The following is a 57671-nucleotide window of genomic DNA, read 5'->3' as shown; positions in this document are numbered from 1 at the left end:
CCAGGCGGCCTCGTCCTCGAGGTGGGCGGCCAGGTGCCAGGGCTCGTACGCCTCGGTGCCGACCAGCAGCAGCCCGCCGGCCCCGCGCCGCCGTTCCACCGAGTGCCGCAGTGACGCGGCGAAGTCCCCGACCGTCTCCCACCAGCCCGTGCCGGACAGCCGTTCACGGAGTGCCGAAACTCTCACCGCGTCCATGCGGGCCAGGATGTCGCGCCGGGCCGGGGATTTGGCAGGATCGGCCCATGACTTCCCTCGATTCAGCGACAAACCCGGCCCATGAGCTGCCGGACGTCTCGCAGCTGGTGGTCGGTGTCCTCGGCGGCACCGGTGACCAGGGGCGTGGTTTGGCCCTGCGGCTGGCCAAGGCCGGCCAGCAGGTGATCATCGGTTCCCGGGACGCCGCCCGGGCCGAGGCCTCGGCCGCCGAGCTGGGCCTCGGCGTGCGCGGTGCCGACAACGCCACCGTCGCCCGGGAGAGCGACGTGGTGATCATCGCGGTTCCGTGGGACGGCCACGCCGCGACGCTGACCGCGCTGCGCGAGGACCTGTCCGGCAAGATCGTCGTCGACTGCGTGAACCCGCTCGGCTTCGACAAGCAGGGCGCGTACGCGCTGAAGCCGGAGGAGGGCAGCGCCGCCCAGCAGGCCGCTGCGCTGCTGCCGGACTCCCGGGTCACCGCCGCCTTCCACCACCTCTCGGCGGTGCTGCTGCAGGACGAGTCGGTGGAGTCGATCGACACCGACGTCATGGTGCTGGGCGAGGACCGGGCCGCCACCGACATCGTGCGCGCCCTGGCCGCCCGGATCCCCGGCATGCGCGGCATCTACGCGGGCCGGCTGCGCAACGCCCACCAGGTCGAGGCGCTGGTGGCCAACCTGATCTCGGTCAACCGCCGCTACAAGGCCCACGCGGGCCTGCGGATCACCGACGTGTGACCGATGGACGCCGTGTCGACCTCACCCCTGGACCCGCTCCGGAGGTGAGGTCGGCGACAATGGGTGGCGGCCGCAACCCGGCCCGGCCGCACCCGTTTCGTCGGCCGCACCCGTTCTAGGAGCCTTCCGCCATGCCCCGCACGTCCCTGCTCGCCCTGATCGTCGTCGTCCTCGCGCTGGCGGCCGCCGTCTTCTCGCTGACCCAGGGCCTGTGGCTGGGCCTGATCTGGGTGCCGCTGGCCGGCGTGGCCAGCAACGTGCTGTGGCTGAACCGCCGCCAGGCGAAGATCGCCGAGGCCGCCGCCTCGGCCGCCGAGCGGGGCTAGCAGGAGCTGGCTCCGGGCTGGTTCGGGCTGGTTCCGGGCTAGTTCTTCCAGAAGCTGAACAGGTACCGGCCGAGCGTCGCGTAGTCCTGGTCCACGCCGAAGAGGTTCATCAGGTCGTGGACGATCCCGAAGAAGAACGAGTTCACCGAGGGCTGCCACAGCAGCGCGAAGATCGCGAGCATCCCGTACGGCGCGAACGGCTCGACGGCGCGTCGCGTCTTGTACGACAGCCAGGGCTCGACGATGCCGTATCCGTCCAGGCCGGGCACCGGCAGCAGGTTCAGCACCGCCGCGCTGAGCTGGAGGAAGCCGAGGAAGCCGAGCGCGCCGGAGAACGGCGAGATGGTCAGCTCGTAGCCGTTCCAGAACGCGTGCACCGTCGGGTCGTCCAGCCAGCCCGCGCCGATCGGGATCAGCAGCGCCCCCGCGATCACCAGGTTGACCAGCGGCCCGGCCGCCGAGATCAGGCTGTGCTTGAGCCGGCCCTGGATGCGGTGCCGCTCGATCCACACCGAGCCGCCGGGCAGGCCGATGCCGCCGAGGATCACGAAGACGATCGGCAGCACGAAGCTGAGCAGCACGTTGGCGTACTTCAGCGGGTTGAGCGTGAGGTAGCCCTTGGCGCCGACGGTGATGTCGCCGCCGTGCAGCGCGGTGCGCGCGTGGGCGTACTCGTGCAGGCAGAGCGAGACCATCCAGCCCGCGACCACGAACAGGAACACCCCGAACGAGGCGTTGCCGTAGCCCGAGTACACCGCCCAGCCGGAGGTGCCGAATATGGCGAGGAGTACCCAGAACACCGGGCTGATCCGGCGGTCCTCGCTGCGGGAGCGCGGCGTGGCGGCGAAGGTCATGGTGTGGATGCTCCGTGGGCAGGGGGAGGGCGGGATACGGGCCGGGGTCGATCATGCCGGGCGGGCCGGTGACCGGACAAGCCGCTCCGGGTGAACGTCCGAACACCCGGCCGCGTTCCGTCGCGGGCAGGGGACGCCGGGCAGCGGGCATGGGGCAGCGGGCATGGGGCAGCGGGCAGGGGGCGCCGGGGCCGCCAGCACAATTGTGCGGCTGTACCCCCGCCGATCGACCAGAATGGTCCGGTGCACTACGGCATCCTCGGGACGACCACGGCCCACCACGACGACGGAACCCCGGTGCCGCTCGGCGGCGCCCGGCTCCGGGCGCTGCTCACCGCACTGGCCCTGCGGCAGGGCCGCCCGGTGCCGGCCGACCTGTTGGTGGACGAGGTGTGGGACGCCGACCCGCCGCAGGACTCCTCCGCCGCGCTGCAGACCCTGGTCGGCCGGCTGCGCCGCACCATCGGCCGGGACGAGATCGGCTCCGGCCCGGCCGGGTACTGGCTGACCGGCCCCGGCACCGACCTCGCCGACTTCCAGCGGCTGAGCGCCGAGGGCCGCCGCGCCCTGGACGCCGGGGACCACGCGGCCGCCGCCGAGCGGCTGCGCGCCGCCCTGGCGCTGTGGCGCGGCCACGCCCTCGCCGACCTGCCGGACCGCACCGGGCCGGCCGCCCGGCTGGAGGCCCAGCGCGAGGAGGCCCGCCGGCACCGGATCACCGCCGATCTCGGGCTCGGCCGGGCCGCCGACCTGGTCGCCGAACTCGCCGAGCTGTGCGAGCGGCAGCCGCTGGACGAACCACTGCAGCTGTTGATGATCCGGGCGCTGCGCGAGAGCGGCCGGACGGCCGACGCGCTGCGCCACTACGAGCGGACCAGGCGCGCCCTGGCCGACGAGCTCGGCGTCGACCCGGGCCGACAACTCCAGTCCGTGTACGCCGAGTTGCTCGCCCCCGCCGCGGAGAAGGAATCGACGCCGGCGCCGGAGCCGACCAGGGCCGCCGCGACGCCCCAACCTCCGCGCGCCGGCGGCAACCTGCGCAGCCGGCTGACCAGCTTCGTCGGCCGGGAGGCGGATCTCGCCGCGCTGCGCGACCTGCTGACGGAGCGTCGGCTGGTGACGCTGACCGGCCCCGGCGGCTCCGGCAAGACCAGTCTCTCGGTCGAGGCCGGTCGGGCCGAACAGTCCGCCGGGGCCTGGCCGGACGGCGTCTGGGTGGCCGAACTCGCCCCGCTGGAGAGCCCGGACGCGGTGCCCGCCGCCGTGGTCTCCGCGCTCGGCCTGCGCGAGATCGTGCTGCACAGCACCAGCATGGTCGCCGAGGTGATCGAGAAGCGGGTCGAGAACCCGGTGCGCCGGCTGGTCGAGCACTGCGGCCACCGCCGGATGCTGCTCGTCCTGGACAACTGCGAGCACCTGATCCAGGCCGCCGCCGACCTCGCCGACGTGCTGCTCGCCGAGTGCCCCGGGCTGACCGTGCTCGCCACCAGCCGCGAGCCGCTCGGCGTGCCCGGCGAGACGGTGCTGCCGGTCGAGCCGCTGCCCGACCCGGTCGCGCTGCGGCTGTTCGCCGAGCGCGCCGCCACCGCCCGTCCCGGCTTCGACCCGCAGGGCGACCCGGCGGCCTGCGCCGAGATCTGCCGCCGACTGGACGGGCTGCCGCTGGCCATCGAGCTGGCCGCCGCCCGGCTGCGGGTGATGACGGCCCGCCAGATAGCCGACCGGCTGGACGGCCGGTTCGCGCTGCTCACCGCGGGCAGCCGCACCCTGCTGCCGCGCCAGCAGACCCTGCGCGCGGTGGTCGACTGGAGCTGGGACCTGCTGGGCAAGCGGGAGCGCGCGGTGCTGCGCCGGCTCTCGGTGTTCTCCGGCGGCTGGCAGCTGGAGGACGCCGAGGCGGTCTGCGCCGACGGCCTCGACGTGGCCCCCGGGGAGGTCGCCGACCTGCTGTTGTCGCTGGTCGACAAGTCGCTGCTGGTCGCCGACCTGGACGGCGCCAGCCTGCCGCGCTACCGGATGCTGGAGACCATCCACGAGTACGCGGACGAGCGGCTCGCCGGGTCCGCCGCCGAGCGCGCCGCCACCGAGGCCCGCCACCTGGCGCACTTCCGTGCCCTGGTCGCGGAGGCCGACCGGTACATCCACGGCCCCCAGCAGCTGCACTGGCTGACGGTGCTGGATCGCGAGCAGGACAACATCCGGGCCGTGCTGCGCCGCGCGGTCGACCTGCGGGACGAGGAGCAGGCGCTGGTCCTGTGCCTCGGCATGAGCTGGTACTGGTCGCTGCGCGGCTACAGCATGGAGGCCCGTAACTGGTACAACGCGGTCGCCGCCCTGGGACCGGACCCGCTCGCTCCGGACGTCCCGCCGCCGGTGCCGCTGGAGCGCGGCGTGCTCGCGTACGGCGTGCCGATGCCCGACGGCGTGGTGGAGGAGGCCCGTCGGCTGCTCGCGATGTACCAGCTGATCGGGCTGTTCGAGGGGAACCTGGACGTGATCGGCGACCAAGACGCGGCCGCCGTCGCCCAGGGGCTGCTGGACGTCTACACCCCGGAGCTGCCGCAGGGCTACCGGTTCCCGGCGCTGATGCGAGTGTTCGGCGCCTTCCTGTCCGGCCGGCCGGAACTGATGAAGGACCTGCTGGACGACGCCGTGCGCGGCTGCGAACAGTACGGCGGGTCGAGCGACCTGGCGTTCATCCTGCAGGTCCGGGCCCGGATGCTGAACGACTGGCCGAGCGGTGCGGATCAGAGCGTCGCGGACGGCGAGCGCTCGCTGGAGCTGTACGAGCGGGCCGGCAACCTCTGGGGGGTCTCCCAGGCGCTGGCCGCCCACGGCGAGAGCCTGGCCAACCGGGGCGAGTCCGAGGCCGCCGCGGCCGCGTACGCGCGGGCGATCGAGCTGGCCGAGGAGCTGGGGGCGCCGCAGGAGATCCCGATCCTGCAGGTGCACCTCGGCACCGCCCTGCTGGAGTACGACATGGAGCGCGGCGAGCGGGTGATCCGGGAGGCGCTGGCCTCCATCGTCTCCCCGGGCACCGACCAGTCCACCACCGGCGCCCTGATGTTCGGCCACCTGACGCTCAGCGGCATCCACGCCCAGCGCGGCGAGTACGGGCCGGCCCTGGCCGAGCTGGACAGGCTCGGGGTGGTCAACGTGGGCGGCTTCGCGCCGAGCGTCGTGGCCGGGCTGTTGACCAGCGCCCGGGGCTGGATCACGGCCCGGGCCGGCGACCCGGACCGGGGCCTCGCCATGCTGCGCGAGGGCCGGCGGCTGCTGCGCTCGCTCACGGCCGCGAGCGGCTTCGCCGAGCACATGACGGTGATGGTGGTTCCCGCCGTCATCGCGGTGCTGTGCACCTTCGCCGAACGCGACGGGGACCTGGCGCGGGCCGAGGTGGCGGCCGTGCTGACCGGTGCGTACGGCGGGCTGCACGGCCCGAAGGGCGGCTACCTCGACCGGGTCGAGCGTGAGCGTTCCGTCGGCATCCTGCGGGAGCTGCTCGGCACCGAGGCGTTCGAGGAGGCCCGCGCCCGCGGTGACGAGATGACCCAGCAGCAGACCCACGAGCTGCTGGAGGAGTTGATCGGCGAGCAGTCGGGCGAGCAGCCGGTCGACCTGGCGGACGAGCAGTCGGGCTAGCGGCCGGGCGAGCGGTGAGGGCCCGGCCGGCCGGTGACCGTCCCCTGGTCACCGGCCCGCCGGGCCCGGACGACGGCCGGCGCCTGTCCCGGGCAGCCGGCCGCCCTGCCCGCCGTCCCTCCTTCCGCGGAGGGCCGGCGGAGGCCTTTTCCTCGAAGAGGGGTCAGGTCCGCTTGCGGAACCGGGCCACCGCGAGCGGGGCGAAGACCGCGGTGATGGCGGCGGACCAGATCATCACGATCATCACCGGGTGGGCCACCGGGCCCTGGCCGTTGAGCAGCGCCCGGGAGGCGTCGGCCAGTGCGGACAGCGGGTTGACCTTGGTGAAGGACTGCAGCCAGCCCGGCATGGTGCTGGTCGGGGCGAAGATCGAGCTGCCGAACTGCATCGGCATCAGGACCAGCATGGACACGCCCTGGACGGCCTGGGCGCTGCGCAGCGCCATGCCCAGCAGCATCGATATCCAGACGATCGACATGCCGAACACCAGGGCCAGGCCGATCGTGGCCAGTACCTCCAGGAGGCCGGTCTTCACCTCGAAGCCGATGCACATCGAGAAGCCGATCAGGATCGCGAAGGAGAGCAGCCCGCGGAGGGTCTCGGCGGCGATCTTGGAGAGCAGGACGGAGGCCCGACCGATCGGCAAGGTCCGGAAGCGGTCCATCACGCCGGTCTGGAAGTCGCTGTTGAGGCCGGTGCCGACGGCCATCGCGAGGGTGAGGCCGGTCTGCCCGAGCAGGCCGGGGACCAGGTACTGCCGGTAGGTTTCCTGGTCGCCGGCCATCGCCCCGCCGAAGACGTAGACGAACAGCACGGTGAAGATCACCGGCATCAGCACGGCGTCGAACATCGACTCCGGGTCGGCCTTGATCCGCATCAGGTTGCGCCGGGTCAGCGCGCCGACGTGGCGCAGCGTCCCGGACAGGCCGATCCGGGAGTCCTCGACCCGGGCGGGGGCGAGCGTGGCGGTGGTCATGCGACGGGCTCCTTGGCGAGGCTGGGGGCGGGCACCGCGTCGGCGGGCTTGCCGGTGATGGCGAGGAAGACCTCGTCGAGGCTGGGCACCTTGGTGTCGATGCCGGCGATCGCGAAGCCACGGCCGCCGAGCACGCCGATCACCGCGGTCAGCTGCTCGTCGCCGGTGATCGGCACCGCGAGCAGGCCGGTGTCGGCGGAGTAGGTGGCGGTGCTGACGCCGTTGTCGCGCAGGCAGCGGGCCATCTCGGGCAGATCGGCCGGGTCGGCCGGGCGGACCTGGAGGGTCTGGCCGCCGACCTTGGCCTTGAGTTCGGACACCAGGCCGTTGGCGATGACCTTGCCGCGGTCGATGACGGTCAGCTCGTTCGCGAGCTGCTCCGCCTCCTCCATGTACTGGGTGGTCAGCAGCACGGTGGTGCCCTCGGCGACCATCCGCTGCACCTCGTCCCAGACCTCGTTGCGGGTGCGCGGGTCCAGGCCGGTGGTGGGCTCGTCCAGGTAGAGCACCCGGGGGCGGCCGATCATGCTGGCGGCCAGGTCGAGGCGGCGGCGCATGCCGCCGGAGTAGGTCTTGGCGGTCCGCTTGGCGGCCTCGGTGAGCGAGAACCGCTCCAGCAGCTCGTTCGCGCGGGTCCTGGCCTCACGGCGGGAGAGGTCGAGCAGCCGGCCGATCAGGTAGAGGTTCTCGTACCCGGAGAGGAGCTCGTCGACGGAGGCGTACTGGCCGGTGAGGCCGATCGTGCGGCGCAGCTGCTTGGGCTGGCGCAGGACGTCGTACCCGCCGACGTGGGCGGTGCCGGCGTCCGGCTTGATCAGGGTGGAGAGGACCCGGACCAGGGTGGTCTTGCCCGCGCCGTTGGGGCCGAGCACGCCGAGGACGGTGCCCTCCCGCACGGTGAGGTCGACCCCGTCGAGGGCCTTGGTGGTGCCGTACTGCTTGACGATGCCGCGGACCTCGACGGCGTTGCCGGCGGCGGCTCCCCGGTCGTTCGGGGCGGTGGCGATTCGTGTCATGCCACCAGGTTGTCCGCCCCGGCTGTCAGCCCCCTGTCAGCGCGGCGGCGGCCGCGGCGGTCCGCTGCCAGGCGGCTGTCACGCCGCTGTCAGCGCCGTCCGGGCATGACAGCGGCCCTGCTCCGAGCCCTTCGGTTCGGAGCAGGGCCGGACGCTTCGGTTCGGAGCGGGGCCGGACGGCCGGTCAGTGGAAGCTGTGCTCCTCCGCGGGGAAGGCACCGCCGCGGACGTCCTCGTCGAAGGCCCGGGCGGCGTCGCCCAGGACGGCCCGCAGGTTGGCGTACTGCTTGACGAACTTCGGCACCCGGCCGGCCGTCATGCCGGCCATGTCGGTCCAGACCAGCACCTGGGCGTCGGTGCCGGGGCCGCCGCCGATGCCGACGGTCGGGATCGCGAGCTGCTCGGTGACCTGGGCGGCCAGTTCGGCCGGCACGGCCTCCAGCACCACCGAGAAGGCGCCCGCCTGCTGGACCGCCTTGGCGTCGCGCAGCAGCTGGTGCGCCGCCTCGTCGCCGCGGCCCTGGACCGGGTAGCCGCCGAAGGCGTGCACGGACTGCGGGGTGAGGCCGATGTGCGCCATCACCGGGATGCCGGCCTCGACCAGCAGCTCGATCGAGCGGGCGCTGCGCTCGCCGCCCTCCAGCTTGACCGCGCCGACCCCGGCCTCCTTCATCAGCCGGGCCGCGTTGTGCATGGCCTGCGCGGGGGACTCCTGGTACGAGCCGAACGGCAGGTCGGCGACGATCATCGACCGCTTGGTGCCGCGGACGACGGCGGCGGAGAGCATCACCATCTGATCCATGGTCACCGGGACGGTGGTCTCGTAGCCGAGGTGGCAGTTGCCCGCCGAGTCGCCGACCAGCAGCACCGGGATGCCGGCCTCGTCGAACACGCCTGCGGTCAGGGCGTCGTAGGCGGTGAGCATCGACCACTTCTCGCCGCGCTGCTTGGCGGAGGCGAGGTCGCGGACGGTGATGCGGCGGCTGGTGACCCCGCCGTAGAGGGTGGCGGTCGACGCCTGGTTCTGGGCAGGCGAAGGCGAAGAAGCGTTCATGGAACGGACTCCTGAAGGGTTGTCGTCTCGTGGCGCCGTACGGCGTCCCCGGATCACCTCCATGCTTGCACGCCCCGGCGCGCGCGCAAAGAGGGGTGCGTTCGTCCCGGTGCGATCCGTGACACACCCGGGCCCGTCGCCTCGGACGGCGGCCTCGGACTTTGCCTCGTTTTTACGAAACGGGGTCGTCTCGTATCGTATTCCCCGCTACTCTGGTGCGGGGGGTTACGAGACGTTTCCGACTCGGAATTGCCCGCCAGTGCCACGCCAACACGGACGGGAAGACCAATGACCACCGCAGCCGCGCCACCCCGCGTGCCGGAAGCCATCCACCGTCGGCGCTGGGCGATCCTCTGCACCCTCGTGCTCGCCCTGCTCGTCGTCGTGCTCGACAACTCGATCCTCAACGTCGCGATGAAGACCATCGCGACCCCCGCTCCGGTCGGCCTCGGCGCCACCCAGAGCGACCTGGAATGGTCGATCAACTCCTACACCCTGGTGTTCGCCGGGCTGCTCTTCACCTCGGGCCTGCTCGGCGACCGCTTCGGCCGCAAGCTCGCCCTGCTGGCCGGCATGGTGGTCTTCGGCATCGCCTCGCTGCTGTCCGCGATGGCCGGCTCGCCCGGTGAACTCATCGGCTTCCGCGGCCTGATGGGCGTCGGCGCCGCGCTCGCGATGCCCGCCACGCTGGCGATCATCATGAACGTCTTCGAACGCTCCGAGCAGCCCAAGGCGATCGGCATCTGGGCGGGCGCGGTCGGCCTGGCCATCGCCATCGGCCCGATCACCGGCGGCCTGCTGATCGAGCACTTCTGGTGGGGCTCGGTCTTCCTGATCAACGTCCCGATCGTGATCGTCGCGGTGATCGCGATGGTGATCCTGGTGCCCGAGTCCAAGGACCCCAACCCGGGCAAGCTCGACCCGGTCGGCGTGCTGCTGTCGATCATCGGCCTGGTCGCGCTGATCTACGGCATCATCAAGGGCGGCGAGCTGGCCGACTTCACCGCCGTCGAGGCCTGGGCACCGACCCTGACCGGTGTGGTCGCGCTGGTCGCCTTCGTCTGGTTCGAGCGCCGCACCGCGTTCCCCGCGCTGGACGTCTCCTGGTTCCGCAACAAGGTGTTCAGCGCCTCCGTGGTGGTCGTCGGCGTGATCTTCTTCGCGCTGATGGGCGTCTCCTTCTTCGGCGTCTTCTACATCCAGAGCGTGCGCGGCTACAGCGCGCTGCAGGCCGGTCTGCTGATGCTGCCGCTGGCCGTCGCCCAGCTGCTGTTCGCGCCGCGGGCCCGGCTGGTGGTCGACCGCTTCGGTGTCGCCGCCACCGCCGCGACCGGCATGGTGCTGGTCGCGCTCGGCTTCGTCGGCTACATCGTGCTGACCGCCACCACCCCGATCTGGGTGCTGATCGTGCTCGGCCTGGTGATGGGCGCCGGCATGGCGCACGTCATGCCGCCGGTCACCGTCGCGATCATGGGCTCGCTGCCCCGCGAGAAGGCCGGCGCCGGTTCGGCCGTCAACAACACCTTCCGTCAGGTCGGCGGCTCGCTGGGCGTCGCCGTGCTCGGCGCGGTGCTCTCCACCGTCTACCGCGACGGGATGTCCGACACGCTGAACCAGCTGCCCGAGAACCTGCGCGACAAGGCCGGCGAGTCGCTGGAGGCCACCCTGGCCATCGCCGACCGGATCCCCGGCGGCAAGGCCCTGATCGCCCCGGCGAACGACTCCTTCATCCACGCCATGCACGTGGTCGCCTCGCTCTCGGTGGGCATCTCGCTGGTCGGCGCGCTGGTCGCCTGGTTCCTGCTGCCGCGCCGCACCGCCGCCCCCGGCGCTCCGGCCGCCCCGGCCGGTCCGGCGGGCGAGCAGGCGGACGCGAGCCGGGAGACCGCGGCCGCGGAGGCCTGACCGGCGGCCGGGTCGCAGGACGGCTCGGGCCGCAGGACGGCTCGGGCCGGACCACGGCTCGGGCCGCAGGACAGCCGAGAGACAATGGCCCTGCCGACCGGTGCACCCGGTCGGCAGGGCCTCGGCCCGGCGGCGGGCCCCCGCCCGCCGTACGGACCGCCCATGACACGGACGGCGCCCGCGCGCCCCGGGGACAGCGAGGGAGAACAGCGGGGATGAAGACGGACACCCCGACCGCCGACACCGAGCAGGACTGCGCCGCCGACGCTGACGCCGACGCCGGCCAGGCCTGCGCCGCCGCACGCCGCGGCCGGCCGCGCAGCGAGGCCGCCGAACAGGCCATCTTCACCGCGGTGGTGGACCTCATGGCGAGCGGCACCACGATGTCCGAGCTCACCATCGAGGGCATCGCCACCGCCGCCGGCGTCGGCAAGGCCACCATCTACCGGCGCTGGCCCAACAAGGAGGCTCTGCTCGTCGACGTGGTCGGCAAGCTGGAGGCCCCGATGCCGGAGCCGAGCGGCGGCGGCGCGCGGGCCGACCTGATCGAGATGGTCGACTACATGCGCCGGCGCGGCCTCGCCAAGCGCACCCGCTGGGTGCTCAAGGCCGCCATGGGCCAGATGCAGAGCCTGCCCGAGCTGCACAACGTGTACCGCGAGCGGGTGGTCAAGCCGCGCCGTGACGCGGGGCTGGACCTGATCCGCCGCGCCATGGACGAGGGCGTGCTCCGCTCCGACCTCGACCTGGACCTGCTCGGCGACCTGCTGATGGGCCCGATCCTCTACCGCAGCATCCTGTGGGACGACTCCGACCTGGAGGACCCGGACCTGGCCCGCAAGATGGTCGACGCGCTGCTCCAGGGCCTCGCGCCGCGCTGACCCCGGGCCGTCGTCGAGCCGTCCTCCAGCAGCCGTCGGGCCGTCGTCGGGCCGCACCGCACCGCCACCGGAGCGTCCTGACGGGACGTGGCCTAACTCACCAAACCGGGCCACGCCGGAACCCGCTCCGGGAGCGTGACGTCTGTCCCGGCATAGGCTGAGCCGGGTATCCGATCGAACCGGCACCGGTCCGGTGCCGCGCCCGTCCCCACGGGCCGGATCCGGGCCGGCGGACGGCACGAGCGAACGGGAGCCACGGAATGGCGCAGGCGGACAGGACCGAACGGATCGCGGCCCCCGGAGGTGCCGACGACTCGGCCCCGGCGGTCCGGTTCGGCGGCCTCCTCGGCCTGCGGGACTGGGGCCGGGACGCCCGCGGCGCCACCACCTGGCGGCGCGGCCTGGTGGTCGCCGTCCTGGCCGGGCTCACCGCCGCGCTGCTCGCCTTCCACGCCGAGGTGCCCAACAGCGTCGGCAACCTCGGGAGCCTGCTGGAGACCTTCCTGCCCTGGCTGGGCCTGGCCGTCCCGGTGCTGCTGGTGCCCGCGCTGCTGCGCCGCTCCGCCACCGCGCTGCTCGCCCTGCTGCTGCCCGTCGTGCTCTGGGTCAACCTGTTCGGCGGCCTGCTGACCGACAAGAGCGGCGGCAAGGGCGACTGGACGGTGGTCAGCCACAACGTGGCCGCCGCCAACACCGACGTGCCGGGCACCATCCGGGGGCTGGTCGCCTCCGGCGCCCAGGTCGTCGCCCTGCAGGAACTGGCGGGCAGGGCGATGCGCTCGTACGAGACCGGGCTCGCCGAGGCCTACCCGTACCACACGGTGGAGGGCACGGTCGGGCTCTGGTCGAAGTACCCGATCAGCGGGGTCGCGCCGGTGGACCTCAAGATGGGCTGGACCAGGGCGTTCCGGGCCCAGGTCGGCACCCCGCAGGGCCCGGTCGCGGTGTACGTCGCGCACCTGCCCTCGGTGCGGCTGAAGGCCGAGGGCGGCTTCACCGTCAACCAGCGGGACGCCAGCGCGCAGGCGCTCGGCGACGCGATCGAGGCCGAGCCGCTCAAGAAGGTGCTGCTGCTCGGCGACCTCAACGGCACCATGAACGACCGCAGCCTGGCGCCGGTCACCTCGCAGATGCGCTCGGCCCAGGGCGCCGCCGGGGACGGCTTCGGCTTCAGCTGGCCGGCGTCCTTCCCGATGGCCCGGATCGACCAGATCATGAGCAAGGGCGGGCTCGAACCGGTCGACTCCCGCACCCTGCCCCGGGACGGCAGCGACCACCTCCCGGTGGTCGCCACCTACCGGTACGACGCGTAGCGCTCGTCTCAGCCGTGCCGCCAGCGGTTGGTGATCGGCAGTCGGCGGTCCCGGCCGAAGTTCTTGACCGAGATCTTCGGGCCCGGCGGGTACTGGCGCCGCTTGTACTCGGCGGTGTCGACGAGCCGCACCACCCGGTCCACCACGGCCGGGTCGAAGCCGGCCGCCACGATCGCGTCCCGGCCCTCGTCGCCCTCGATGTAGCGCGCCAGCACGCTGTCCAGCAGGTCGTAGTCGGGCAGCGAGTCGCTGTCCACCTGGTCCGGCCGCAGCTCGGCGGACGGCGGCTTGACGATGGTGTTCTCCGGGATCGGCGCCACCTCGCCGCGCCGCTCGGCCTCCTCGTTGCGCCAGCGGGCCAGCCGGAAGATCAGGGACTTGTACACGTCCTTGATCGGCCCGAACGCGCCCACCGAGTCGCCGTACAGGGTCGAGTAGCCGACGGCCAGCTCGCTCTTGTTGCCGGGCGCGAGCACGATGTGCCCCTCCTGGTTGGAGATCGCCATCAGCAGGGTGCCGCGCAGCCGGGACTGCAGGTTCTCCTCGGCCAGGCCGGTCAGCTCGGTGGCGGCCAGGTAGGCGTCGAACATCGGGGCGATGGAGACGGTCCGGAAGTGCAGCCCGGTGCGGCGGGCCAGCTCGGCCGCGTCGTCCTTGGAGTGCTCGGAGGAGTAGCGGCTGGGCATCGAGACGCAGTGGACGTTCTCGGCGCCGATCGCGTCCACCGCGATCGAGGCCACCAGCGCCGAGTCGATGCCGCCGGACAGGCCGATCAGCACCGACCTGAAGCCGTTCTTGGCGACGTACGCCCGGGTGCCGGAGACCAGCGCGGCCCAGATCTCGGCCTCGTCGGACAGCCGCGGCGCGACCTCGGCGGTCAGCTGCTCGGTGGGCACTGGCTGCGGCTCGCCGTCCAGCTCGGTGCGGACCAGGTGCAGCCCGTCGCTCAGCAGCAGGCCGTCGGTGTGGTCGCTGCTGGCGGCCGGCAGGTCGAGGTCCAGCACCAGCAGGTGCTCCTCGAACTGCGGGGAGCGGGCGAGGACTTCGCCGTCCGCGCCGACCACGATCGAGTCGCCGTCGAAGACCAGCTCGTCCTGGCCGCCGACCATGTTGACGTACGCCAGGGCGCAGCCCGCCTCGGCGGCCCGGCGCCGGACCAGCTCCAGCCGCTGGTCGTCCTTGTTCCGCTCGTACGGCGAGCCGTTGATCACCAGCAGCAGCCCGGCCTCGGCCTCGCGGGCCGCGGTGACCCGGCCGCCGTCCTGCCAGATGTCCTCGCAGACGGCCAGCGCGACGTCCACCCCGTGCACCCGGACCACCGGCAGCTGGTCGCCCGGGACGAACCAGCGGAACTCGTCGAACACGCCGTAGTTGGGCAGGTGGTGCTTGGCGAAGCGGGTCACGACCTCGCCCCGGTGCAGCACGGCGGCGCAGTTCTGCGGCGACCCGGCCGGGCGGTTGAAGCGCGGCGAGGCGTGCTCGGAGCGCCCGAGGTAGCCGACCACCACCGGCACCTCGCCCAGCCCGTCGGCCGCCAGCCGGCCGGCCAGCTCGACCAGCGCGCCGCGGGAGGCCTCGACGAAGGAGCGCCGCAGGGCGAGGTCCTCGACCGGGTACCCGGTGAGGGCCATCTCGGGGAAGGCGACCAGCTGCGCGCCGGCCTCGACGGCCTGCCTGGTCCAGCGCACCACCTCATCGCTGTTGCGGGCGAGGTCACCGACCCAGGGGTCGATCTGGCTCAGGGCGAGACGGAGATTGGGCATGCCCCCGAGTGTAATCGTCTATCTGACGCAATGTCCCGCGAGGGGGGTCGGTCCAGGGTCGGTCCGAAGCCGGCCCGGGGTTGTTCCGCGGTTGTTCCGGGGCTGTTCCCGGGCCGATCCAGGGCCGATCCAGGGGGTCGGCACTGCCGGACCGGGCGGTGATCGGCCATGATGGGGGCATTCGCCGCCAGGGGTCTTCCGGAGGCCGCCCGGGCGTAACACGAGCGTAAAGAGCAGAGGTGAGACTGTCCCCATGGGCAAGCAGCAGCAGTTCGTGCTTCGGACGCTCGAAGAGCGTGACATCCGGTTCGTCCGGCTGTGGTTCACCGACGTGCTCGGGTTCCTCAAGTCGGTCGCGGTGGCGCCGGCCGAACTGGAGCAGGCCTTCGAGGAAGGCATCGGGTTCGACGGCTCCGCGATCGAGGGCTTCGCCCGGGTGTACGAGTCCGACATGATCGCCAAGCCGGATCCGACCACCTTCCAGATCCTGCCGTGGCGCTCGGAGACCCCGGGCACCGCCCGGATGTTCTGCGACATCCTGATGCCGGACGGCTCACCGTCCTACGCCGACCCCCGGTTCGTGCTCAAGCGCACCCTGGAGAAGGCCTCCCAGCAGGGCTTCACGTTCTACACCCACCCGGAGATCGAGTTCTTCCTGCTGAAGAACCTGCCCGGCGACGGCACCGCGCCGATCCCCGCCGACCAGTCCGGCTACTTCGACCACACCCCGCGCGGGGTCGGCCACGACTTCCGCCGCCAGGCGATCACCATGCTCGAGTCGATGGGCATCTCGGTCGAGTTCTCGCACCACGAGGGCGCCCCCGGCCAGCAGGAGATCGACCTGCGCTACGCCGACGCGCTGTCCACCGCCGACAACATCATGACCTTCCGGCTGGTCATGAAGGAGGTCGCGCTGGAGCAGGGCGTGCACGCGAGCTTCATGCCCAAGCCCTTCTCCGAGCACCCCGGCAGCGGCATGCACACCCACCTCTCGCTGTTCGAGGGCGACCGCAACGCCTTCCACGAGTCCGGCGCCGAGTACCAGCTCTCCAAGGTCGGCAGATCCTTCATCGCCGGCCTGCTGAAGCACGCCGCCGAGACCGCCGCCGTCACCAACCAGTGGGTGAACTCCTACAAGCGGATCTGGGGCGGCTCCCAGCGCACCGCCGGGGCCGGCGGCGAGGCGCCGTCCTACATCTGCTGGGGCCACAACAACCGCTCGGCGCTGATCCGGGTGCCGATGTACAAGCCGGGCAAGCAGGGCTCCACCCGGATCGAGGTCCGCTCCCTCGACACCGGCTGCAACCCCTACCTCGCCTACGCCGTCACCCTCGCGGCCGGCCTGAAGGGCATCGAGGAGGGCTACGAGCTCCCGCCCGGTGCCGACGACGACGTGTGGGCGCTGTCCGACTCCGAGCGCCGCGCCCTCGGCATCCAGCCGATGCCGCAGAACCTCGGCGAGGCCATCGACCTGATGCAGCGCAGCGAACTCGTCGCCGAGACGCTGGGCGAGCACGTGTTCGACTTCTTCCTGCGCAACAAGCGCCAGGAGTGGGAGGAGTACCGCTCCGAGGTCACCCCGTTCGAGCTGCGGAAGAACCTCCAGGTGCTCTGACGGATCCGTCGGTCATCGCGTGGGCCTGGTCCGGTCGGACCAGGCCCACGCCGCTCGTGTGGCCGACCGGACCGCGGTCGGATCCGCGCCTCGGCCGCCTTGAGCGAACCGTCAGGCGGTCCTACGTTGTTGGTGGGTTGGACGGGCGGCATCCCCCGCGCACGTTAATCCGTTGGGCCAATGCGGTTACTCTGCAGCGATGCGAGCCGTGACCGGGTGACGGAGAGGCGTATCCAGAAGGTCCGTTTGCGGATCATCCTGGAGTGTCATGCGTATTCGAATCACCACCCTGGTCCTGTCCGGACTGACCTCGGCCGCCCTCGTGTGGGGTGCCGGCTCCGCGGCCTACGCCTCGCCCGTCGTCGACCACAGCGCGTCCTCCGAATCGGCTGGGGCCCAGGGCGAATGGGTCGACAGCCTCCTTCGTCAGGCCGAGAGGGACAACGGCGACGCCACCGGCACCTTGGCCTTCAGCGGCCGTGGTGCCCTCAAGTCCGGGCCGGTGTTCAGCCAGACCTACCGAACCGACGGTGGCACCGAGATCGACGGAACCTCGGCCGACATTCCGGCGGCGGACAGCGCGAAGCCAGTCGACGTTCCGGCGGTGGACGGCGCGAAGCCGGTCGACGTTCCGGCGGTGGACGGCGCGAAGCCGGTCGACGTTCCGGCGGTGGACGGCGCGAAGCCGGCCGACGCCCCCGAGCGGGACAAGGCGGGCGAGCCGGGCGAGGAAGGAACCAAGCAGGACGAAGTGGGTCAGCCGAGCGAGGAAGGAGCCGAGCGCGGTCGGCCCGTGGCCCAGCCGTCGACGCTCGCGCTCCCCGAGGGCCTGTCGGCCGGTAGCGGCAAGCGCTGCGACGAAGGCAAGCACGGCCACGGCGTCCACCACGGCCCCGGCTGCTCCTGCCGCCCCTGCGAGCACGTCAGCCATGGTGAGCACGGTGAGCATGGTGAGCACGGTGAGCATGGTGAGCACGGTGAGCACGGTGAGCACGGCGGGCAGGAGCAGGGGCAGCACGGCGAGCAGAACCAGTCCCAGGGCCAAGGCCAGCACGTCGACGTGACCGTCACCGTGCAGAACAACCTCAACAACAGCGCCAGCAACTCGAACAAGCAGGCCTCGCACAACGTGAACAAGGTCAAGTTCGTCGCGGAGGAGCGAGCGCCGTACAAGACGGTCCACCTGGGCGGCCACGAGCACGAGGCGAAGGGCGGGCACCACAACGCGGGCGAGCAGCGCCCGGCCGGGCACAGCCACGAGGAGCTGGCCCAGACGGGGAGCCAGGAGGCGCCGGTGCTGATCGGCCTCTCGGCGGCGTTCCTCGCGGCGGGCGCGGCAGCCATGCGGGTCAGCCGACGGCGTGCATGACCGGGACCGTCCCCCGGGGTGCCGGGTAGCGCCCCGCCCGGCCGGTCAACGGCCGGGCAAGACGGCGAACCAGGGGCTGGTGCGCCGGCGGTTGCCGAGTATCGAGTGACGGACGGGCGGTGCGCTGTGGGCGCACCGCCCGTCGGTCGTGCGTCGGTGTCACCGCCTGCGCCCCTTCGAGGGCCCCGCTAGCGCAGCTCGGGGGGCGGCGTACGGCCCGGGTCCACCGGCTGTTCCCGGACCAGGCTGCCCCAGACGGCCATCCGGTACAGCGACGTGTAGACCGGCGTGCAGGTCGTCAGGGTGATGTAGCGGCCCGGCTCGGTGTACGGGGAGCCGGTGGGCACGGGGGCGATGACCCCGGTGTCGTACTTGGAGGTCTGGGGCAGCGTGGCATCGACGCGGTAGACGTACCAGCGGTCGCGGGTCTCCACGACCAGCGGGTCGCCCGGCTTCAGCCGGTCCAGGTCGTGGAACTTGGCGCCGTGCCCGTCGCGGTGGGCGGCGAGGGCGAAGTTGCCTTGGGCTTCCCAGGGCATGGCCGAGGGGTAAGGCTCCGTGTAGGCGCCGGCGACCCCGTCCGCGAGGGTGTCCTCGTCGGCACCGACCTTGATCAGCACCTGGTAGCCGGCTCCGAGGGCCGGCACGTGAAGGAAACCGATGCCCCCGCCCGCGTCGAACGGGGGCGGCGCGGCGGTGCCCGCGGCGCCGGTCGGTGCGGGCGTCGGGGCCGTCGCCGACCAGGACTTGCGCAGCTGCTCGGCGGCGAGGCCGGCGTGCCGGGCGGCCGTGAGGTTCGTCCACCACAGGGAGTAGACGACCAGCAGGGCCAGCAGCACACCGATGGTGAACAGCACGTCGCCGAGCACGCCGACCACACCCCGGAGGGGGCGTCGGCGTGCGGTCGGCTCCCCGGCCGGGTGCTCGGTCGCCATGGGTCGTCCCTTCGGATGGGGGAGCGCAGGGGCGGACCCGGGCGGGGAGGCACCCGGCGCGGGAGCCGCCGCCGGGGGCGTCCCGGCTGGTCATGCGCGTACTCCACCGCGCCCGCGAGTCGGCGGGCAAGCCGACACGCCACGCCGGCGGCCGGGGCCCCTCCGCCCGGCCGACCGGTGACGGGCGGGCTCGACCTGTGGGCCGTCCGGCGGTGGGCCGCGCAGGCGCGTAACCTGCTGGAGCGGACGGATGGAGGGGCCGATGGCGGTGGACGAGCAGCGGGCCGGGAGCCGGGTCAGCAAGCCGGAGAACCGGCTGGTCCGGCGCGGGTTCGGCGACCCGGCGCGGGCGGTGCGGCTGTTGGAGGGCCCCGGGCTGGAAGGCCTGGCCGACGACCCCGTGCTGCTGGACGCGCTCGGCGCCACCGCCGACCCCGACCTCGCGCTGCTCGGCCTGGCCCGGCTGATGGAAGCCGCCGACGAGGCCGACCGGCACACCCTGCGCGACACCCTCACCACCTCCAAGCCGCTGCGCGACCGGCTGCTCGGCGTGCTCGGCGTCTCCACCGCGCTCGGCGACCACCTGGCCCGGCACCCGCACGACTGGCACACCCTGGTCACCTTCGAGCTGCGCGACATGCACCCCGGCCCGGAGGACTTCCGCCGCGCCCTGTCCGAGGGCGTCCGCGGCGGCGGCCCCGGCCCGGCGGACGCGCTGCGGATCGCCTACCGCCGCTGCCTGCTCGCCATCGCCGCCCGCGACCTGACCGGCACCAGCGACCTCGCCCGGACCGCCGCCGAACTCGCCGACCTGGCCGGCGCCACCCTGCAGACCGCCCTCGACCTCGCCGCCGAGCATGACCCGGAAGCCGCCGCGGCCTGCCGGCTCGCGGTGATCGGCATGGGCAAGTGCGGCGGCCGCGAACTCAACTACGTCTCGGACGTGGACGTCATCTTCGTCGCCGAGCCGCGCGAGGGCGTGGAGGAGCACGAGGCGGTCCGGGCCGCGACCCGACTGGCCGCCGCCCTCACCCGGCTCTGCGCGGACACCACCGGCGAGGGCACCATCTGGCCGGTGGACGCCAACCTGCGCCCCGAGGGCCGCAACGGCCCGCTGGTGCGCACCCTGGCCAGCCACCTCGCCTACTACCAGCGCTGGGCCAAGACCTGGGAGTTCCAGGCGCTGCTCAAGGCCCGCCCGGTCGCCGGGGACGCCGAACTCGGCGCCGCGTACATCGAGGCGCTCGCCCCGCTGGTCTGGCAGGCCGCCGCCCGGGACAACTTCGTCACCGACGTCCAGCAGATGCGCCGCCGGGTGATCGACTCCATCCCGGTCACCGAGCTGGACCGCCAGCTCAAGCTCGGCCCGGGCGGGCTGCGCGACGTCGAGTTCTCCGTCCAGCTGCTCCAGCTGGTGCACGGCCGCACCGACCCGGCGCTGCGCAGCGGCAACACCCTGGAGGCGCTGGCCGCGCTCTCCCGGGGCGGGTACGTCGGCCGGGCGGACGCCGCCTCGCTGGACACCGCGTACCGCTTCCTGCGCTCGCTGGAGCACCGGATCCAGCTGTACCGGCTGCGCCGCACCCACCTGATGCCCACCGGGGCCGAGGACCGGCGCCGGCTGGCCCGCTCGCTGGCCACCCTGATCAACGACGACACCCGCGCCGACCCGGTGGCCGCGCTGGAGCGGGAGTGGAAGCGCCACGCGGTGGAGGTCCGGCGGCTGCACGAGAAGCTGTTCTACCGGCCGCTGCTCGACGCCGTCGCCGAACTGCCGCCGGGCGCCGCCGGGCTGACCCCGGACGCCGCGCGGGCCCGGCTGGAGGCGCTCGGCTACACCGACCCGGCGGCCGCGCTGCGCCACATCAGCGCGCTGGCCTCCGGGGTGAGCCGCAAGGCCGCGATCCAGCGCACCCTGCTGCCGGTGCTGCTCGGCTGGTTCGCCGACTCGGCCGACCCGGACGCCGGGCTGCTCAACTTCCGCCAGGTCTCCGACGCGCTCGGCCGCACCCCCTGGTACCTGCGGCTGCTCCGGGACGAGAGCGCCGCCGCCGAACAGCTGGCCCGGGTGCTCTCGGCCGGCCGGCTCGCGCCCGACCTGCTGCTGCGCGCCCCCGAGGCGGTGGCCATGCTCGGCGACCCGAACGGGCTGGAACCGCGCGGACGGGCGGCGCTGCAGTCGGAGATACTGGCCGCCGTCGGCCGGGCCGGGTCCACCACCGCCGCGGTGGCCGCCGCCCGCTCGGTGCGCCGCCGGGAGCTGTTCCGGACGGCCGCCGCGGACGTCCTCGGCCGGCTCGGGGAGGACCCCGCCGAGGCGCTGGACACCGCCGGGGAGGCGCTCACCGCGCTCAACGCCGCCACCCTGCAGGGCGCGCTGCGGGCCTGCGTCGCGGGCTGGGAGGCCGAGAACGGGGACCTGCCGACCCGGATCTCGGTGGTCGCGATGGGCCGCTTCGGCGGCCACGAGCTGGGCTACGGCTCGGACGCGGACGTGCTCTTCGTCCACGAGCCGCTGCTCGGCTCGCTGGAGCAGGAGGCCGCCCGGGCCGCCCAGGCGGTCTGCCACGAGCTGCGCGCCCAGCTGGGCGCGCCGTCCACCGAGCCGCCGCTGCTGGTCGACGCCGACCTGCGGCCGGAGGGGCGCAGCGGACCGCTGGTGCGCAGCCTCGCCTCGTACGCGGCGTACTACCGGCGCTGGTCGCACGCCTGGGAGAGCCAGGCGCTGCTGCGGGCCGAGCCGGTCGCCGGGGACGAGGAGCTGGGCACGCGGTTCCGGCAGCTGATCGACCCGCTGCGCTACCCGGGCAACGGGGTGCCGGAGCGGGACCTGGTGGAGATCCGCCGGATCAAGGCCCGGATCGAGGCCGAGCGGCTGCCGCGCGGGGCCGACCCGACCACCCACACCAAGATCGGCCGGGGCGGGCTGGCGGACGTGGAGTGGACGGTGCAGCTGCTCCAGCTGCGGCACGGCCACGAGCTGCCGGCCCTGCGCACCACCCGGACCAGGGCGGCGCTGGCGGCCGCGGTCGCGGCCGGGCTGGTGGAGCCGGAGGACGCGGAGGTGCTGGAAGCGGCCTGGGTGCTGGCCTCCCGGGTGCGGGCGGCGGTGATGCTGGTGCGCGGCCGGCCCGGGGACAGCTTCCCGGGGGAGGCCCGGGAGCTGGCCGGGGTGGCCCGCTACCTCGGGTACGGCGCCGGGCACAGCGGGGAGCTGCTGGACGACTACCGGCGGACCACCCGGCGGGCCCGGGCCGTGGTGGACCGGCTGTTCTACGGCCTCTGACGGCCGCTGACCGCCGCTGGCCGCCGCTGACGGCCTCCGCCCGTCTCCGGCCGTCTCCGGGCGCGTGACTTCCGGGTACGCGAAAGGGGCCCCTGTGCGGGGCCCCTTCGTCGTGGTCCGTTCGCGGCTGCCGCTACCGGCGCGCGCTGCTGGCCGCGGGCTCGCTCCACTGCTCCGGGACGGTGATCGGCTGCTCGGCCGCTGCCTCCCGGGCGGGCACCTGCGGCAGCTTGTAGACCCACTCGTGGTACAGCCAGCGGGCGGTGAGGAAGCCCAGGCTCAGGCAGATCTCGCCGCCGACGGCGTCCATCCAGAAGTGGTTGGCGGTCGAGACGATGACCACCAGGGTGGCGGCCGGGTACATCAGGCCGAGTGCCCTGACCCACTTCCGGCGGGCCAGGAAGAAGATCGCCAGACCGCACCACATCGACCAGCCGATGTGCATCGAGGGCATCGCGGCGTACAGGTTGGAGACGTGTGCGGCGGGCCCGGAGGCGAACGAGCCCCAGGTGCCGTGGGTCTTCACGGTGTCGATGAAGCCGCCGTCGGTCATCAGCCGGGGCGGGGCCAGCGGGAAGGCGTAGAAGCCGACCAGGGCGATCAGGGTGGTGACGAACAGCACGGTACGGGCCGCGACATAGCGGCCGGGGTGGCTGCGGTAGAGCCAGACCAGGACGCCGATCGTGATCACGAAGTGCAGGGTGGCGTAGTAGTAGTTCATCCCGGTGATGAGCCACCCGACGCCGTCCACGGCGTGGTTGACCGAGCGCTCGACGGCGATGCCGAGGTGCTGCTCGAGCTCCCAGATCCAGCGCGTGTGCTTCTGGGCTATCGATTCCTGCTGCGGGACCGCGTTGCGGACGATCGAGTAGATCCAGTAGCTGATCCCGATCAGGGCCAGCTCGATCCAGATCCGCGGTCGGGCCGGTGAACGGCGCTGCTCGCGGAAACGGTGGCGCAGGGCCGCGGTACGGGACTGCGCGGCGCGGGTGGCTCCGTCGGGCACGCGGCCGGGGACGGCCGTCGCTGCCTCGGAACCGCCACCGCTGGCCGCGTCGGCGCGCCGGGCGTCGCCTCGCTGGATCTCGGTCGGTTCCCCCATGGTCGAGAAGTCTGCCAGACCGCTCGTAGCCGTCTGCTCATCCTCTGGAAGTGGATTCTTCACCGGCTGTCCCCCTTGAGGGCTAGGGGCCGGCTCCCACCGGGGGAGGGGGTGCGCAGGGTTCTGGGGCATACCGGTGGGACGGACATACGTCCCATTGTCACGCCCGTCGCTCCGGGGGAGTAATCGGGGTGGCCGGAGACGGCCGCCGGCCTGGATTTTCCCGGCACGAAACGGTTTCTGCATCTTGCTGAAACATATTGCAGGCCGCTAGCTTCCTGGAAACTCGATCGCCCCTTCCCCTAAGGGAGCCCTCAGTGGCCGATGTCCCGCTCCGCCCCCGACGGAGCAGAACAACCCCCCGCAGGCCAGGCCGCACGGCCGTCCTGCTGGCCGCCGCGCTGACCGCCGCCACCCTCGGCAGCGTCCCCGCGGCCCACGCCGCCGCCCCGCCGGCCCCGCCCTCGGACACCGCGCTCGCCGCCACCGCCGGGCGGCACGACCTCACCCGCGAGCAGTTCTACTTCGTCCTGCCCGACCGCTTCGCCGACGGCGACCAGGCCAACGACACCGGCGGCATCACCGGCGGGCGGCTGGAGAACGGCTTCGACCCCGCCGACAAGGGCTTCTACCACGGCGGCGACCTGGCCGGCCTGATCCAGAAGCTCGACTACATCCAGGACCTCGGCACCACCGCGATCTGGATGGCGCCGATCTTCAAGAACAAGCCGGTGCAGGGCAGCGGCGCGGACGCCTCGGCCGGCTACCACGGCTACTGGATCACCGACTTCACCCAGGTCGACCCGCACTTCGGCACCAACGAGCAGCTCAAGGACCTGATAGCCAAGGCGCACGCCCGGGGCATCAAGGTCTTCTTCGACGTCATCACCAACCACACCGCCGACGTCATCGACGACGCCGAGCAGCAGCACGGCTACCGCTCGGCGGGCGCCTACCCGACGCTCGACGCGGACGGGAACCCGGTGGACGAGACCGCCGTCGCCGACGCGGGCACCCCCTGGCCGCGGACCACCAAGGACTCCTTCCCCTACACCCCGGTCTTCCGCAACCCCGGCGACGCGAACGCCAAGACCCCGCCCTGGCTCAACGACCCCTCGCTCTACCACAACCGGGGCGACTCGACCTTCGTCGGCGAGTCCGCCACCGAGGGCGACTTCAGCGGCCTGGACGACCTCGACACCCAGAACCCCCGGGTGGTGAAGGGCTTCGAGAAGGTCTACCAGCAGTGGGTCCAGGACGCCGGCGTGGACGGCTTCCGGATCGACACCGTCAAGCACGTCAACATGGCGTTCTGGCAGCAGTGGGCGCCCGCGCTCAAGGACTTCGCCGCCCGGCAGGGCAACAAGAAGTTCTTCATGTTCGGCGAGGTCTACTCCGGCGACCCGGCGATCACCTCGCCCTACGTCACCAAGGGCAAGCTGCAGGCGACCCTGGACTTCCCGTTCCAGGGCGCGGCCCGCTCGTACGTCTCCCAGGGCGGCTCGGCGAAGACCCTCGCCGACGTCTACGGCCAGGACTACCGCTACACCGGCGCCGACACCGACGCGTACGAGCTGCCGACCTTCCTCGGCAACCACGACATGGGCCGCTTCGGCTCCTTCCTGCTCGCCGACAACCCGGGCGCCGACGAGGCGACCCTGCTGAAGAAGGACCGGCTCGGCAACGAGCTGCAGTTCCTCACCCGCGGCCAGCCCGTCGTCTACTACGGCGACGAGCAGGGCTTCACCGGCGCCGGCGGCGACAAGGACGCCCGGCAGGACCTGTTCGCCTCCAGGACGCCCTCCTACAACAGCGACCGGGTGCTCGGCGGCACCTCAGGCCCGGCCGACCGGTACGGGCAGGGCGGCGAGCTCTACCAGGGCATCGCGGGGCTCGCCAAGCTGCGCCGCGACAACCCGGCGCTGGCCGACGGCGCCCAGATCGAGCGGTACGCCACCGACGGCGCCGGCGTCTACGCCTTCTCCCGGATCGACGCGGGCCAGCAGGTCGAGTACCTGGTGGCGGTCAACAACGCCACCGAGGCGAAGACCGTCACGCTGGACACCTTCTCCGCGGGGATGGGCTTCGACCGGATCCACCCGGCGGCCGGGGACCGCGTCACCAGCGGCCCCGACCGCAAGGTGACCGTCACCGTGCCGGCGCTCTCCTCCGTCGTGTTCAAGGCGGGCGGCAGGCTCGCGGCCGTCGGCGCGGCGCCGCAGATCGCGGTGCAGCCGCCCGCGGACGGCTCCACCGGGCTCGTCACGGTGGGCGCCCACGTCGACGGCGGCGGCTTCGACCGGGTCACCTTCGCCGCCCAGATCGGCAACGGGGCCTGGCAGACGCTGGGCACCGCCGACACCGGGAAGTACCTCGTCACCCAGGACCTGAGCGCCGTCGCCCCCGGCACGGTCGTGCGGTACAAGGCCGTCGTCCAGGACTCCAGCGGCCACCTGCGCTCCGCCACCGGCAGCTTCACCACCGGCACCCCCGCGCCCAAGCCGGTGCCCACCGCCGGCGCCCGCCCCTACGCCGTCGTCCACTACAACCGGCCGGACGGCGACTACGACGGCTGGAACCTCTACGCCTGGGGCGACCTCGCCGACGGCGAGGCCACCCCGTGGCCGGCCGGGCACGGCTTCACCGGGCGCGACGCGTACGGCGCCTTCGCGTACGTGCGGCTGAAGCCCGGCGCCTCGGACGTCGGGTTCATCGTGGAGAAGAACGGCGTCAAGGACGTGGACGCCGACCGGCACATCGACCTCGGCAGCACCGGCGAGGTGTGGCTCAAGCAGGGCGACCCCGCGGTGCGCACCGCCGACCCCGGCCCGGGCAACACACAGCCGGCGAACACCGCCGTCATCCACTACAACCGGGCCGACGGCGACTACGACGGCTGGGGCCTGCACGACTGGACCGGCGCCGCCACCCCCACCGACTGGGGCAAGCCCCTGACGCCGGTGCGCCGCGACGCCTTCGGCGCCGTCTTCGAGGTGCCGCTGGCCCCCGGCGCGACCAGCCTCAGCTACATCCTGCACAAGGGCAACGACAAGGACCTGCCCGCCGACCAGTCGCTCGACTTCGCGGTCGACGGCAAGGAGGTCTGGATCCTCGGCGGCCGCGAGGGCCACCTGCTGCCGCAGAACCCGGCCGCCTCCTCGCAGCTGGACCTCGGCACCGCCAAGGCGCAGTGGATCGACGCGAAGACCGTCGTCGTCCCGGCGAACTACGGCGCGGGCGACGACGCCCTGGCCGGCGGCACCAGCGCCCAGCTGGTGTACGACCCGGCGGGCGGCATCCGGGCCGACAAGGGCGTGCTGACCAAGCCCGGCCAGTGGCTGCGGCTCACCCCGGTCAAGGGCGGACTGACCGACGCGCAGAAGGCCGAGTTCCCGCACCTGGCGGGCTACCGGGCCTTCACCGTGGACGCCCGGGACACCGCCAGGATCCCGGCCGCGCTGCGCGGCCAGCTGCTGTTCACCGAACACCTGCCCAGCGGCGCGGTGTCGGCCGCGACCGGGGTCCAACTCCCGGGCGTGCTGGACGACCTGTACGCCGCCAAGACCGCCAAGGTCGACTTCGGCCCGGCGTACTACGACGGCAAGGTGGCGCTGTCCCTCTGGGCGCCGACCGCGCAGGAGGTGTCCGTCCAGGTCTTCGACGGCCCGGCCGGGGGCATCCCGAGGACGCTGCCGCTGAAGCAGGACGACGAGACCGGCGTGTGGGAGGTCGTCCGCGACAAGAAGGAGTTGGACGGCAAGTACTACCTGTACCAGGTGAAGGTCTGGGCGCCCTCGGTGCAGCAGGTGGTGGTCAACACCGTCACCGACCCGTACTCGGTGGCACTGTCGGCCGACTCCGGGCGCAGCCTGGTCGCCGACCTCGACGCCAAGGCGCTCAAGCCCGCGGGCTGGGACGACCACGCCCGCCCGCAGGCCGTCCCGCCCGGGCAGCAGCAGATCCAGGAGCTGCACGTCCGGGACTTCTCGGTCGAGGACGCCACCGTCCCGGCCGCCGAGCGCGGCACCTACCTGGCGTTCACCGAGTCGCAGTCGGCCGGCATGCAGCACCTGCGGGACCTGGCCAAGGCCGGGGTGACCACGATCCACCTGCTGCCGACCTTCGACATCGCCACCATCCGGGAGAACCGGGCCGACCAGAAGCTGCCCGCGTGCGACCTCAAGTCCCTTCCCGCGGACGGCCCGAAGCAGCAGGAGTGCGTGGCGGCCGTCGCCGCCGACGACGCCTACAACTGGGGCTACGACCCGCTGCACTACAACGTGCCGGAGGGCTCGTACGCCACGGATCCGGCCGGCACGGCCCGTACCGTGCAGTTCCGGCAGATGGTGCAGGCGATGCACGCGGCCGGGCTGCGGGTGGTGCTCGACGTCGTCTACAACCACACCGCCGCCGCCGGGCAGGCCGAGCACTCGGTGCTGGACAAGGTCGTCCCCGGCTACTACCAGCGGCTGGACGCCAACGGCAAGGTGACGGCCGACAGTTGCTGCGCCGACACCGCGCCCGAGCACGCCATGATGAACCGGCTGGTGGTCGACTCGGTGACCCTGTGGGCCCGCGAGTACAAGGTGGACGGCTTCCGCTTCGACCTGATGGGCCTGGACCCGAAGTCCACCATGCTGGACGTGCAGGCCGCGCTGCGGAAGATGACCCCGGACTCGGACGGCGTGGACGGGAAGAACGTCCTCCTGTACGGCGAGGGCTGGAACTTCGGCGCCGTCGCGAACAACGCCCGGTTCGAGCAGGCCACCCAGCTCAACATGGCCGGCACCGGCATCGCCACCTTCGACGACCGGATGCGCGACGCCGCGCGGGGCGGCAACTTCATGCTCGACTCCGCGCCGCAGCAGGGCTTCGCCTCGGGCCTGTTCACCGACCCGAACGGCTCACCCGCGAACGGCACCCCGGAGCAGCAGAAGGCCCGACTGCTGCACCAGATGGACCAGTTGAAGGTGGGGCTGACCGGCAACCTGGCCGGGTACTCCTTCACCGACAGCTCCGGGAAAGCCGTCACCGGCGCCCAGGTCGACTACAACGGTTCCCCGACGGGATACGCGGCCAAGCCGGGCGAGGCGGTGGAGTACGTGGACGCCCACGACAACACCGACCTCTTCGACGCGCTCGCGTACAAGCTGCCGACCGGCACCGAACCCGCCGACCGGGCCCGGATGCAGGCGCTCGGGCTCTCGCTCACCGCGCTCACCCAGGGCGCGGGCTTCGCCCAGGCCGGCAGCGACCTGCTGCGCTCCAAGTCGCTCGACTCCAACTCCTACGACTCGGGGGACTGGTTCAACGCGATCCACTGGCCCGATCCGGCGACGGGGGCGGTGGCCGGCAACGGCTGGGGCCGCGGCCTGCCGCCGGCGGCCGACAACAAGGGGATGTGGCCGACCGCCCAGTCCCTGCTGGCGAACCCGAAGCTGACCGTCGGCGCGACCGACATGCGGGCGGCCTCGGCGCAGTACCAGGAGTTCCTGCGGATCAAGCAGTCCTCGCCGCTGTTCTCCCTGCCCACCCTGGCCGCCGTCCAGCAGCGGCTCTCGTACCCGCTCTCCGGCACCGCCGGCGAGACGCCCGGGGTCATCACCCTGCACCTGGACGGCACCGGGCTGAAGGGGGCGGAGAAGGGCATCACGGTGGTCTTCAACGCCACGCCCACCGCGCAGGCGCAGACCGTCGCGGCGCTGCGGGGGACGGGCCAGGCGCTGCACCCCGTCCAGGCGGGCGGGGCGGACCAGGTGGTGAAGCAGTCCGGCTTCGACGCCGCGACCGGCACGTTCACCGTGCCGGGGCGCACCGTGGCGGTGTTCGTCCAGCGCTGAGTCCGGTACCGGACGGGTGACGAGCCGGCGCCCGGTACGGCACCCGATCCGCCACCCGGTATGGCACCCGATTCGCCATCCGAGCCGGCACGGATGCGGTACTGGTCCGTATACCCGTGCAACTGTCAGGCCCCGCACCGCCGTTCAGGTGGAGCGGGGCCTGGTTCCGTTCCGGTCGCAGTGTGGCCGGAAACCGCTTCTGGCACGGCCGGAACTGTGACGTGCCGCGCTCGCCCGGCGCTGTCCGCTACTCGGCGGTACGGGCGGTGGTTCTGAGTGCTGGTCAGTGACCGCCGGTGGTGATCGAACTTTGTCCGGAGCATGAAAACCGTGTTCATGAGTTTGCAATCACTTAGCACAACTGACGAACCACCATGCATACGGTTTCGGTAATGAATCGGCCAATCAGTGGCATGCATCTGTCATCGGCGGCCGGTTTGCTGCCACGATTCGTCCGGCTGCAGACGAGGGGGCCCCACCTCCCGGTGCAGCTGTTCCGCCAAGGTGCAGCGCGTCCTGACCCTGCAACGGGTTGTGAGCACCGCAACCCGCTACCGCACCTCCGTCGCACCCGGCGGGGGCCCCCACTGCGCCGCAACCCCGCGGCCCAGGTTTCTCTCCACCGGCGCGACCCAGCGCCGGTCGGAAAAGGAGTCCGCATGTCCCGTTACGCTCACGCCCGGAAGGCGGCGGTCGTCATGGCCGCCTCCACCGCGCTGCTGGTCACCGGCATACCGGTCATCGCCCAGGCCGCCACCGCGGACGCGCCGGCCGCCGTCGCCGCCCAGCAGACCACCCGGGCCGCGCTGATCGCCTCGGCGAACCAGCAGACCGCCTCCCTCGCCCAGGCCCTCGGCCTGAGCGGCCAGGAGAAGCTGGTCACCAAGGACGTCGTCCAGGACGCCAACGGTGGTCGCCACCTGCGCTACGAGCGCACCTACGCCGGACTCCCGGTCCTCGGCGGCGACCTGATCGTCCACCAGGACGCGGCCGGCGCCACCAAGAGCGTGACCAAGGCCAGCCAGGCCGACCTCGCGGGCGTCGAGACCACCCCGGCCCTGGCCGCGCCGAAGGCCCAGGCCGCCGCGCTGGCCGCCGAGGCGGGCTCCGTAGACACCGCGCCGCGGCTGGTCGTCTGGGCCGCCGACGGCACCCCCAAGCTCGCCTGGGAGACGGTCATCGCCGGCCGCGAGTCCGACGGCACCCCGAGCAAGCTGCACGTCGTCACCGACGCCAAGACCGGTGACGTGCTCAGCAAGGCCGACGGCATCCAGCGCGGCTCCGGCACCGGCGTCTTCGTCGGCAACGTGCCGCTGACCACCACCCAGAGCGGCTCGACCTACTCGCTCAAGGACGCCACCCGTGGTGGCCAGTACTCCACGGACATGAAGAACGGCACCTCCGGCAACGGCACGCTGTTCTCCAAGTCCTCGGACACCTGGGGCAACGGCCAGGCCAGCAACCGCGAGTCGGCCGCCGTCGACGCCCAGTTCGGTGCCGCCGCCACCTGGGACTTCTACAAGAACACCTTCGGCCGCAACGGCATCCGCAACGACGGCGTCGGCGCCATGAGCCGGGTCCACTACGACACCGGCTACGTCAACGCCTTCTGGGACGACAGCTGCTTCTGCATGACCTACGGCGACGGCTCGGGCGACACCCACCCGCTGACCGAGCTCGACGTCGCGGGCCACGAGATGAGCCACGGCGTCACCGCGGCCACTGCCAACCTGAACTACTCGGGCGAGTCCGGCGGCCTCAACGAGGCCACCTCGGACATCTTCGGCAACATGGTCGAGTTCTACGCCAACCTGCCCGCCGACAACCCGGACTACCTGGTCGGCGAGCTCATCGACATCAACGGCAACGGCACGCCGCTGCGCTACATGGACAAGCCCTCCAAGGACGGCACCTCGGCCGACTCCTGGTACTCGGGCGTCGGCAACCTGGACGTGCACTACTCGTCCGGTGTCGCCAACCACTTCTTCTACCTGCTGGCCGAGGGCAGCGGCGCCAAGGTGATCAACGGCGTCAGCTACAACAGCCCGACGGTCAACAACATCACCGTCACCGGCATCGGCCGGGACAAGGCAGCGCAGGTCTGGTACAAGGCGCTGACCGCCTACATGACCTCCACCACCAACTATGCGGCCGCCCGTACCGCGACCCTGAGCGCGGCCACCGACCTGTACGGCGCGAACAGCGCCGAGTACAACGCGGTCGCCACCGCCTGGGCCGCCGTGAACGTCGGGGGGCTGCCCAACCCGGGCGGCGTCACCGTCACCAACCCGGGCAACCAGTCCACCGCCGTCGGCACCGCGGTCAACCTGGCCATCAAGGCCTCGGGCGGCACCGCTCCGCTGTCGTACTCGGCGGCCGGCCTGCCCGCGGGCCTGGCCATCAACGCCTCGACCGGCGCGATCACCGGCACCCCGACCGCCGCGGGCACCTCGAACGTCACCGTGACGGTCAAGGACTCGGCCGGCAAGTCCGGCACGACCAGCTTCACCTGGACCGTGACCAGCGGTGGTGGCGGCGGCTGCACCCCGGCGCAGCTGCTCGGCAACCCGGGCTTCGAGACCGGTTCGGCGGCGCCGTGGACGGCGAGCTCCGGCGTGGTCGACAACAGCTCCAGCCAGGCCGCGCACGGCGGTTCCTGGAAGGCGTGGATGGACGGCTACGGCTCCTCCCACACCGACACGGTGTCGCAGACCGTGAGCATCCCGGCGGGCTGCAAGGCGACGCTGAGCTTCTGGCTGCACGTCGACACCGCGGAGTCGGGCACCACCGCGTACGACAAGCTGACCGTGTCGGTGAACGGCACCGCGCTGAAGACGTACTCCAACGTCGACGCCGCGGCGGGCTACCAGCAGCGCACCTTCGACCTGTCGGCCTACGCGGGCCAGACGGTCACCGTGAAGTTCAACGCGGTCGAGGACTCCTCGCTGCAGACGAGCTTCGTGATCGACGACACCTCCGTCCAGACCGGCTGAACCCGGACCGGTTCCCCCTGAGGGGCCGGTGAGCCAGGACAGGTGAGGGGCCCGGCGGCTACGGCTGCCGGGCCCTTGTCGTGTGTCCCGTTCCAGCTTGTCCCGCTGCGGTCGATACAGAAGCGCGGCGATGCGGAACGTGGTGATGCGGAACGTGGTGATGCAGAAACGTATCTTCCAGGGACCTTGACGGTGCCTCCCGGTGACTCTAGGTTCAGCGCTGCAAGTTTCCGGCAAGTTACAGAAACTTCCTGCAGGATTCACCACCGGCTGCCCCACCCCAGCCACCCCCAGGAGACGACGTGGTCACCACCGCCCCCACCCGCCGGCCCGCCCGCGCGGCCGGCGCGCTCGCCGCCTCGGCGGCGCTCGCGCTCTCGTTCGGCACCACCCTCGGTGCCCCCGCCGCCCAGGCCTCCCCGCCCGCGAACAACGGCAAGGACGTCACCGCCACCCTCTTCGAGTGGCGCTTCGACTCGGTCGCCCAGGCCTGCACCTCGACGCTCGGCCCCAAGGGCTACGGCTTCGTCGAGGTCTCTCCGCCGCAGGAACACATCCAGGGCCCGCAGTGGTGGACCTCCTACCAGCCGGTCAGCTACCGGATCGCCGGTCGGCTCGGCGACCGCACGTCCTTCAAGAACATGGTCGACACCTGCCACGCGGCCGGGGTCAAGGTGATCGCCGACGCGGTGGTCAACCACATGTCGGCCGGCTCCGGCACCGGCACCGGCGGCACCGCGTACACCAAGTACAGCTACCCCGGCACCTACCAGGACCAGGACTTCCACTCCTGCCGCCAGCCGATCTCCGACTACCAGAACCGCGCCAACATCCAGAACTGCGAGCTGGTGAACCTCGCCGACCTGGACACCGGAAGCGCGTACGTCCAGACCACCATCGCGCACTACCTGGACGACCTCGGCTCGCTCGGCGTGGACGGCTACCGGATCGACGCCGCCAAGCACATCGCCGCCGCCGACCTCGCCGCGATCAAGGCGAAGACGGCCAACCCCAAGGCCTACTGGGCCCAGGAGGTCATCTACGGCGCCGGCGAGCCGATCCAGCCCACCGAGTACACCGGCACCGGCGACGTGGACGAGTTCCGGGTCGGCACCGACCTCAAGCGCATGTTCACCGCCGACAAGCTCGCCAACCTCAACGGCTGGGGCGCCTCCTGGGGCTACCTGCCGAGCGACCAGGCGCGCAGCTTCATCGACAACTGGGACACCGAGCGCAACGGCTCCACCCTCAACTACACCTACGGCAACACCTACACGCTGGCCAACGTCTTCCTTCTGGCCTCGCCGTACGGCGCCCCCAACGTCTACTCCGGCTACTCCTTCACCAACAAGGACGACGGCCCGCCGAACGGCGGCACCGTCAACGCCTGCTACCAGGACGGCTGGAACTGCACCCACGCCTGGCGGCAGATCGCCAACATGGTCGGCTTCCGCAACGCCGTGGCGGGCACCGGGGTGACCGACTGGTGGTCCGACGGCAACAACGCGATCGCCTTCGGCCGCGGCAACAAGGGCTACGTCGCGATCAACCACGAGAGCGGCGCGATCACCCAGACCTTCCAGACCGGGCTGCCGGCCGGCACCTACTGCGACGTCCAGCACGGCGACCCGCAGGCGGGCGGCGGCTGCACCGGCCCGACCTACCAGGTGGGCGCCAACGGGCAGTTCACCGCGACGGTCGGCGCGGGCGACGCGGTCGCGCTGTACGTCCAGCCGGGTACGACCGTCTCCGGCGCCTCCTTCAACGTCAACGCGACCACCGGGTACGGGCAGAACGTCTACGTGGTCGGCGACGCCGCGGCGCTCGGCGGCTGGGACCCGGCGAAGGCGCTGCCGCTCTCGTCCGCCGGCTACCCGGTCTGGTCGCTCGCGCTCTCGCTGCCGGCCGGCACCTCCGTCCAGTACAAGTACGTCCGCAAGGACGCCAACGGCGCGGTGACCTGGGAGTCCGGCGCCAACCGGACGGCGACCGTGCCCGCCGGCGGGGTCGTCACGCTGAACGACACCTGGCGGCCGTAGCCTCCTCGCCGTCCCCGGGAACCCCGTCAGCATGCTCTGACGGGGTTCCCTCGTACGGGTGGCCGCGCGGTTTCAAACCCCGGTGGGCGAAGGGGCGCTGACACCATCGCGGGATGAGAACCACCCCCCTCGTCCTGGACCTCGAACTGTGCGGCGGCCGCTGGGACGGCCACCGCAAGCGCGTCAACGCCGACGCCCCGCCGCCCGCCCTGCGGATGGCGCTCCGCGCCGAACTGCCCGCCGCCGAGAGCGGCGAGTACTGGCCGACCACCAGCGTCTACCGGCTGGACGAGGACGGCGAGGCGCTGCGCTACCGGCACTCGCACGACGAGTGAGCGCGCCCCGACGTACGGCGTTCCGCCGGCCGCGCCCCAGGCACGAGGCGGGTGCTCAGCCGCGCCCGATGTACGGCATGGCGGTCGCCATCACGGTGGCGAACTGCACATTGGCCTCCAGCGGCAGCGCGGCCATGTGCCGTACGGTCCGTGCGACGTCGGCCACGTCCATGGTCGGCTCGGGGGCGATCCGGCCGTCCGCCTGCCGGACGCCCGCGCTCATCGCCGCCGTCATGTCGGTCGCCGCGTTGCCGATGTCGATCTGCCCGCAGGCGATCCGGTAGGGGCGGCCGTCCAGGGACAGCGACTTGGTCAGGCCGGTGACCGCGTGCTTGGTCGCCGTGTAGGCGATCGAGTGCGGGCGCGGGACGTGCGCCGAGATCGAGCCGTTGTTGATGATCCGGCCGCCCTGCGGGTCCTGGGCCCTCATCTGCCGGAACGCCGCCCGGGCGCAGAGGAAGGCGCCGGTCAGGTTGAGGTCGACCACCGCCCGCCAGGCCTCGACCTCCAGCTCCTCCACCGGGACGGCCGGGCCGAAGCTGCCGGCGTTGTTGAACAGCAGGTCCACCCGGCCGTGCCGCTCGGCGGCCGCGGCGAACAGCGCGTCCACGGCTGCCGGGTCGGTGACGTCGGTCGGCACCACGTCGGCCGGGGCGCCGCAGAGCCGGGCGGTCTCGTGCAGCGGCTCGGCCCGCCGGCCGGCCAGCACGGGCAGCCAGCCGGCCGCGGCCAGTTCCACCGCCACGGCCCGGCCGACGCCGCTCCCTGCTCCGGTGACGACGGCGATCTGCTGGGGCATGGCGCTCTCCTCGGTGGCGGTGCACGCAGTGACGGTGGCAGTGGCAGTGGCAGTGGCAGTGGCGGTGTCCCGGTCGGTCCTCGAGGAGATCGTTCCGGATCCGCGGGCCGCCGTCACTGGTCGAAAACACCCAAAATCCGCCGACCGGACGAGCGCGCGGCTGTGACCCCCGCCGTCCGGCCCCCGCCACCCGACGGGAGTGGTGAAGGGTTTTACCCGATCGCGAACAAACATTGGATTTCCGGTGGCCGACGCGCAACCGGCCCATCCCGGACCACGTCATAAGATCGCAGGAAGGCGCGCCCCCGCGAGGGACGGCACGCCATCACTCCGGGGGCCGTACCAGCGTCGTGTCCCCGGGTCTGTCCGGCCCCACCGGGGGGCCGCCGCCCGGTCGACGGACCGGGCGCGACATCGGTCGGAGAGTCCTCACCGTGCTTAGGCAGTCGTCCCGTTCCCGTGCCGTCCTGTCCGGCGCCGCCCTGCTCGCCCTGGCCGCCTCGCTCGCGGCTTGCGGGAGTTCCGGTGGTGGGAAGGGCGACAGCGCCAAGCCGGACGCCGGGCCCGCCTCGACCGGCAGCGCCGAGGGAACCCCGACCGGCGCCGGCTCGGGCACGGCGATCTCGGCCGGCACCGGCAAGGTGCTGATGCCGACCGGCCCGAACGCCAACCTCAGCAAGGTCCGGGACACCGCCGCCGGCCCGATCTTCCTGACCACCGTGACCGGCGCGAAGTCCGGTGTCGCCGGCAAGGTCTGGGTCTGGCTGCCGCCCGAGTACAACGACCCCAAGTTCGCCAAGACCGGCTTCCCGGTGCTCACCCTCTTCGCGGGCGGCCAGAGCAACGGCTACAACACCTGGACCGACAACCAGTTGCCGATCCAGGAGGAGAACGAGCGGCTGGTCAAGGAGGGCAAGTCCCACCCGTTCATCATGGTCATGCCGGTGCAGAACTTCAACGGCGACGAGAAGAACGCGCTGGACTGCTCCGACATCCCGGGCCAGCCCAAGATGGCCACCTGGATGGCCCAGGACATCCCGGACTTCGTCCGCGCCAACTTCCGCACCGTGCGCGGCCGCGACGGCTGGGGCGTGATGGGCGCCTCCACCGGCGGCTTCTGCAGCGCCAAGCTCGCCCTGCAGTACCCCGACGTCTACAAGGCCGCGGTGCCGATCGACGGCTACTTCATCCCGGACTCGCTGCTGTGGAAGGGCCACGACGCCGAGCGCGCGGCCAACAACCCCGACGTGCTGGTCACCGAGGGCAAGGCCGACGTGAAGATGCTGGTCACCGCGGGCGGGGCCAACCCGTACGAGACCAAGGTGGTCAAGTCCTGGGTGGCCAAGGCCGCCCCGCCGGTGGGCATCACGTACTTCGAGCAGCCCGGCGGCAAGCACCTGACCTCGGACTTCAAGAAGATGATCCCGGACACCCTGGAGTGGCTGACCAAGAACCTGGCCGGGCCGGCGGCCGACTGAGGCCGGTCCGTCGCGCACCGCGGCTGCCGTGCCCGGTGCCCCGCGCCTCGGCGGCCGCGGGCGGTCAGTGAGTCGGGGACAGGGTCGAGGACGGGGACGGGGTGGAGGTCTTGGGCGGTCCGGGGGCCTTGGGCGGTCCGGGGGTCGTGGACGGTCCTGGGGTCTTGGGCGGTCCGGGAGGTGTGGTCGGTCCGAAGATCGGGTCCCCCCAGCCGTCCCGGACCGCCGCCACGAACCCCGGCTGCCCGGACAGCACCAGCAGCTGCGGCAGCGGCACGGTCGGGTCGCCCGGCTGCGGTCGGGCGCCGGCCCGGACGAACAGCAGGACGTACGCCAGGTCGTCCGGGGTGACGATACGGAGCTGGGCCTCCCGGCCGCGGTGGGCGGCCGACAGCGGGTGCAGCGCCCAGACCGTCGAGCCGTCCGGCAGCTTCATGCCCACGCAGTCCTCGCCCTCCGGATTCATCGGGCCCCAGGCGTTCGAGCGCGGCCCGCACGGCGAGTCGGTGCCGCCGGACGGGCCGGCGGGACCGTCCAGGCGTCGGCTCACGGTGACCGTGCCGCCGTCGGTCCTGGTCAGCAGGAAGTCGTTCGCCGTGGCGCCCCGGAAGACCTGCACGATGTCCTCGGGCGGGTGGGCGCGCAGCAGGGCGAGCAGGCTCAGGCTGCCGTCCGCGGCCGGGCCGCCGGTGGTCGGCCTGCCCGGGGTCGTGCTGCCTGGTGCCGTGCCGCCCGTCGCGGTGCCGCCCGTCCCGGTGACCGCCGGGGACGGCGGGACGGACGGGCTCGGCATGGCGGACGTCAGGCCGGGCGCGCTCGCCGCCGGGAGGAACTCCCGGCCGGACCCTTCCACCGGGGTCCGCCCGCGCACCGCCCAGCCCGCCGTGGCCAGCAGACCCACGGCGGCCGCGGTCGCGACCGTCGCCAGCAGATGGCGCCGGCGGCGCAGCCGTGCGCCCGATCGGCGGACCTCCGGCAGCAGTGCCGGGGGAGTGGCCGGCTCCGGCTGGTCCAGGACCGTGCGGAACAGTGCGCCCATGTCGTCGGCGTCGAACGCCGGATCGTCCCCGTTCAAGACCGCTTTCCTCTCGTCTCTCGCTCGTCCCGGGCGGCCCGTTCCGCCCCTGTGTCCGGTTTTCGGCGCCCCGGCCCGCGCGTCCGGCCGGGGCTCGCCCGGCTCGGCCCGCCGGTCCGGACCGGCTCAGCTCGCCGCGATCTCCCGCAGCGAGTCGCCGAGGATCACCCGTAGCTGGGCCAGCCCCCGGCTGGTGTTGGACTTCACCGTGCCGGTGCTCTGCCGCAGGGCCGCCGCCGTCGCCTCGACCGACTGGTCCTCCCAGAACCGCAGGACCAGCGCCGCCCGGTAGGCCGGGGTGACCTGCGCGAGCGCCGCCAGCAGGGCCAGCCGGCGCTCCGGGTCCGCCGGGGCCGCGGCCCGGGGACCGGTTGCCGGTGGCTCCGGCAGGTCCGGTGCGGGCACCTCGTGCGAGCGGCGCAGGCGCCGGGCGTCGATGTAGGTGCGGACCAGTGTGGTCCGGGCGTAGCCGGCCGCCGCATCCGGGTCGCGCAGCCGGGTCCAGCGCGAGTACAGCTTCACCAGCGTGGTCTGCGCAAGGTCCTCGGCGAGGTGCCAGTCGCCGCAGAGCAGGTAGCCGGTGCGGCGCAGCGCGGCGTACCGACCCGCGACGAACTCGTCGAACGACTGCTCCTGCTCCGGTGACATGCGGCCTCGCTGTTCCCCTGGACTCCCCGGCGCGTGTGGTGCGCACCCTCACCCGGGTACACGGGGCAGGCGCCGCGAAGCGTTGCGTCCGCTCCCATAAACGCCCTGACCTGCGCGTCAATCGGACATTGATTCGCTTCTGATCGACTGCGGGCACCTTGGCTGGGGTGGTCCTCACCGGCCGCCACCACCCGTCCTGCCCCAAGCCGTGAAGAGAGTGCCATGCCCATCCACCTGCTGCCCCAGCCCGCCCCCGCCGTGCCCGCGCAGGGGCAGTCCGGCGCCGACCCCCTGGGCGCGGACGCGCACGGGCGGACCGCGGACGACGACCTGACCACCGTGCGGTTCGCCGGGCTGCGGCTGGTGCACGCCGCACTGCGCCGGGACCTCGCCCGGCTGCCCAACGCGCTGCGGCTGCTCCAGCCCGACGAGGAGGACAAGGGCGAGGCGCTGCTGCGGCACTGGACCTTCATGACCGCGATGCTGACCTGCCACCACGAGCAGCAGGACACCAGGATCTGGCCGATCGTGCGCCGCTTCGCGCCGGAGCTGCGGCTCCTGCTCAACTGGCTGGAGGCCGACCACCACAACCTGGACCACTCGTTCACCCGGGTCACCACGCTGGTCCGGATCGCCAGCCGGGACACCGGCAGCGCCTGGCCGGTGGCGTACGCGATGGAGGACCTGGCGGCCCGCCTGGAGACCCATCTGCGGATCGAGGAGCGCCAGTTGCTGCCCCGGATGGACCGGGTGGTCGCCGACGGCTCCCGGCTCGGCGGCCTCGGGGAGCTGCTGGACCTGCTGCGTGCGGCGGACGGACCGGGAGCGGCGGACGCGCTGGCCTGGCTGCTGGACGGCGTCGAGCCGGCCGCGGTGGAGCGGCTGCTGGCCGAGTGCGACGACGACGTGGCCCGCAACTGGCCGCACTGGCAGGCGACCTACCAGCGCTGCACCGCGCCGCTGTGGGGGCCGGTCGGCGAGTCGGAGGGCGACCTGGGGATCATGGTCGACTGACCGTCGGGCGTTTTCGCGGGCCGTTGATCTACGCGCGTGGCATGAGCCTGCGGCATATGCTGAGGAGTGTCGGCCATCGGTCCATCGGTCAACTCCCGGCTCCCCCTAGGGGATTCGACCCAGCACTCTCAGGGTTCGGCCACCCGGCCGATCCGGGCCGCACCAGGGCAGGCCTCCCGCCGACGGCCGATGGCTGGCTGTGTCCGGGCCACTACCGTCGAGACATGACCACAGCGAGCAGCACTCCCAAGGCCCACCGCACCAGCCTCCGGACCCGCTTCCGCATCGGCTCGGCGATCCTCGCCACGGGTGCCGTCCTGACACTCGGCGCCGGACTGGCCGCCTGTGAGGGCGGAGTGGCGCTCTGCCTGGACGACCACAAGTGCACCGTCGGCATCAAGACCGACGGCGCCGACGCCTCCAAGACCGTCAAGGTCTTCGGCGGCGACAACCCGATGAAGATGACGATCGGCCACATCACCGACAGCTCGGCCGAGGTGACGATCGGCGACACCAGGAAGACCGTCGACAAGGACTCCGAGACCGCCGTCGGCAACGTCCGGGTCACCATCCGCAAGGTGGACAAGGGCGACCACTTCGCCGAGGTGCACTTCGAGCGCGACTGACCCTTCCCCGGCGCTCACCCCGCCCCCCTCCACTCTCCTCGGTTCTTCCGACCTTCCCCCTCCCTTCGGCTTTCCCCCCTCCCTTCGGCTTTCCCCGGTTCCCCTGGGCCGCCCGGGCCGCCTGGGGCCCCCGGTGCTACCGTCCCGCCGGTGACCTCTCTGCTGCAACCCCCGCTGATCACCCGGCTGCTGGCCGCCGAACGCATCCTGATCGCCGGAGCCGGCGGCGGATTCGACGTGTACGCCGGGCTGCCGATCGCCCTCGCCCTGCGCGCCGCGGGCAAGGAGGTCCACCTCGCCAACCTCTCCTTCACCCACCTCTACGGCCTGCCGCTCGACGTCTGGGCGGAGCCCGACGTGGCCATGATCCGGCCGGACACCCCCGCCCCCGAGGGCTACTTCCCGGAGCGCACGCTGGCCCGCTGGCTGCACCTGCACAGGATGCCCGACACCGTCTGGGCCTTCCCGTCGGCGGGCGTGCAGCCGCTGCGCGACGGCTACCGGGCGCTCGTCACCCGGCTGGGCATCGACGCCGTCCTGCTGGTGGACGGCGGCACCGACATCCTGATGCGCGGCGACGAGGTCGGACTCGGCACCCCCGAGGAGGACATGGCCAGCCTGGCGGCGGTGGCCGGCCTCACCGAGGTGCCCGAGCGGCTGGTCGCCTGCCTGGGCTTCGGCATCGACGCCTTCCACGGCGTCAACCACACGCTGGTGCTGGAGAACCTCGCCGCGCTGGACCGGGCCGGCGGCTACCTCGGCGCCTTCTCCATCCCGCGCGACAGCCGGGAGGGGGCGCTCTACCTGGACGCCGTCGAGCACGCCCGGGCCGCCTTCCCCGAGCACCCCAGCATCGTCAACGGCTCGGTGGCGGCGGCCCTGCGCGGCGAGTTCGGCGACGTCCGGTTCACCGAGCGGACCAAGGGCAGCGACCTGTTCGTCAATCCGCTGATGGCGATGTACTTCGGCGTCACGGTGGAGGCGCTGGCCGCCGAGCACCGCTACCTGGACCGGCTGGAGCGCACCGTGGTGACCCGCCAGATCGCCACCGTCATCGCGGAGTTCCAGGACGAGCTGCCCCGACAGCGGCCGCCCCGGCAGTTCCCGCACTGAGACCGTACGGGCGGCCACCGGCCACCGGCCACCGGCCACCGGCCACCGGCCACCGGCCAACGGCCGGCGGTCAGGAAGCGGCGAGCCGGAACTCCAGGTTGCCGAACCGCACCTGGTCGCCCGGCCGGACCCGGACGCCGCCCGCGATCCGGCGCCCGTTGACGTGCGTGCCGTTGGTCGAGCCGAGGTCGTACAGCACCCAGCCGCCGTCCTCGTGCCGGAGTTCGGCGTGGTTCCGGGAGACCGAGGCGTCGTGCAGCCGCAGTCCCGAGCCGGGGAGCCGGCCGATCGTCAGCAGCCCGGCCCCGGTCTGCGGCAGGCTCAGCCCGGGCAGCCGCTCGGTGCGCCAGGCCCGGTTCAGCCGGTCGCCGAAGGAGGAGACCCGGCCGACCGTGCGCAGCACGAAGCGCTCGACCGGCCCGCCGGTCGGCAGCCCGGCCACCGCCGCGTCCAACTCGCCGCGGCTGGTGGCCTGCAGGACGATGTCCATCCGGCCGAGGAAGGTCTCGTGCGAGAGCCGTCCGCTGCCCGCGCCGTCCTTCAGTACCCCGAGCGCCTGGTCCCGTTCGGCGTCGGAGGGCCGGACCCGGCCGGTGGGGAGCTCAGGAGGCGTCATGGCCGAATTGTCGGCTCGGCCGGCTCGGGCTGTCCAGATCACGCCGTGCGCGGGCGCGTGGTTCGTACGTCACGGCAGTCCAGACGCCCTGTCCGGCCGCGCGGTTCCGCGCCGTTCCCGCAGGCCGTACGGGCCGTCAGGCCTTGCGGGCGGCGGCCAGGATCTTCTCGGTGGTGTGCAGGAACCGGGAGGTGACCGAACCCCCGTAGGCCTTGCCGAACATGTCCTTGGTGACCCACTTGCCGTCCCGCAGGTGGATCACGAGGTACGCGGCCCCCGGGTCGGCGCCGAGAACCTCGACGTCGCCCTTGGGCGTGCGGTGCGGTGCGGCGAGCTCGGCGGGCAGCGGCTCGGAGAGGAAGGCGATGACCAGCCGGACGTCCGGTGTCACCTCGACGCCCCGGAACGGCTCGGCGGCGAGCAGTTCGGCGACCTCGTCCACCGTCCGCAGCATCACCGGCACCGGGTAGCCGAGCGACCGCTCCAGGTGCTCCTCGATCCGCCGGGTCAGCGCGGCACGGCCGGACGCGGTGGCGGACCCGCCGTCGGACCCGCCGGTGGTGAAGAAGACGTTGCCGCTCTGGATGTACGAGCGGACGTTCTCCAGACCCAGCTCGGCGAAGAGCGCCCGCAGCCGCTCCATCTTCACCGTCCGGCCGCCGACGTTGATGGCCCGCAGGAAGGCGATGTACGTGGTCGTGGTGGTCACCCCGCCAGTGTGGCACCGGCCTGCGACAACGACGTGTGACAACGACGTGTGGCAACTGTGTGTGACGACGGCCCGGCCGGTGCTGCGCGGCCCCGCTGCGACGAACGGTGGTCGTCAGCACCGGGTGCCAGACTGGCGCCATGGCTACCTGGCAGGATTTCGAGCAGGAGGCTCCCGATCTGGCGCCCCTGGTGCGGGCCCGGTTCGAGGCCAACAAACACCACGTCCTGGCAACGCTGCGCAAGGACGGTTCGCCCCGGGTGAGCGGGACGGAGGTCGAGTTCGTCGGCGACGACCTGTGGCTCGGGTCGATGTACGGCGCGGTCAAGGCGCGCGACCTCCAGCGCGACGCCCGCTTCGCCCTGCACGCGCACCCGGGGGACGAGACCATGGCCGGCGGGGACTCCAAGGTCTCCGGCCGGGCCGTCGAGATCACCGACGAGGCCGAACTCGCCGCGTTCGCCGCCGATCTGCCCGAGCCGCCGCCCACCCCGTTCCACGCCTTCCGGCTGGAGCTCGAGCAGGTGGTGCACACCGCCGTCGAGGGTGAGCACCTGCTGGTCCACAACTGGCACCCGGGCCGGCCGGTGGAGCGGATCCAGCTCCACTGACCGGCCGGGTCCCGGGCTCGGTCCGGGCCCTACGGCAGCACGGACCTGAGGGCCTCGGGGGTGCGGGCCACGACGGCGTGCCCGTCGTCCGCGGTGATGATCGGGCGCTGGATCAGGATCGGGTGCTCGGCCATCGCCGCGATCCAGCGGGTCCGCTCGCCCGGCTCCCGGGGCCAGTCCTTCATCCCCAGGTCCTTCGCGGCCTGCTCGTCGGTGCGGGTGATGTCCCACGGCTCCAGGCCCAGGCGCCCCAGCACCTGCTCCAGCTCGGCCGCGGTCGGCGGCTCCTCCAGGTAGCGCCGCACGGTGTACTCGACCCCGGCGTCGTTCAGCTCGCCGAGCGCCGCCCGGCACTTGCCGCAGCGCGGGTTGATCCAGATCTCCATACCGGCCAGCCTACCGAGCCGCCGGCACCGGTCCGGGTGACCGTGCGCCGACGCTCGGGAGCGACGTCGGGCCCGGCTCCGCAGGACGGGACGTTCGGCCGTTCGTGGCTGGGCCGTCCGTGGGAGAGCATGGAGGGACGAAACCGACCATTCCGGACTTATCCTCCCGGAACGGCCGCCAGCCAGGAGGTCCCGCCGTGCCCACAGCGCCCCGCCCGTCGCGCCCCGCCGCGCCGGAGTCCCGGGTGCCGCGCTGGGTCCCGTGGCTCCCGGTCGTCCTGCTGGTGCTGGACCTGACCGCCGAGGCCGTCGTCCCGGACGCGGTCGCCGCCGGCTTCCTGCTGACCGCGCTGCCCGTGGTGGCCGCGTTCAGCTACGGCCCGGTGCTGACCGCCGCCGCCACCGGCGGCTCCCTGGCGCTCCAACTGGTCCTGGCCCTGCGCGCGGGCCACATCAACGAGCAGCACCACGTCTGGGTCTACATCGCCACCCTGCTCTCCGGCGTGATGGGCACCGTCCTGTCGTGGCAGCGCACCCGGCAGAACCGCAATCTGCTGCAGGCCCGTACGGTCGCCGAGACCCTGCAGCGCATCGTGCTGCGGCCGGTGCCCGAGCGGGCCGGCGGACTGCGGGTGGCCGGCCTCTACCGCTCGGCCCAGGCCGAGGTGCTGGTCGGCGGGGACCTGTACGAGGTGTGCGACACCCGTTTCGGCGTGCGGGTGCTGCTCGGTGACGTCCGAGGCAAGGGCCTCGGCGCGGTCCGTACGGTCGCCGACGTCCTCGGCGCGTTCCGGGCGGCCGCGTACGACACCCCGGGGCTGGTCGAGCTCGCCGACCAGCTGGACCGCGCGGTGCTGCGCGACGCCGCCGACCGCGGCGACGACGAGCTGTTCGCCACGGCCGTCCTGCTGCAGTACCGGCCGGGCTCCGACTGCGTGGAGATCGTCAACCGCGGCCACACCACCCCGCTGCTGCTGACCGGCGGCACGATATCCCCGGTGCCCTGCGCGGACGAGCTCCCCCTGGGCCTGGGCCACCTCGGACCCGCCGAGGAGCGCGGCAAGCCGACCATCGTCGCCCTGCCTCCCGGCCACACCGTGCTGCTCTACACCGACGGCGTCAGCGAGGCCCGCGACGCCGCGGGCGCCTTCTACCCGCTGGCCCCGCGCCTCGCCGCCCTCGGTACCACCGTGCCCGACCGGCTGGTCTCCTTCCTGGCCGAGGACGTCCACCGGTACGCCGGCCTGCTCGCCGACGACCTCGCCGTCCTCGCCCTCACGCCGGAATGACCCCGGCCCGCACCGGGGGCGGTGCGGGCCGGGGTCAGCGCGTCACAGCCCCGCGAGGGCCGCCACCACGAAGCGTTCGCAGTGGATGCGGCGCCGTTCGATCCCGGCGTCCGCGAGGAACGAACCGACCGTGGCGACCAGGCCCGCCGGTCCGCACAGGTAGTACTGCAGCTCCGGGTCGGTGGTGGCGCAGCCGGCCGCCGCGATGAGTTCCGGCAGCCGCTCGGGGTCGATCCGTCCGGTGCGCAGCGGGTCGGGCCCCTGCTCGCGGGAGAGGACGTGCAGCACCGTGAACCGCTCGGCGAAGCGGTGCCGGAGCTCGGCCAGCTCGTCGGCGAACAGCACGCTCGCCGACGTGCGGTTGCCGAGGATCAGCGCGAACTCGTCGCCGCGCCGCAGCGCCGCCTCGGCCATCGCGAGCACCGGGGTGATGCCGGAGCCTGCGGCGACCGCGAGGTGACGGCGGCCGGGGCGCAGGCGGAACCGGCCGGTCGGCGGCAGGACGTCGACGGTATCGCCCGGGCGCAGCCGGGCGTGGGCGAACTCGGCGAAGCCGCCGGGGCCGAGCAGCTTGACCGCGATCCGCAGCGAGGCCGGGGCGCCGTCGTCGGCCGGCGGGGCCTGGCAGATCGAGTAGGAGCGGCAGGTCTCCTCGCCGTCCGCGTCGATGCGTCGGACCATGACGTACTGGCCCGGCTGGTACCGGAATTCGTCCCGGACGGCGTCGGGGACGGCGAAGGTGACGGTGACCGCGTCCTCGACCGGCCGGCTGATGTCCTGGACGGTGAGCGGGTGGAAATCCTGGCTACTCATCGGTCTTCCTCGGTTGCTGGTTCGGGTCGGGAGGACTTCAGGCCGCGGCGGCGGCTTCGGCCGGGCGGGCGGTGACGGCCTGCCCCTGCAGGGGACGGAACAGCAGCAGGTACGCGACGACGGCCAGTGCCGCGACCGCGAGGAAGAGCGTCTGCACCGGCAGCCACCCCCCGACCACCGCGACCAGCAGCCCGGAGAGCGGCATGGTGCTCTGGTTGAGCAGCACGATCAGGCTGATCACCCGGCCGCGTTCGGCTTCCTTGATCCAGTGCAGGCGTTCGATCCGGATGAAGACGTTGAAGAGCCCGCACAGCCCGATGCACAGGCCGTAGCCGAGCACGTAGAGCGGGAAGAGCGGGGCCACGGTGATCAGCGTGCCGCCGACGGCGATCCCCACGAACGACACGATGCCGATCCGGTAGACCGAGACCCTGCGCAGCAGCCACGGCATCAGGAAGAAGGTGGCCAGCGAGAGCGATCCGACCGTCATCTGGAGTGAGGCGAAGACGCTGTCGCTCTGCCCGAAGTGCCCGACGGTCAGGGCCGCGCCGGTCGCCGTGGCGATGCCGACCATCAGGTTGACCGTCATCGTCAGCCCGACCAGGGAGAGCAGGACCGGCTCGGCCCGCAGGCTGCGCACGCCGACCCGCAGGTCGTGCAGCACACTGCGCCGCTCGGCGGCAGCCGTGGCCGAGCTCGTGCCCGCGGCATGCGCACCGAGCCCGCGCAGTGCGAGGACCCCGCAGGCGCTGACGGCGAAGACCGCCGCGGCCGCCCAGAGCAGGTCGGCCGGACGGATCCAGATGAGCAGGGCCCCGCCCGCCGCCGGCCCGAGCACGCCGGAACCGCTGTTGATCATCTGGAGCAGGCTCTGGGCCTTGGCCAGGTCCTCCTTCGGCACCAGCTGCGGCACGGTCGACTCCAGGGCGATGAACGCCTGGGCGTAGCAGAAGGCGCACAGCGCCATCAGTGCGGCGGTGAGCTTGAAGGTCTCCCCGGGCCACTGGCCCAGAGCCAGCACGGTGAGCAGGCAGGCCGTGGCCCGCAGGATGTCGGCGGTGGTGTAGAGCCGGCGGCCGCCGACCCGGTCGGCCAGCAGTCCGGCGAGGGGGAGCGAGGTCAGCCGGGGCAGCCATTCGATCAGGAAGGCCAGTCCGGACATCGTCACACTGCCGGTGGCGTCGTAGACGATGAGCGGCACCGCGAACTGCAGCAACTGGTCGCCCAGCGTGGAGAAGACGCGCGAGCCCAGGAAGACCCCGATGCGCCAGGTGTACATTCCGCCTCCTCGGGACGGTTGCGGTGCGCCCTGACGGTGCGTCACCGGATGATGGTCGGTCACCGCCTTCGGAGGTCGGTCACCGCTCCTGGAGCGACGGTCACCGCTCCTGGAGCGTGATCCGCGCCTCGATCGCGGCGGCGAGCCCGTCGAGCCGGTCCACCAGGGTCTTGGCGTGGTCCGCGACCAGGACGATGTGGCCGACGAAGCCCGCGTTGTCGGTGATGCCGGCGCTCACCCGGTCCGAGGGCGACGCGGCGAACGCCGACCGGTGGAGCGGGATGTCGAGCGAGTCGGCGAGCTTGAGGACGTCGGGCAGCGAGGCCAGGACGCCGTCGCCGGGAGCCCGCAGCATGCGGATCCCGCTGAACGCGCGCGGCTCCGGACGGCCGGGCCGGAACTCGCCGGTCACCGCCCAGTGCAGCCATTCCCGCCAGGGGTCGAAGTCCTCGAAGGACAGCCTGGCGAGGTCCCAGATGTGCATGCCGGCCGGGCGCATGTTGGTCTCCACCGCCGAGACGCCCTCCTCGCGCAGGAACAGCTCGTTGTGGAACGCGCCGTTGCCCGGCGAGACCAGCTGCCGGACGTGCTCGCCGGCCCGGTCCAGGGCGGCGGCCTGGTCCGGCTCCAGCGGGGCCGGCACGATCTGCTGGATCTCCGCGCGGAAGCGGTCCTGGGTGGTGTGCTTCTCGGTGAGCCACCGGGTGCCGCCGACGAAGTCCCAGCTGTACTCCTGGGCGTCGCGCACCAGCGTCTCGACCAGCACGCCGGAGTCGTGGTACGGCGCCAGCGCCGCCCAGATCTCCGGGCACCGGGTGAGGTCCGAAACCACCTGGCAGCCACGGCTGTTGCCCTCGTTCGCCGGCTTGACGAACGCCGTGCCGCCGAGCCGGGCGACCGCTGCCTCGAACTCGCCGAGGGAGTGGGCCGGCAGGCTCAGCAGCGGCTGGAACCCGTCCGGGTGCGTCGTGGTGGCGGCCTCGAGCCCGCGGTAGTGCCGCTTGTCCAGGCCGGCCGCGGCCTCCTGCGGTTCGGCGCCGGGCAGCGCGAAGTGCCGGGCCAGCCACGCGCCGAGCGGGACGCCGCGGTCCGAGAAGGGCAGGATGCCGATCGGCCGCAGGCCGAGCCGGCGCAGTTCCTCGGCGATCGGCCGGGCGGCGTCGGCCGACTCGACCGCGCCGAGCGGGGCGACCAGGACCACGTCGGCGGCGGCGTGGTCCTGCGGCTTCGCCTGCTCCGTGATCAGCACGATCTTCGCCCGGTAGGTGCCGTGGCAGAGGTCGCGCAGTTTGGCGACGTCGTAGATCCGGGTGTTGTTGTATCCCGTCACCACGAAGCACGGGTTGCTCATCGCTGCTCCATGACTGCCTGCTGGGTGAGGATCTCGCCGAGGGTGTGTCGCACCTCGGCCGCACTGCCCTGCACGAATCCGGACAGCGGCGTCGCCGCGGTGGCGTAACTGATCCGGCCCGCGTGCGCGGCGGGGCGGGTGTTGCGGACGAAGGAGTGCAGCCGCTTCCCGTACCGGTCCGGGTCGAATTCGATGGCCGCCTGCTCGGTCCGGTGGTGGCCGGGGAAGACGAACCAGCCGTAGTGGTCCTGCGCCGGGCGCGGCTCGATCTGCCCGGTGTCGCCCCAGAGTTGGTAGCGCAGGTCGGCCTGGTAGAGGTCGATGCCGGTGCGCAGTTCGAAGGTCTCCGCGACCCCGGCCCCGCCGATCCGGCTGGCGGTCTCCAGGAAGAGGAACCGGCCGTCCGGCTCGCGGATGGCCTCGAAGTGGAAGCAGCCGTTGCGCTGCCCGAGAACGGCCAGGGTGCGGCGCAGCAGCTCGACGGCTTCCGGCTCGTCGGGCGTCTGGGCGGAGCCGAGCGGGCTGCCGTGCGCGTAGGCGAGGCAGTCGCCCACGTAGACGCTGCTGACCAGGGCCGCGATCTCCCCGTCGCGCAGGCAGCCGTCGAGGTGCCAGATCTCGCCGGGGACGAACTCCTCGACGAAGACCTCCTCGGGATCCGGGCAGGCGTCGAGCCGGTCGAGGATCCGGTCGGCGCCGCCCAGTTCGATGCCGGTGCTGGACGCCTCCAGCCGGGGCTTGATCAGGAACCTGCCTTCGCGCGGCGGGTTGCGGCGGAACGCCTCGACGCTGCGGAACGCGGGCTGCGGGACTCCGGCCTCCTCGGCGAGGGTGCGCATCAGCCACTTGTCGCGGACCGGGAGCACGGCGTCCGGCTGGTCGCCCGGGATGGCGAACTTCTCCCGCAGCAGGGCGGCCGGCAGCAGGTCGTACTCGGAGCGGGCGATCAGCCGGTCGGCGTCGGCGAGCCAGTCGCCGTGGCGCTCGATCATGGCCTGGATGTCGTGCGTGGGGACGCCGAGCAGGCGGCGTTGCGCGTCGGCGGGCAGGTCGTCGAAGCCGTCGGGGGCGCTGAGGTAGCGAACGGTGTGCTGCCGGTGGTCGATCGCCAGGTCGTAGCGGATCTTCCGGAAGGGGATCCGGTGCAGGATGACGATGTTCACGCGCTGTACTCGATTCTGAGGTGCGACTCGCTCTCGCGGAGGAACTCGTCGAGGGCGTCCGGGCTCAGCGAGGTGACGTCCCACAGGGCTTGGCCGACGAAGATCTCCCGGTCCACCTCCGGCAGTTGCTCGCCCTCCTGGACGAACAGCCTGTCCTCCACCAGGTCGACGGGTACGGATCCCCGTGCCACCCGCGCGACCCGCCGGCCCGGCTCACCGAAGAAGACCCGGAAGAAGGTGCGGCGTTCCTCGCTCGCCACCGGCTCGACGGTCCGCCCGAGCAGCTGGTCGATCCAGAGCTCCAGGACGTCGACGCCGCAGTGCCGCAGCGTGCTGGCCACGATGTACGCGCCGCCGATCCGCGGGTTGACCTCGACGATCTCCCAGCCGCGGCCGCGCTGGAACCTGGCCTCCACGTGGTAGACGCCGGTGTCCACGCCCAGGGCCAGCAGGCAGCGCTCGACGTGCTCGACGCCCAGCCGCACCTCGGCCTGGTCGAGGGACCGGGGCGGGCAGACGCAGGCGTTCTCCAGCGTCGTGCGGCCGGACTGGCGCATGTCGACCTTCTCGTGCACGGCGTGCACGGTCATCACGCCGTCGCTGACGCTGGTCTCGAAGCTGCACTCGACACCGTCGATGAACTCCTCGACGATGAACGACGGTTCACCCTCGAAGACGCCGGCGTAGGCGCGGTCCGCGCAGGCCTGCTGCCAGAGGGTGTCGAGTTCACCGATGTCGGTGAGCCGGTCGGCGCGGAAGGCGCCCATCGAGGCGAGCCCCTCGCGCGGCTTGATGAAGTAGCGCGACCTGTCCTCCAACGCGTCGAAGCGCGCCTCGGTGAGGGGCCAGGCGGCCACCTGCGACAGCTCCTGGACGCGCAGGAAGGTGCGCATCGCCAGCTTGTCGCGCAGTCCCCGGACGGTCTCCTCCGACAGGTCGGGGGTGCCGAGCCGGCGGTTCGCGTACGCCATCAGCACCCGGTAGGCGTCCCAGACGGTCAGGCAGCCGAGCAGCCGCACGCCGTCCGCCGAGAGCTCCGCCAGGAACCGGTCGATGTCCGAGCTGCGCAGGGCGGGGTCGTCGGTGATCCGCACCAGCTCGACCTCGTCCTGCCAGGCCGCCTCCACCTCGCGGGTCGGGCTCGATGACAGCACGTACGTCCTGATCCCGCGGCGCTTGAGCGCGGCGGCCAGCGGCGGCACCATCGACATCAACTGGTGCGAGAGGATCAGGAATCCAGTTTTCTCAGCCACGTGAACGAATCCTCTTCTCGACCGCCCGGCCGCCCGCGGTGCAGCGGGCGGCCGGGCAGGGTTACCGAGTGGTCCGGGACGGCGGGGTTCAGGCGGCCTGGGCCGACTCGTCGCCGAAGCGCTCGTACAGGTCGACGAAGAACATCTTCAGCAGCTCCTGGATCTCGGCCAGGTAGCGCTTGATGTCGACGATGTCCTGCTCGCTCTCGATGAAGAGGCTGAGGATGTCCCACATGTCCTGGGTGTGGTCCTCGACCAGGTCGGTGTTCAGGTGGGAGGCCTGACCGACGATCATGTCCTTGCCGAGGGACTCGGACATCGCCTTGATCTGCTTCGGGGTGATCTTCTGGGTGGTGTACTCGACCAGGTAGCTGTAGCAGATCACGCCGAGCGGCTTCTCGTGCTCCGCGACGAAGTAGAGGTAGCCGGCCAGCAGCCGGGTGTTGAAGTTCGGCTCGGTGGCGAAGATCTCCTCCGCGGAGATGCCGACCTTCTCGGCGTCCTTCACGAACAGGGTGTCGTGCAGCATCTCCTCGTCCTGGTAGGCGGCGTAGAGCTGGGCCGCCTCGGCGTTGATGCGGGTGATCTTGTGCAGCGCGTTGGCCTGCGCGGTGCGCATCAGCCGGATGCGCCAGGCGTGCTCGACCAGCGTCTGCTTGTAGTAGCCGAGGTTGACGTCGCTGCCTTCCAGGTGGCGCGCGTAGGGAACGGTGGCGTTCCACTCCTCGATCTTCCCGTCCAGGAAGGTGTCGATCTCCTGCTTCGCCCGCTTGCTGTCCTCGGTGGACAGGAAGGGCTTGCGACGCAGCAGCGCGGAGTCGGTCAGGCGGTTCTTGTTCTCCATGATGGAATCCCTCCAGGGGGTTATTGACTGCTAGTTGATTTCGAAGAGGACGGCGTCGCCGTGGGCCCGGCTCTGGCAGGCGAGCCGCACCGCCGGGTCGTCCATTTCGATGAGCTCGAAGAGGCGCTCTTCATTGGGAGTTCGGGGCGACAGGTTGTCGCCGCCGCTCACCACGCGAACGGCGCAGATCCCGCACTTTCCGGACCGGCAACCGAAGGTGATGTAATCTCCCATCTCCTTCAGGTCGACGTGGCCCTCGAAATCCACACTCTCTTCGGCGTTGACAAATTTCAGATTCGGCACGATGAACCTCGGGTTACGGCCAGTCGGTGGTCAGCGCGGCCTGGGCCGCGCGCAGACTCAGCACCTCGTACAGGAAGCTGTTGACCGGGGTCGCCGTCGCCGTCCTGGCGCCGAGGCAGACCGCTGCTCCGGTCCAGGCTTCGAGCTCGGACGGCTTGCCCGATCGGATGTCGCGGTGCAGCGAGGAGATGCCGGCCGGGGGCTGCCGGTCCAGGAACGCCATGGTGGTGCCGACGATGTCCGCCGGCAGGCGGACGCCCATCGCCTCGGCGACCTGGTGGATCTCGGTCATGGCGTCGCCGAGCAGCCGCCGGGTGCCCGGCCGCGAGCGCAGCGCGCCGACCGGTGCGTCGGTCACCGCGCCGAGGCCCCCCAACGGCACGACGAAGAGGAACTTCGCCCAGAGGTCCGCCCAGATGTCCTCGGCGATCACCGGGGCCACCCCGGCCTCGCCCAGCGCGTCCCGGAGCCGCTCCACCCGCCGGGTGACGCGGTTGTCCCATTCGCCGAAGGTCAACGACCCGGCCGAACCGACGTGGTGGATCCGGCCGGGACTGTCGAGGTACGTGATGACCTTCGCGACGCCGGGCAGGACCGCGTCACGGCCGACGACCTGCGCGACCTCCTCGGGCGTCCGGACGCCGTTCTGTAAGGTCAGCACCGCCGTGTCGGGGCCGATCAACGGCCCCAACCCGGCTGATGCGGACGCTACTTGCCACGTTCTGACGCCGAGGAGAACATAGTCGACCCGGCCGATCTCCCGGGTGTCGGCGGTAGCCCGCACCGACCCCACGGAGAAACCCTCGGTCGGGCTCTGCACGGTGAGCCCGTGGCGGCGAAGTGCCTCCAGGTGCGCACCGCGCGCGACGAAATGCACGTCCTGCCCGGCCGCTGCGAGGCGGCCGCCGAGGTATCCGCCGAGGCCTCCGCTGCCCACGACCGCGATTCTCACAGCGCCTCCTCGTGGAGTTACGCGACGGGCGCGCCGCCCCACTGCGAATCGGCCACCACGACCGCGGCGCCCGAACGCCCGCCGTGCTCCTGACCGGCGGCGGCGAAGCCGATGACGGTCAGGGCGCAGACGGTCGCTGCGATCGCTGCGGCCAAACGGCGAACAGTGGACTTCGGCATAGCGGCCCCCGCACTTTCGAGTCAGCGGGGAGTCGTTTTCCCCGTTGCACCCATCCTGTCGAGATCCGACCCGCGGTGGCCAGCGGATTCGTCTGCACAAATGCGCGCTGCACTGTTGTGAGGCCCCCCCGAGCATCTTCACGAAGCCCACCTATGATGCACAATCATGCGCTGCACTTCTGTGAACCAGGGCCAAGCCTGCCCGAATACGGACAACCCGGATTACTCGGGTGGCACTGGATTGTGCGAAGCCGCGCTGCAGTTTTACCGAACTGCCGTGGCAGAGCACGCCGTTCCCCGCACGGACACGCCCGACTGCCTGATCACCCTACGGCTCATGGCGGAAAGCCGGGAAAACCCGGAGCTGGCCCACGCGCTGCCGCCGTCCACGGCCTCCGCCTTCGTCATCCGGCCGATGGAGCACAGGATCGCCGCGCTGGAGGAGACCGCCCGGTCCACCCGCGCCGCCTTCTCCGCCCTGGAGACCGTCTACGCGGACGCCAGACGGCGCGAGAAGCCCGGATACGCGCTGCTGCAGGGGTCCGAGACCATCAGCGAGGTGCTCGGCGCGGCGGTCGACGCCTGCCGGACCGAACTGCTCACCGCCCAGCCCGGCGGCGCCCGGCCGCACGAGCTGCTGGAGCGCGCCCTCGAGCACGAGATCCCCAGACTCCGGGCCGGAATGGTCCAGCGGACCCTCTACCAGCACGCGGTGCGCTCGGATTCGCCCACCATGTCCTACATCGAGCGGATCACCGAGGCGGGCGCCCAGGTCCGGACGACCGCCGAGGTCCTCGACCGCCTGGTGGTGGTGGACCGCGAGGTCGCCTTCATCCCCGTCCAGGACGAGCGGAGCACCGCCGCCCTGGAGATCCGCCAGCCCGCGATCGTCCGCTACCTGGTCCGGGTCTTCGAGCACGCCTGGGACCGGGCCATCGTCATCGACGGCTCCCTGCGCCGCAGCGCACCGATCACCTCCGACGTCCAGCGCGCCATCCTGCACGGGATCATCTCCGGCGAGACCGACGAGAGCGTCGCCCGCCGGGTCGGCATGAGCCGGCGCAGCGTCGCCGAACACGTCCGCAAGATCTCCGAGCGCCTCGGCAGCAACAGCCGCGCCCAGCTCGGCTACCTCATCGCCATCAACGGGCTCCTCGACAGCCTCGGCGACGCCCCCGCCCCACCCCGCCCCCACTCGTACGAGGCCGCGCCCCACTAGGGCGTTTCTTTCCGATCAGCGGATCGCTGGTCTGGTCGTGCCGTTGGCTGACGCGCAGCCGAGGACGTCGCCGAGGTGGGCCGCGAACGACGCCCGGACGGCGTCGGGCGTCATCTTCCGATCGTCGGTCAGGTGCGCCACCAGGTCGGCGCGGATCGCCGCCAGCAGCGCGTGCGCGGTGAAGTCCGGGTCGTGGACGCCGGGCACCCGCTCCAGCGCCGTACGCAGGACGTCGTGCCACCAGCCGTAGTGCGCGGCCCGATAGGGGCTGCCGAGCCCGGCCTCCTCCGCGGCCGCCATCAGGTGCCGATTGTCGATCTTGAACTGCAGTACGGCGTCGAGGAGGTCGAGCACCTGTTGCCGCGGTGAGGCCCCGGCCGCGCCCCGCGCCACGCGTACGGACTCCTGAAGGGGCTCCATCCGGGAGGCGATCACGGCGGCGATCAGACCGGTCCGATCGCCGAAGCGGCGGAAGAGGGTGCCCTTGCCCACGCCCGCCGCCGCGGCGATGTCGTCCATGGACACCGCGTGAGGGGCGTTGGTGGCGGCGAACAGAGCGTCGGCGGCGGCCAGGACGGCTTCCCGGTTGCGTTGGGCGTCCGCGCGTTCGGTCCGCTGGGTCACGGGTGTCCTCCCTGGTCTTCGACGGGTGGGGTGGGCGGGCGGTGAGGCGGGCAGTCGCGTCATCCGGCCAGTCGACGATACGTGCTGCCGAGCAGCAGACGTCGCCGGGGTCGGGGAGTCGCAACACCGGGTCGCTGCGGCGTCAGCTGTCGCGGGCCAGGTCACGTTCGACGAAGGCGCGGAGGCTTCCCGGTGCGCGCCCGGTGAGCCGCTCGACCGTGTCCGAGACCCGGTCTTCGGCGCCCTCCGCGATGGCGCGGTCCATGCCTGCCAGCATGGTGGCGAACTCCATCGGTATCTCGGCCGCCCAGCGGTCGCGCAGTTCCTCGAAGGTCAGCTGCCGGTGTACGACGGGTCGGCCGGTGACCTCGGCGACGGTCGCGGCGACCTCGTCGTAGCTCAGTGCCTGCGGGCCGGTGAGGATGAGGTCGGCATTCGGGGCCGGCTCGTCGACCAGGGCCCGTACGGCGACGGCGGCGATGTCGGCCGCGTCGATGAAGCCGACCCGGCCGTTCCCCGAGGCCGTCCGGATGACGCCCTCCTCCCGGATGCTGCGGGCGTGGGGCATGGAGCCGGTGAAGTTCTGCATGAACCAGGAAGGCCGGAGTGCCGCCCACTCGTCGAACAGGCCGGGCAGCGCCGCGTGCACCTGTCCTACGGCCGGGCCGCCCGCGGGGATCGCCGACGAGCTGAGCAGCACCGCGCGCCGCACGCCCACCGCGCGGGCCCGGCGCAGGAAGGGCAGCATGACGGTGGCCGGCTCCGAGGAGCCGATGGGCGGGACGAGGTAGGCGCGGTCGACGTCGGCGAGGGCCTCGTCCCAGGTGGTGGACTCGTGCCAGTCGAAGCGGACGGCCTGTGCGCCGTCCACCGGGGTGGCGGTCCGTCCGGCGGCCTTCACCCGATGGCCTTCGGCGACCAGTCCGGCGGTCACCCGGCGGCCGGTGGTGCCGGTGGCCCCGATGACCAGAGCGGCGCTCACCGGCCCGCTCCCGCGAAGTCGGCGCCGGGCTGTGAGACGGCGAGCGGGTTCCAGTAGTCGCGGTACGAGGTGATTCGCCCGCGCTCGACGGTGACCACGGCGATGTAGGTCATGTCGAAGGGGCTGTCGGTCTTCACCAGGCGGCCGACGCCGCGCATCTCCACCACGATCTGCTCGGGCGCGGTGGTCTGGTGGATCGTCACCTCGGGGAAGTCGTGGAGGTCGACGTGGTCGGGGTAGTGGCGCATGTACGTGCCGACCGCGGCCTTGCCCTCCAGTCTCGTGGGCCAGCCCTCCGGCGCGAAGGGGAACTCCAGGACGCCGTCCTCGTCCCACAGGTCCACCCAGGCGGGGATGTCCTTCTCCAGCAGCAGTCGCAGGCTGTGGCGGTACAGCTCTGCGGCCTCCGTCGGTACGGCCATGATCGTGGATTCCGTTCTGAGGAAGGTGGTCGCGACCGAGCCCGCAGCGGCCGGCGGCGCGAAAGCGGACCGTCGGTCCGCATGAGTGGAAGCATACGGACCGACGGTCCGCTTAACAAGGCCGAGCGTCGGCGGACGACCTCCCTCGCCGGCGCTCCCGTGGACGCCTGACCTGGGGGCGCGTTTATAACTGAAGCATCATTTATAAACGTGTTACGGTGGACGCGAAGGAGGAGGCACATGCCACGACCACGCACCACCAGCGACGCGGAGATCCTCGCGGCCACCGCCCGCGCCATCGGCGCGCACGGGCCGGGGAGGATGACCCTGGCCCATGTCGGGGCGGAGGCAGGCGTGTCGCCTGCGACTCTGTCGCAACGCTTCGGGTCCAAGCGGTCGCTACTGCTGGCGTTCGCGGCCGACGCCGCGAAGAACGCCGCCGAGCCCTACCGGCGGGCCCGGGCGGTACACGACTCGCCGCTCAAGGCCCTGCATGCGGCGGCGACCGAGTTCGCCGGGTACATGGCCACGCCGCAGGAGATGTCCAACCACCTCGGGATGCTCCAACTCGACCTCACCGACCCCGACTTCCGCACCCTGGCCGCCGCGCACACCCATGCGGTGGACGAGGCGCTGCGGGAACTGCTTGCCGAGGCCGTCAAGCGCGGCGAACTCGCCCCGGGCACGGACGTGCCGCGCCTGGCGCGCGCCGTGAAGATCACCACCGACGGGTCGCTGCTGCGCTGGGCCCTCACCGGCGAGGGGGAGCCCGCGGCCCTGCTCCACGACGACCTCGACCATCTTCTGGGGAGGACCCCATGACCTTCAGCGCCACCGTCTTCGTCGGCACCAGCCTCGACGGGTACATCGCCCGCCCGGACGGCGACATCGACTGGCTCGACGAACGCGGCCGGAAGGCCGGCGACCTCGGCTACACCGACTTCCTCGACACCGTCGACGCGGTCGTCATGGGCCGCAACACCTACGAGAAGGTCCTCGGCTTCGGCGAGGACGCCTGGCACTACGGCGACCGCCACGTCGTCGTGCTCAGCACGACCCTCCCCGAGGACGCCGACCCGCGGATCACCGTCCACCGCGACCTCGGCGCCCTGATCGCCGACCTCGACGAGCGCGGCATCAGGCACGTCTACCCCGACGGCGGCCGCCTGGTGCAGAGCTTCGTCCGCGCGGGCCGTGTCGACGCGTTCATCATCAGCGTTGCCCCCGTGCTCATCGGTTCCGGCCTCCAACTGTTCGGCGAGCTGACCGAGGACGTCCCCCTGCGCCTGGAGTCAGCCACCAGCGCCGGCGGGTTCGCCCAACTGCGCTACGCGGTCGAGAAGTAGCCGCACCCGCCTCGGCTGACCCACGCGGACACGTGGCGCCGTCGACCTCGTTCGCTGCCATTTCACATCGCGAGCCGTCGGACGGCCTATGGCGGGTCCGAAGACTGCGTTCCGCAGGTCGGAGGTGCTCTTACAGGTCGTAGTTCTGATCGAACATGTCCCTGACCTGCGGAAATGGGGGCCTCGCGGAAGATCATTTCACAACCGGTGCACACGCGGCGACCATGACGATGCTCGCTTGCTGTCACCCCACGCGACCGGCACTTCTGAGTTGCGCCCTACGAGCAAAAGTGGTGGGTGGCCCCGTAGGGGTGGAGAAACAAACTTTTTTTGTGGACGGGGGGGGCCATTCCTTTCGGGGTTCAAGCTGAACAGGGTTCCACTCAGCGGGGAGGTCT

The 57671-nt window shown here is 72.2% G+C and carries 48 protein-coding genes (1 of these 48 only partly in view); 22 read left to right on the top strand and 26 right to left on the bottom strand.

Annotated features, from left to right (window positions below):
• A protein-coding gene (locus ACZ52J_RS24370) for a hypothetical protein (RefSeq protein ID WP_465621644.1) crosses the window boundary here: on the bottom strand, positions 1-195 show its 5' end (the start). It extends 414 nt beyond the left edge of the window; only the first 195 of its 609 coding nucleotides appear in the window; the start codon lies at positions 193-195; the stop codon falls past the left edge of the window.
• A 47-nt stretch (positions 196-242) separates the two neighbouring features.
• Between ACZ52J_RS24370 and npdG the strand changes: the two genes are divergently transcribed.
• A complete protein-coding gene (npdG, locus tag ACZ52J_RS24365; RefSeq protein WP_360492668.1) occupies positions 243-935 on the top strand; it encodes an NADPH-dependent F420 reductase in 693 nt (230 codons plus the stop codon).
• 131 nt (positions 936-1066) lie between these two features.
• Entirely contained in the window at positions 1067-1261 is a 195-nt protein-coding gene (locus tag ACZ52J_RS24360) for a hypothetical protein (protein ID WP_465621642.1), read from the top strand.
• A 38-nt stretch (positions 1262-1299) separates the two neighbouring features.
• On the opposite strand, the gene ACZ52J_RS24355 is transcribed toward ACZ52J_RS24360, so the two are convergent.
• Positions 1300-2115, bottom strand: a complete 816-nt coding sequence (locus tag ACZ52J_RS24355; protein ID WP_465621640.1) for a site-2 protease family protein — start codon at positions 2113-2115, stop codon at positions 1300-1302.
• A 243-nt stretch (positions 2116-2358) separates the two neighbouring features.
• On the opposite strand from ACZ52J_RS24355, the gene ACZ52J_RS24350 reads away from it, so the two are divergent.
• A complete protein-coding gene (locus ACZ52J_RS24350) occupies positions 2359-5757 on the top strand; it encodes an AfsR/SARP family transcriptional regulator (protein ID WP_465621638.1) in 3399 nt (1132 codons plus the stop codon).
• Positions 5758-5920: 163 nt separating this feature from the next.
• Here ACZ52J_RS24350 and ACZ52J_RS24345 read toward each other — a convergent pair whose 3' ends face one another.
• The 3 genes from ACZ52J_RS24345 to panB all read right to left on the bottom strand — a co-directional run bounded on the left by ACZ52J_RS24345 (position 5921) and on the right by panB (position 8803).
• Positions 5921-6733: an ABC transporter permease gene (locus tag ACZ52J_RS24345; RefSeq protein ID WP_465621637.1), complete on the bottom strand. Its 813-nt coding sequence runs from the start codon at positions 6731-6733 to the stop codon at positions 5921-5923.
• A complete protein-coding gene (locus ACZ52J_RS24340) occupies positions 6730-7749 on the bottom strand; it encodes an ATP-binding cassette domain-containing protein (RefSeq protein WP_465621635.1) in 1020 nt (339 codons plus the stop codon). Before ACZ52J_RS24340 ends, ACZ52J_RS24345 begins: the two co-directional genes overlap by 4 nt.
• A 184-nt stretch (positions 7750-7933) precedes the next feature.
• Positions 7934-8803: a 3-methyl-2-oxobutanoate hydroxymethyltransferase gene (panB, locus tag ACZ52J_RS24335; protein WP_465621633.1), complete on the bottom strand. Its 870-nt coding sequence runs from the start codon at positions 8801-8803 to the stop codon at positions 7934-7936.
• A gap of 288 nt (positions 8804-9091) precedes the next feature.
• On the opposite strand from panB, the gene ACZ52J_RS24330 reads away from it, so the two are divergent.
• The 3 genes from ACZ52J_RS24330 to ACZ52J_RS24320 all read left to right on the top strand — a co-directional run bounded on the left by ACZ52J_RS24330 (position 9092) and on the right by ACZ52J_RS24320 (position 12902).
• Positions 9092-10708 (top strand): MFS transporter, encoded by a 1617-nt coding sequence (locus ACZ52J_RS24330; protein WP_465621631.1) that lies wholly within the window; start codon positions 9092-9094, stop codon positions 10706-10708.
• A 215-nt stretch (positions 10709-10923) separates the two neighbouring features.
• Complete coding sequence (locus tag ACZ52J_RS24325) at positions 10924-11589, top strand: TetR/AcrR family transcriptional regulator (RefSeq protein ID WP_465621629.1); 666 nt, start codon at positions 10924-10926, stop codon at positions 11587-11589.
• 260 nt (positions 11590-11849) lie between these two features.
• Positions 11850-12902: an endonuclease/exonuclease/phosphatase family protein gene (locus ACZ52J_RS24320; RefSeq protein WP_465621627.1), complete on the top strand. Its 1053-nt coding sequence runs from the start codon at positions 11850-11852 to the stop codon at positions 12900-12902.
• A gap of 8 nt (positions 12903-12910) precedes the next feature.
• Here the strand turns inward: ACZ52J_RS24320 and ACZ52J_RS24315 are convergent, their stop codons facing one another.
• Entirely contained in the window at positions 12911-14665 is a 1755-nt protein-coding gene (locus ACZ52J_RS24315) for an NAD+ synthase (RefSeq protein WP_465621625.1), read from the bottom strand.
• Positions 14666-14918: 253 nt separating this feature from the next.
• Between ACZ52J_RS24315 and glnA the strand changes: the two genes are divergently transcribed.
• Both glnA and ACZ52J_RS24305 read left to right on the top strand, forming a co-directional pair.
• The gene (gene glnA / locus ACZ52J_RS24310; protein WP_465621622.1) at positions 14919-16280 is read left to right on the top strand and encodes a type I glutamate--ammonia ligase; all 1362 of its coding nucleotides are present in this window, start codon (positions 14919-14921) and stop codon (positions 16278-16280) included.
• Positions 16281-16548: 268 nt separating this feature from the next.
• The gene (locus tag ACZ52J_RS24305) at positions 16549-17649 is read left to right on the top strand and encodes a hypothetical protein (RefSeq protein WP_465621620.1); all 1101 of its coding nucleotides are present in this window, start codon (positions 16549-16551) and stop codon (positions 17647-17649) included.
• A gap of 188 nt (positions 17650-17837) precedes the next feature.
• Here the strand turns inward: ACZ52J_RS24305 and ACZ52J_RS24300 are convergent, their stop codons facing one another.
• The gene (locus ACZ52J_RS24300) at positions 17838-18584 is read right to left on the bottom strand and encodes a class E sortase (RefSeq protein ID WP_465621618.1); all 747 of its coding nucleotides are present in this window, start codon (positions 18582-18584) and stop codon (positions 17838-17840) included.
• Between the two features lie 262 nt (positions 18585-18846).
• On the opposite strand from ACZ52J_RS24300, the gene ACZ52J_RS24295 reads away from it, so the two are divergent.
• Positions 18847-21870 (top strand): bifunctional [glutamine synthetase] adenylyltransferase/[glutamine synthetase]-adenylyl-L-tyrosine phosphorylase, encoded by a 3024-nt coding sequence (locus ACZ52J_RS24295; RefSeq protein ID WP_465621663.1) that lies wholly within the window; start codon positions 18847-18849, stop codon positions 21868-21870.
• Between the two features lie 133 nt (positions 21871-22003).
• On the opposite strand, the gene ACZ52J_RS24290 is transcribed toward ACZ52J_RS24295, so the two are convergent.
• On the bottom strand, positions 22004-22972 hold the full coding sequence (locus ACZ52J_RS24290; RefSeq protein WP_465621616.1) for a phosphatase PAP2 family protein: 969 nt from the start codon (positions 22970-22972) through the stop codon (positions 22004-22006).
• Between the two features lie 317 nt (positions 22973-23289).
• Here ACZ52J_RS24290 and pulA point away from each other — a divergent pair, with 317 nt between their 5' ends.
• The 4 genes from pulA to ACZ52J_RS24270 all read left to right on the top strand — a co-directional run bounded on the left by pulA (position 23290) and on the right by ACZ52J_RS24270 (position 34179).
• On the top strand, positions 23290-28812 hold the full coding sequence (gene pulA, locus ACZ52J_RS24285; RefSeq protein ID WP_465621614.1) for a pullulanase-type alpha-1,6-glucosidase: 5523 nt from the start codon (positions 23290-23292) through the stop codon (positions 28810-28812).
• Positions 28813-29471: 659 nt separating this feature from the next.
• Positions 29472-31805 carry a M4 family metallopeptidase gene (locus ACZ52J_RS24280; protein ID WP_465621612.1) on the top strand — a complete coding sequence of 778 codons (2334 nt, stop codon included), beginning with the start codon at positions 29472-29474 and terminating at the stop codon, positions 31803-31805.
• A 302-nt stretch (positions 31806-32107) separates the two neighbouring features.
• A complete protein-coding gene (locus ACZ52J_RS24275; protein WP_465621610.1) occupies positions 32108-33844 on the top strand; it encodes a carbohydrate-binding module family 20 domain-containing protein in 1737 nt (578 codons plus the stop codon).
• Positions 33845-33957: 113 nt separating this feature from the next.
• Entirely contained in the window at positions 33958-34179 is a 222-nt protein-coding gene (locus tag ACZ52J_RS24270) for a hypothetical protein (RefSeq protein WP_465621608.1), read from the top strand.
• Positions 34180-34234: 55 nt separating this feature from the next.
• Here ACZ52J_RS24270 and ACZ52J_RS24265 read toward each other — a convergent pair whose 3' ends face one another.
• Positions 34235-34978, bottom strand: coding sequence for an SDR family oxidoreductase (locus tag ACZ52J_RS24265; protein ID WP_465621606.1), 744 nt, complete (start codon positions 34976-34978; stop codon positions 34235-34237).
• A 434-nt stretch (positions 34979-35412) separates the two neighbouring features.
• On the opposite strand from ACZ52J_RS24265, the gene ACZ52J_RS24260 reads away from it, so the two are divergent.
• On the top strand, positions 35413-36456 hold the full coding sequence (locus ACZ52J_RS24260) for an alpha/beta hydrolase (RefSeq protein WP_360492610.1): 1044 nt from the start codon (positions 35413-35415) through the stop codon (positions 36454-36456).
• 64 nt (positions 36457-36520) lie between these two features.
• On the opposite strand, the gene ACZ52J_RS24255 is transcribed toward ACZ52J_RS24260, so the two are convergent.
• Both ACZ52J_RS24255 and ACZ52J_RS24250 read right to left on the bottom strand, forming a co-directional pair.
• A complete protein-coding gene (locus tag ACZ52J_RS24255; protein WP_465621604.1) occupies positions 36521-37531 on the bottom strand; it encodes a hypothetical protein in 1011 nt (336 codons plus the stop codon).
• Positions 37532-37657: 126 nt separating this feature from the next.
• Entirely contained in the window at positions 37658-38179 is a 522-nt protein-coding gene (locus tag ACZ52J_RS24250) for a SigE family RNA polymerase sigma factor (protein ID WP_465621602.1), read from the bottom strand.
• Positions 38180-38401: 222 nt separating this feature from the next.
• On the opposite strand from ACZ52J_RS24250, the gene ACZ52J_RS24245 reads away from it, so the two are divergent.
• From ACZ52J_RS24245 to ACZ52J_RS24235, 3 genes are all read left to right on the top strand, one after another.
• Entirely contained in the window at positions 38402-39193 is a 792-nt protein-coding gene (locus ACZ52J_RS24245) for a hemerythrin domain-containing protein (protein ID WP_465621600.1), read from the top strand.
• Between the two features lie 224 nt (positions 39194-39417).
• Positions 39418-39819: a hypothetical protein gene (locus ACZ52J_RS24240; RefSeq protein WP_465621598.1), complete on the top strand. Its 402-nt coding sequence runs from the start codon at positions 39418-39420 to the stop codon at positions 39817-39819.
• Positions 39820-39969: 150 nt separating this feature from the next.
• Positions 39970-40932 carry a DUF1152 domain-containing protein gene (locus ACZ52J_RS24235; protein ID WP_360492596.1) on the top strand — a complete coding sequence of 321 codons (963 nt, stop codon included), beginning with the start codon at positions 39970-39972 and terminating at the stop codon, positions 40930-40932.
• A gap of 70 nt (positions 40933-41002) precedes the next feature.
• Here the strand turns inward: ACZ52J_RS24235 and ACZ52J_RS24230 are convergent, their stop codons facing one another.
• Positions 41003-41548, bottom strand: coding sequence for a DUF1707 and FHA domain-containing protein (locus ACZ52J_RS24230; protein WP_360492593.1), 546 nt, complete (start codon positions 41546-41548; stop codon positions 41003-41005).
• Positions 41549-41684: 136 nt separating this feature from the next.
• Positions 41685-42257 carry a DUF1697 domain-containing protein gene (locus tag ACZ52J_RS24225; RefSeq protein WP_465621595.1) on the bottom strand — a complete coding sequence of 191 codons (573 nt, stop codon included), beginning with the start codon at positions 42255-42257 and terminating at the stop codon, positions 41685-41687.
• Positions 42258-42397: 140 nt separating this feature from the next.
• On the opposite strand from ACZ52J_RS24225, the gene ACZ52J_RS24220 reads away from it, so the two are divergent.
• The gene (locus ACZ52J_RS24220; RefSeq protein WP_465621593.1) at positions 42398-42868 is read left to right on the top strand and encodes a pyridoxamine 5'-phosphate oxidase family protein; all 471 of its coding nucleotides are present in this window, start codon (positions 42398-42400) and stop codon (positions 42866-42868) included.
• A 29-nt stretch (positions 42869-42897) separates the two neighbouring features.
• Here ACZ52J_RS24220 and ACZ52J_RS24215 read toward each other — a convergent pair whose 3' ends face one another.
• Entirely contained in the window at positions 42898-43254 is a 357-nt protein-coding gene (locus ACZ52J_RS24215) for an arsenate reductase family protein (protein WP_465621591.1), read from the bottom strand.
• Between the two features lie 197 nt (positions 43255-43451).
• On the opposite strand from ACZ52J_RS24215, the gene ACZ52J_RS24210 reads away from it, so the two are divergent.
• Complete coding sequence (locus ACZ52J_RS24210; RefSeq protein ID WP_465621589.1) at positions 43452-44543, top strand: PP2C family protein-serine/threonine phosphatase; 1092 nt, start codon at positions 43452-43454, stop codon at positions 44541-44543.
• A 42-nt stretch (positions 44544-44585) separates the two neighbouring features.
• Here the strand turns inward: ACZ52J_RS24210 and ACZ52J_RS24205 are convergent, their stop codons facing one another.
• The 9 genes from ACZ52J_RS24205 to ACZ52J_RS24165 form a co-directional block, all read right to left on the bottom strand.
• Positions 44586-45356, bottom strand: a complete 771-nt coding sequence (locus ACZ52J_RS24205) for an FAD-binding oxidoreductase (protein ID WP_360492578.1) — start codon at positions 45354-45356, stop codon at positions 44586-44588.
• A gap of 37 nt (positions 45357-45393) precedes the next feature.
• Positions 45394-46635: an MFS transporter gene (locus ACZ52J_RS24200; RefSeq protein ID WP_465621587.1), complete on the bottom strand. Its 1242-nt coding sequence runs from the start codon at positions 46633-46635 to the stop codon at positions 45394-45396.
• 100 nt (positions 46636-46735) lie between these two features.
• Positions 46736-47986, bottom strand: a complete 1251-nt coding sequence (locus ACZ52J_RS24195; RefSeq protein ID WP_465621585.1) for a hypothetical protein — start codon at positions 47984-47986, stop codon at positions 46736-46738.
• The gene (locus ACZ52J_RS24190) at positions 47983-49149 is read right to left on the bottom strand and encodes an ATP-grasp domain-containing protein (protein ID WP_465621583.1); all 1167 of its coding nucleotides are present in this window, start codon (positions 49147-49149) and stop codon (positions 47983-47985) included. Before ACZ52J_RS24190 ends, ACZ52J_RS24195 begins: the two co-directional genes overlap by 4 nt.
• A complete protein-coding gene (locus ACZ52J_RS24185) occupies positions 49146-50402 on the bottom strand; it encodes an ATP-grasp domain-containing protein (protein ID WP_465621581.1) in 1257 nt (418 codons plus the stop codon). The genes ACZ52J_RS24190 and ACZ52J_RS24185 overlap by 4 nt, the downstream gene beginning before the upstream one ends.
• 88 nt (positions 50403-50490) lie before the next feature.
• Positions 50491-51246 carry an iron-containing redox enzyme family protein gene (locus ACZ52J_RS24180; RefSeq protein WP_465621579.1) on the bottom strand — a complete coding sequence of 252 codons (756 nt, stop codon included), beginning with the start codon at positions 51244-51246 and terminating at the stop codon, positions 50491-50493.
• 30 nt (positions 51247-51276) lie between these two features.
• Positions 51277-51549: a 2Fe-2S iron-sulfur cluster-binding protein gene (locus tag ACZ52J_RS24175; protein ID WP_465621577.1), complete on the bottom strand. Its 273-nt coding sequence runs from the start codon at positions 51547-51549 to the stop codon at positions 51277-51279.
• Positions 51550-51562: 13 nt separating this feature from the next.
• A complete protein-coding gene (locus tag ACZ52J_RS24170) occupies positions 51563-52486 on the bottom strand; it encodes a 2-dehydropantoate 2-reductase (RefSeq protein ID WP_465621575.1) in 924 nt (307 codons plus the stop codon).
• Positions 52487-52518: 32 nt separating this feature from the next.
• The gene (locus tag ACZ52J_RS24165) at positions 52519-52656 is read right to left on the bottom strand and encodes a hypothetical protein (RefSeq protein ID WP_465621573.1); all 138 of its coding nucleotides are present in this window, start codon (positions 52654-52656) and stop codon (positions 52519-52521) included.
• Positions 52657-53017: 361 nt separating this feature from the next.
• Between ACZ52J_RS24165 and ACZ52J_RS24160 the strand changes: the two genes are divergently transcribed.
• On the top strand, positions 53018-53899 hold the full coding sequence (locus ACZ52J_RS24160; RefSeq protein WP_465621571.1) for a LuxR C-terminal-related transcriptional regulator: 882 nt from the start codon (positions 53018-53020) through the stop codon (positions 53897-53899).
• A gap of 15 nt (positions 53900-53914) precedes the next feature.
• Here the strand turns inward: ACZ52J_RS24160 and ACZ52J_RS24155 are convergent, their stop codons facing one another.
• The 3 genes from ACZ52J_RS24155 to ACZ52J_RS24145 all read right to left on the bottom strand — a co-directional run bounded on the left by ACZ52J_RS24155 (position 53915) and on the right by ACZ52J_RS24145 (position 55927).
• The gene (locus tag ACZ52J_RS24155; RefSeq protein ID WP_465621569.1) at positions 53915-54523 is read right to left on the bottom strand and encodes a TetR/AcrR family transcriptional regulator; all 609 of its coding nucleotides are present in this window, start codon (positions 54521-54523) and stop codon (positions 53915-53917) included.
• A 142-nt stretch (positions 54524-54665) separates the two neighbouring features.
• Positions 54666-55505: an NmrA family NAD(P)-binding protein gene (locus ACZ52J_RS24150; RefSeq protein WP_465621567.1), complete on the bottom strand. Its 840-nt coding sequence runs from the start codon at positions 55503-55505 to the stop codon at positions 54666-54668.
• Complete coding sequence (locus ACZ52J_RS24145) at positions 55502-55927, bottom strand: nuclear transport factor 2 family protein (protein WP_465621565.1); 426 nt, start codon at positions 55925-55927, stop codon at positions 55502-55504. Before ACZ52J_RS24145 ends, ACZ52J_RS24150 begins: the two co-directional genes overlap by 4 nt.
• A 240-nt stretch (positions 55928-56167) precedes the next feature.
• Between ACZ52J_RS24145 and ACZ52J_RS24140 the strand changes: the two genes are divergently transcribed.
• The gene (locus tag ACZ52J_RS24140) at positions 56168-56749 is read left to right on the top strand and encodes a TetR/AcrR family transcriptional regulator (protein WP_360492567.1); all 582 of its coding nucleotides are present in this window, start codon (positions 56168-56170) and stop codon (positions 56747-56749) included.
• Complete coding sequence (locus ACZ52J_RS24135) at positions 56746-57273, top strand: dihydrofolate reductase family protein (protein ID WP_465621563.1); 528 nt, start codon at positions 56746-56748, stop codon at positions 57271-57273. The genes ACZ52J_RS24140 and ACZ52J_RS24135 overlap by 4 nt, the downstream gene beginning before the upstream one ends.
• The last annotated feature ends 398 nt before the right edge of the window (positions 57274-57671 follow it).

It is taken from the genome of Kitasatospora sp. NPDC034035 (assembly GCF_055575755.1).
Note: the sequence above shows the minus strand (reverse complement) of the source record. Positions and strands in the feature narration are given on the sequence as shown.

Bases quoted from the DNA above. Each gene is read 5' to 3' on its own strand.
- ACZ52J_RS24280 (WP_465621612.1), top strand. From the start codon at position 29,472: ATGTCCCGTTACGCTCACGCCCGGAAGGCGGCGGTCGTCATGGCCGCC.
- ACZ52J_RS24300 (WP_465621618.1), bottom strand. From the start codon at position 18,584: ATGGCGACCGAGCACCCGGCCGGGGAGCCGACCGCACGCCGACGCCCC.
- ACZ52J_RS24290 (WP_465621616.1), bottom strand. From the start codon at position 22,972: ATGGGGGAACCGACCGAGATCCAGCGAGGCGACGCCCGGCGCGCCGAC.
- ACZ52J_RS24230 (WP_360492593.1), bottom strand. From the start codon at position 41,548: ATGACGCCTCCTGAGCTCCCCACCGGCCGGGTCCGGCCCTCCGACGCC.
- ACZ52J_RS24345 (WP_465621637.1), bottom strand. From the start codon at position 6,733: ATGACCACCGCCACGCTCGCCCCCGCCCGGGTCGAGGACTCCCGGATC.
- ACZ52J_RS24325 (WP_465621629.1), top strand. From the start codon at position 10,924: ATGAAGACGGACACCCCGACCGCCGACACCGAGCAGGACTGCGCCGCC.
- ACZ52J_RS24270 (WP_465621608.1), top strand. From the start codon at position 33,958: ATGAGAACCACCCCCCTCGTCCTGGACCTCGAACTGTGCGGCGGCCGC.
- glnA (WP_465621622.1), top strand. From the start codon at position 14,919: ATGGGCAAGCAGCAGCAGTTCGTGCTTCGGACGCTCGAAGAGCGTGAC.
- ACZ52J_RS24250 (WP_465621602.1), bottom strand. From the start codon at position 38,179: ATGTCACCGGAGCAGGAGCAGTCGTTCGACGAGTTCGTCGCGGGTCGG.
- ACZ52J_RS24305 (WP_465621620.1), top strand. From the start codon at position 16,549: ATGCGTATTCGAATCACCACCCTGGTCCTGTCCGGACTGACCTCGGCC.
- ACZ52J_RS24245 (WP_465621600.1), top strand. From the start codon at position 38,402: ATGCCCATCCACCTGCTGCCCCAGCCCGCCCCCGCCGTGCCCGCGCAG.
- ACZ52J_RS24330 (WP_465621631.1), top strand. From the start codon at position 9,092: ATGACCACCGCAGCCGCGCCACCCCGCGTGCCGGAAGCCATCCACCGT.
- ACZ52J_RS24220 (WP_465621593.1), top strand. From the start codon at position 42,398: ATGGCTACCTGGCAGGATTTCGAGCAGGAGGCTCCCGATCTGGCGCCC.
- ACZ52J_RS24355 (WP_465621640.1), bottom strand. From the start codon at position 2,115: ATGACCTTCGCCGCCACGCCGCGCTCCCGCAGCGAGGACCGCCGGATC.
- ACZ52J_RS24315 (WP_465621625.1), bottom strand. From the start codon at position 14,665: ATGCCCAATCTCCGTCTCGCCCTGAGCCAGATCGACCCCTGGGTCGGT.
- ACZ52J_RS24200 (WP_465621587.1), bottom strand. From the start codon at position 46,635: ATGTACACCTGGCGCATCGGGGTCTTCCTGGGCTCGCGCGTCTTCTCC.
- ACZ52J_RS24145 (WP_465621565.1), bottom strand. From the start codon at position 55,927: ATGGCCGTACCGACGGAGGCCGCAGAGCTGTACCGCCACAGCCTGCGA.
- ACZ52J_RS24340 (WP_465621635.1), bottom strand. From the start codon at position 7,749: ATGACACGAATCGCCACCGCCCCGAACGACCGGGGAGCCGCCGCCGGC.
- ACZ52J_RS24360 (WP_465621642.1), top strand. From the start codon at position 1,067: ATGCCCCGCACGTCCCTGCTCGCCCTGATCGTCGTCGTCCTCGCGCTG.
- ACZ52J_RS24140 (WP_360492567.1), top strand. From the start codon at position 56,168: ATGCCACGACCACGCACCACCAGCGACGCGGAGATCCTCGCGGCCACC.
- panB (WP_465621633.1), bottom strand. From the start codon at position 8,803: ATGAACGCTTCTTCGCCTTCGCCTGCCCAGAACCAGGCGTCGACCGCC.
- npdG (WP_360492668.1), top strand. From the start codon at position 243: ATGACTTCCCTCGATTCAGCGACAAACCCGGCCCATGAGCTGCCGGAC.
- ACZ52J_RS24135 (WP_465621563.1), top strand. From the start codon at position 56,746: ATGACCTTCAGCGCCACCGTCTTCGTCGGCACCAGCCTCGACGGGTAC.
- ACZ52J_RS24265 (WP_465621606.1), bottom strand. From the start codon at position 34,978: ATGCCCCAGCAGATCGCCGTCGTCACCGGAGCAGGGAGCGGCGTCGGC.
- ACZ52J_RS24320 (WP_465621627.1), top strand. From the start codon at position 11,850: ATGGCGCAGGCGGACAGGACCGAACGGATCGCGGCCCCCGGAGGTGCC.
- ACZ52J_RS24195 (WP_465621585.1), bottom strand. From the start codon at position 47,986: ATGAGCAACCCGTGCTTCGTGGTGACGGGATACAACAACACCCGGATC.
- ACZ52J_RS24215 (WP_465621591.1), bottom strand. From the start codon at position 43,254: ATGGAGATCTGGATCAACCCGCGCTGCGGCAAGTGCCGGGCGGCGCTC.
- ACZ52J_RS24240 (WP_465621598.1), top strand. From the start codon at position 39,418: ATGACCACAGCGAGCAGCACTCCCAAGGCCCACCGCACCAGCCTCCGG.
- ACZ52J_RS24295 (WP_465621663.1), top strand. From the start codon at position 18,847: ATGGCGGTGGACGAGCAGCGGGCCGGGAGCCGGGTCAGCAAGCCGGAG.
- ACZ52J_RS24180 (WP_465621579.1), bottom strand. From the start codon at position 51,246: ATGGAGAACAAGAACCGCCTGACCGACTCCGCGCTGCTGCGTCGCAAG.
- ACZ52J_RS24160 (WP_465621571.1), top strand. From the start codon at position 53,018: ATGGCGGAAAGCCGGGAAAACCCGGAGCTGGCCCACGCGCTGCCGCCG.
- ACZ52J_RS24205 (WP_360492578.1), bottom strand. From the start codon at position 45,356: ATGAGTAGCCAGGATTTCCACCCGCTCACCGTCCAGGACATCAGCCGG.